This window comes from Streptomyces sp. NPDC002817, assembly GCF_053592055.1.
The window spans coordinates 1-44,931 of the sequence record NZ_JBSFUY010000052.1 but is presented as its reverse complement, the minus strand read 5'-3'; the positions used below and the strand labels follow the sequence as shown (position 1 = coordinate 44,931).

Annotated in this window: 33 protein-coding genes and 2 pseudogenes; 24 read left to right on the top strand and 11 right to left on the bottom strand. The window is 69.9% G+C overall.

All coding sequences use genetic code 11. The annotated features are described in order from the left end of the window. Positions 1-408: pseudogene (locus tag ACWD3I_RS46080) on the bottom strand (hypothetical protein); the annotation flags it as partial. 478 nt (positions 409-886) lie between these two features. On the opposite strand from ACWD3I_RS46080, the gene ACWD3I_RS46075 reads away from it, so the two are divergent. Both ACWD3I_RS46075 and ACWD3I_RS46070 read left to right on the top strand, forming a co-directional pair. Then, a complete protein-coding gene (locus ACWD3I_RS46075) occupies positions 887-1,177 on the top strand; it encodes a hypothetical protein (protein WP_365410470.1) in 291 nt (96 codons plus the stop codon). A 589-nt stretch (positions 1,178-1,766) separates the two neighbouring features. After that, a complete protein-coding gene (locus tag ACWD3I_RS46070; RefSeq protein WP_365410467.1) occupies positions 1,767-3,689 on the top strand; it encodes a TerD family protein in 1,923 nt (640 codons plus the stop codon). Between the two features lie 346 nt (positions 3,690-4,035). On the opposite strand, the gene ACWD3I_RS46065 is transcribed toward ACWD3I_RS46070, so the two are convergent. The 4 genes from ACWD3I_RS46065 to ACWD3I_RS46050 form a co-directional block, all read right to left on the bottom strand. Continuing rightward, positions 4,036-4,467 carry a hypothetical protein gene (locus ACWD3I_RS46065; protein WP_451084394.1) on the bottom strand — a complete coding sequence of 144 codons (432 nt, stop codon included), beginning with the start codon at positions 4,465-4,467 and terminating at the stop codon, positions 4,036-4,038. A gap of 131 nt (positions 4,468-4,598) precedes the next feature. Continuing rightward, positions 4,599-5,090, bottom strand: coding sequence for a DUF4188 domain-containing protein (locus tag ACWD3I_RS46060; RefSeq protein WP_365410464.1), 492 nt, complete (start codon positions 5,088-5,090; stop codon positions 4,599-4,601). Between the two features lie 14 nt (positions 5,091-5,104). Further along, a complete protein-coding gene (locus ACWD3I_RS46055) occupies positions 5,105-5,314 on the bottom strand; it encodes a 2TM domain-containing protein (RefSeq protein WP_365410462.1) in 210 nt (69 codons plus the stop codon). Then, positions 5,314-6,033, bottom strand: a complete 720-nt coding sequence (locus tag ACWD3I_RS46050; RefSeq protein ID WP_365410459.1) for an alpha/beta fold hydrolase — start codon at positions 6,031-6,033, stop codon at positions 5,314-5,316. Before ACWD3I_RS46050 ends, ACWD3I_RS46055 begins: the two co-directional genes overlap by 1 nt. A gap of 190 nt (positions 6,034-6,223) precedes the next feature. Between ACWD3I_RS46050 and ACWD3I_RS46045 the strand changes: the two genes are divergently transcribed. From ACWD3I_RS46045 to ACWD3I_RS45980, 14 genes are all read left to right on the top strand, one after another. Further along, positions 6,224-8,809, top strand: a complete 2,586-nt coding sequence (locus ACWD3I_RS46045; protein ID WP_365410456.1) for an FAD-dependent oxidoreductase — start codon at positions 6,224-6,226, stop codon at positions 8,807-8,809. A 208-nt stretch (positions 8,810-9,017) separates the two neighbouring features. After that, positions 9,018-12,197, top strand: coding sequence for an ATP-binding protein (locus ACWD3I_RS46040; RefSeq protein WP_365410453.1), 3,180 nt, complete (start codon positions 9,018-9,020; stop codon positions 12,195-12,197). Beyond that, entirely contained in the window at positions 12,181-13,389 is a 1,209-nt protein-coding gene (locus ACWD3I_RS46035) for an aminotransferase-like domain-containing protein (RefSeq protein WP_365410450.1), read from the top strand. Before ACWD3I_RS46040 ends, ACWD3I_RS46035 begins: the two co-directional genes overlap by 17 nt. Before the next feature lie 53 nt (positions 13,390-13,442). Then, a complete protein-coding gene (locus ACWD3I_RS46030; RefSeq protein ID WP_365410447.1) occupies positions 13,443-14,798 on the top strand; it encodes an MFS transporter in 1,356 nt (451 codons plus the stop codon). Positions 14,799-15,154: 356 nt separating this feature from the next. Then, positions 15,155-15,958, top strand: coding sequence for an alpha/beta fold hydrolase (locus ACWD3I_RS46025; protein ID WP_365410443.1), 804 nt, complete (start codon positions 15,155-15,157; stop codon positions 15,956-15,958). 58 nt (positions 15,959-16,016) lie between these two features. Next, entirely contained in the window at positions 16,017-16,835 is an 819-nt protein-coding gene (locus tag ACWD3I_RS46020; RefSeq protein WP_365410439.1) for an MMPL family transporter, read from the top strand. A 29-nt stretch (positions 16,836-16,864) separates the two neighbouring features. Then, positions 16,865-18,106: an MFS transporter gene (locus ACWD3I_RS46015; protein WP_365410436.1), complete on the top strand. Its 1,242-nt coding sequence runs from the start codon at positions 16,865-16,867 to the stop codon at positions 18,104-18,106. Between the two features lie 856 nt (positions 18,107-18,962). Then, positions 18,963-19,319, top strand: a complete 357-nt coding sequence (locus ACWD3I_RS46010) for a carboxymuconolactone decarboxylase family protein (RefSeq protein ID WP_365410433.1) — start codon at positions 18,963-18,965, stop codon at positions 19,317-19,319. Between the two features lie 145 nt (positions 19,320-19,464). Beyond that, entirely contained in the window at positions 19,465-20,316 is an 852-nt protein-coding gene (locus ACWD3I_RS46005) for a class II glutamine amidotransferase (protein ID WP_365410430.1), read from the top strand. Between the two features lie 119 nt (positions 20,317-20,435). Then, positions 20,436-23,117: a LuxR C-terminal-related transcriptional regulator gene (locus tag ACWD3I_RS46000; protein ID WP_365410427.1), complete on the top strand. Its 2,682-nt coding sequence runs from the start codon at positions 20,436-20,438 to the stop codon at positions 23,115-23,117. Between the two features lie 721 nt (positions 23,118-23,838). Then, a complete protein-coding gene (locus tag ACWD3I_RS45995; protein ID WP_365410424.1) occupies positions 23,839-25,659 on the top strand; it encodes a glycoside hydrolase family 15 protein in 1,821 nt (606 codons plus the stop codon). A 192-nt stretch (positions 25,660-25,851) separates the two neighbouring features. Beyond that, positions 25,852-27,480, top strand: coding sequence for an MFS transporter (locus tag ACWD3I_RS45990; protein WP_451084393.1), 1,629 nt, complete (start codon positions 25,852-25,854; stop codon positions 27,478-27,480). 27 nt (positions 27,481-27,507) lie between these two features. Beyond that, on the top strand, positions 27,508-28,026 hold the full coding sequence (locus ACWD3I_RS45985) for a hypothetical protein (protein ID WP_365412455.1): 519 nt from the start codon (positions 27,508-27,510) through the stop codon (positions 28,024-28,026). Positions 28,027-28,151: 125 nt separating this feature from the next. Beyond that, a complete protein-coding gene (locus ACWD3I_RS45980) occupies positions 28,152-28,349 on the top strand; it encodes a hypothetical protein (protein WP_266898614.1) in 198 nt (65 codons plus the stop codon). A gap of 19 nt (positions 28,350-28,368) precedes the next feature. Here the strand turns inward: ACWD3I_RS45980 and ACWD3I_RS45975 are convergent. After that, positions 28,369-28,539 (bottom strand): annotated as a pseudogene (locus ACWD3I_RS45975) (DUF2252 family protein); the annotation flags it as partial. Positions 28,540-28,877: 338 nt separating this feature from the next. Here ACWD3I_RS45975 and ACWD3I_RS45970 point away from each other — a divergent pair. From ACWD3I_RS45970 to ACWD3I_RS45940, 7 genes are all read left to right on the top strand, one after another. Then, a complete protein-coding gene (locus ACWD3I_RS45970; RefSeq protein WP_365412429.1) occupies positions 28,878-29,537 on the top strand; it encodes an HdeD family acid-resistance protein in 660 nt (219 codons plus the stop codon). Between the two features lie 121 nt (positions 29,538-29,658). Continuing rightward, complete coding sequence (locus tag ACWD3I_RS45965) at positions 29,659-31,017, top strand: hypothetical protein (RefSeq protein ID WP_365412431.1); 1,359 nt, start codon at positions 29,659-29,661, stop codon at positions 31,015-31,017. A 3-nt stretch (positions 31,018-31,020) separates the two neighbouring features. Continuing rightward, the gene (locus ACWD3I_RS45960; RefSeq protein WP_365412433.1) at positions 31,021-31,878 is read left to right on the top strand and encodes a ribonuclease BN; all 858 of its coding nucleotides are present in this window, start codon (positions 31,021-31,023) and stop codon (positions 31,876-31,878) included. A gap of 144 nt (positions 31,879-32,022) precedes the next feature. Continuing rightward, on the top strand, positions 32,023-32,487 hold the full coding sequence (locus ACWD3I_RS45955; protein ID WP_365412435.1) for an SHOCT domain-containing protein: 465 nt from the start codon (positions 32,023-32,025) through the stop codon (positions 32,485-32,487). Between the two features lie 30 nt (positions 32,488-32,517). After that, positions 32,518-32,985, top strand: a complete 468-nt coding sequence (locus ACWD3I_RS45950) for a DUF7144 family membrane protein (protein WP_365412437.1) — start codon at positions 32,518-32,520, stop codon at positions 32,983-32,985. Between the two features lie 1,274 nt (positions 32,986-34,259). After that, entirely contained in the window at positions 34,260-34,676 is a 417-nt protein-coding gene (locus ACWD3I_RS45945; RefSeq protein WP_365412439.1) for a hypothetical protein, read from the top strand. A gap of 279 nt (positions 34,677-34,955) precedes the next feature. After that, positions 34,956-35,099, top strand: a complete 144-nt coding sequence (locus ACWD3I_RS45940) for a hypothetical protein (protein WP_365412441.1) — start codon at positions 34,956-34,958, stop codon at positions 35,097-35,099. 435 nt (positions 35,100-35,534) lie between these two features. Here the strand turns inward: ACWD3I_RS45940 and ACWD3I_RS45935 are convergent, their stop codons facing one another. After that, positions 35,535-36,971: an MFS transporter gene (locus ACWD3I_RS45935; protein ID WP_365412443.1), complete on the bottom strand. Its 1,437-nt coding sequence runs from the start codon at positions 36,969-36,971 to the stop codon at positions 35,535-35,537. Between the two features lie 410 nt (positions 36,972-37,381). Between ACWD3I_RS45935 and ACWD3I_RS45930 the strand changes: the two genes are divergently transcribed. After that, positions 37,382-37,732: a hypothetical protein gene (locus tag ACWD3I_RS45930; protein WP_365412445.1), complete on the top strand. Its 351-nt coding sequence runs from the start codon at positions 37,382-37,384 to the stop codon at positions 37,730-37,732. A gap of 287 nt (positions 37,733-38,019) precedes the next feature. Here the strand turns inward: ACWD3I_RS45930 and ACWD3I_RS45925 are convergent, their stop codons facing one another. The 4 genes from ACWD3I_RS45925 to ACWD3I_RS45910 form a co-directional block, all read right to left on the bottom strand. Next, complete coding sequence (locus ACWD3I_RS45925; RefSeq protein WP_365412447.1) at positions 38,020-38,709, bottom strand: class I SAM-dependent methyltransferase; 690 nt, start codon at positions 38,707-38,709, stop codon at positions 38,020-38,022. Positions 38,710-38,955: 246 nt separating this feature from the next. After that, positions 38,956-41,193: a bifunctional serine/threonine-protein kinase/ABC transporter substrate-binding protein gene (locus ACWD3I_RS45920; RefSeq protein ID WP_365412449.1), complete on the bottom strand. Its 2,238-nt coding sequence runs from the start codon at positions 41,191-41,193 to the stop codon at positions 38,956-38,958. A gap of 32 nt (positions 41,194-41,225) precedes the next feature. After that, positions 41,226-43,364, bottom strand: coding sequence for a bifunctional serine/threonine-protein kinase/ABC transporter substrate-binding protein (locus ACWD3I_RS45915; protein WP_365412451.1), 2,139 nt, complete (start codon positions 43,362-43,364; stop codon positions 41,226-41,228). Continuing rightward, entirely contained in the window at positions 43,364-44,278 is a 915-nt protein-coding gene (locus ACWD3I_RS45910) for a hypothetical protein (protein ID WP_365412453.1), read from the bottom strand. Before ACWD3I_RS45910 ends, ACWD3I_RS45915 begins: the two co-directional genes overlap by 1 nt. Between the last annotated feature and the right edge of the window lie 653 nt (positions 44,279-44,931).

Here is a 44,931-nt window from a genome sequence, read left to right as displayed (position 1 = left end):
ATCGACCGGTGCGCCGCTCGCCAAGTCCCGTTGTCGCGGCTCACGTTCGCGGCCGCACAGCCTGGTGAGCGGAGCGGCGAGGCCGCGGGTCACCGACCAGGCGACAAACGCGGACAGCGCGAAGACAAGGGCGTGGGCCAGGGCGGAGCCGACGCCCGTCCAGCCGACCCGGTCCAGTACGACGATGCCGGCGAAGCTGACGAGCCAGCCGCTCGCTGCCACAACGGAGGTGGATACGGCGACCGGTGCCCCTCCGAGCACCCTGGCCAGTGCCGGAGCGTCGGCATCGAAGTCGCGCACGCCGGCCCGGCCCAGCAGGACCCGGAGCCAGAAAGCGAGGGAGACCACCAGGGCCGAGGTGAAGAGGACGGTGGGGAAACCTGCGGCGGCGTCGATGACGTCCAACATCCTTCACCCCCATGTCCCGTCAGCGTCCAAGTACCTTCGGCCGCTGCCGGATTCAGGCACGAGGACGCGGCCGTGTTTGCTCCGGGGCCATTGTGGAGTGCCATGGCTCTTCAACGCATTGCCGTGTTCCGGCAGTCTTGACGTCCTGTTGATGCCGGACACATGTACCCGGGCGGCCGGCGGCGTCCCGCGCCAGGAGAGCGCCGGACATGATGTCGAGGAGACCGTTGTTCGGGCGGTCACGGCTGGCTCATGGGACGTGATCGGTTCCGGTCATGGCGGCAGGCGCTTCGCCACGGCCGGCTCGTGGGTGTCGCCATCGGGGGAAGGGCAAGGATTGAGGTGACTCGAGTACGGGGTCGTGGGCCATGGTTGCCGGGCGATTCACCGTCGGCTGCGAGGCCCGACTCAAGGCCGGTGCGGTCGGGCCGGCATCGATACAAAGGGGTGCGCCGCACGATGAGGGAGCGAGTAGCCGGTGTCATCCCTCCTGCTGCTCGCGCCGGTTCTCGATCTGCGCGGGAATACGCCGGCGATGATGAACGCGAGGAATGCGCCCTCGAGTCCGTGCATGGTGATGACACCGATGGCGACGACGCTGATGGGGCTGGTCACTTGGCCGGGCGTACCGCCGAACAGCGGCGCGAAGAACCCGGCGAAGATCGCACCCTACAGCCCGACGAGCGCGCCCTCCGAAGAGCCCGTCGCGGTGATGCCGAAGCCGACCGCCAGCGGCAACGCCACGATCGCGACAGCCAGGTTGGAATGAATCTCCTTGGTGACCCAACCCGCTCGAACATCGGCTCCCGCTTCGGTCGACGGCATCCTGACCTCGGTCCATGGCGGACCGCGCTGCCGAACCGGCTCCCCGGCACTCCGCGAGTAGAGGCGCCGTATGGATCGCGTCAATACAAGACCAGAGATCACCATCCGGGTCTGCTGCCGCACCAGCGGCAACCAATCTGATGGCCGGGAAAGCTTCGCGCGACGGGCGATGACTCGCCCCGTTCGAGGACGACGAACACGGCCTGCGGGCCAAGGACATCTGCGAAGCCCTGGGAACCGGCACCGAGAACCGCCACGTCGGAGGCGCCCGGGCCAAGCTCAAACGCCTCGTGAGCCGCGACATCCTCACCGAACCGGAACCCGGCCTGTTCACCATGCCCCGACCGGCAAAGTGAACCCGCGCGAAGGCCTACAAACCGCCCACTCAGAGCAATTGCTTGACCGCCTTCAGAATGGCTCTCCGTCACGGATGCACCACGGGATGCACCCGGCGCGTGCGAAAATCCCATCAGTTGATCACCGGCGTGGAGAGGGTGTGCAGCCCGCTGCGCCCAGGGGGAGGGGAGCCCCATATGGTCCTGCTGTCGTCGAGCCCGAAGTGGCCCACCCTGCCCGACTACTTCCACGACTGGGCGCTGGTGGACGTGGAGACCTCAGGGTTGAGACCCGGACGGGACCGGGTCCTGTCCCTCGCGATCCTCACGCTGGACGCACACGGCAACCAGACCGGGGAGTTCTCCACCCTCCTCAACCCGGGCTGCGACCCCGGCCCGGTCCACATCCACGGCCTCACCCCCGACCGTCTTGCCGACGCTCCCACCTTCGACGAGATCGCACCGCAGGTGGGGGCGCTGCTCAGCAGCCGGGTCATGGTCGCCCACAACGCGCAGTTCGACTACGACTTCCTGGCCCACGAGTTCGCTCACGTCCGTTCCTGGGTCCCGGTCAGCAGGCGCCTGTGCACGCTGGCCCTCAACCGTCTGGTCGGACCCGCGACCCCCGATCTCAAGCTGGGCACGCTGGCCGCCCACTACGGCGTACGCCAGGAGAAGGCCCACGACGCGCAGGACGACGTACGCGTACTCTCCGGCATCCTGCGCGCCTCGCTGGGCGAAGCCGAGCAACTGGGCCTGTCCCTACCGCTCCTGGACTGCCCGCCCCGCCAGGACTACAAGCCGTATGTCCCCAAGACGCCCTGCGCGTACCGTAATCCGGGCCGTCTGGAGTCGGGAGGGCCGCTGGTGCAAGGCATGAAGGTCGCCATCACTGGAGATACCCAGGTCTCCCGCGAGGAACTGGTCGCCCGCTCGGTGGCGGCCGGGCTGAACATGATGACCTCGGTCAGCGGCCAGACCAGCGTCGTCGTCACCAACCACTCCAGCGCCGCATCCGCCAAGCTGCGTCGTGCAGCGGACGAGGGCGTGCCCCTTGTGGACGAGCTCGCCTACCTGCGACTGCTGGAGAGTGTGCGGCCAGGTCAGGCCAAGGGCACCGCCCGGCAGCGTCCTGCGTCGGAGACGCCCGCGAGCTCGACCACTGCATCTCCTGTGTCGGCGCAGGACGTCCCGGCCCAGCGTCCTGCGGCGCTCACCGCTTCCACTCCGAGTGCGCCGGCTCAGCGTCCTGCCGTACCGGCCGCATCCGCGCCGAACCCCCCGGCCCAGAACCCTGCCACGCCGACCGCGTCCACCATCGGGGCGGCCCAGACGCTCTCCGGACGTCGTGTCCTGGTCCTGGGCGGCACCCACGACGAGGCTGTCGAGGCGCGCGCTCGTGCTGTCGCCCTCGGCGCCTCCGCGGCGGTCAACCTCTCGGCCAGCGTCTCCGATGTCGTCGTACTGTCCGGCGGCGAGGCGGACCGGCGCATGGGCCGCATCTCCGCGCTCGCTCTCCGCGTGCACGACGCCGACTGGCTCCGCGCACCCACTCCCGCGCCGACGCGGAGCGCGGTCGGGAACAGGCCGGACACTGCGGACGTCCTGGTCCGAGGTGCTGTCATCGACCTGCCCGATACCGGCACGGCCTGGACCGTGGCCGCCGCGTGGCGCCAGCAGACCGCCTGCGACGTAGACGTCGTCGCCTTCGCGGTCGACGCACAGGAACAGGTTCCGGGAGATGAGGACTTCGTCTTCTACGGCGCACCCGAGCACCCGGACGGCACCGTACGCATGGCCACGGACGGCCCGACGGAACAGGCCGTCACCGCGGACCTGGAGCGGCTGCCCCTGGAGATCCACCGGGTCGTGATCGCCGCCGCGATCGACGGTGCCGCGACCTTCGCCGACGTCGGGGCCGTCGAGATCACCGTCACCTGCGGGATCGGCGCGGCCCCGACCGCCCGGGCCACTCTCGACGCCGCCACCACCGAGCGCACCGTGATCCTCGCCGAGATCTACCGCAGGGGCGACGGGTGGCGGCTTCGGGCTGTCGGGCAGGGCTACGACCATGGACTGGCCGACCTCGCTCGCGGCTACGGCGTCGACGTCGCCGAATAGTCGCCGAGTTCCCTTCAAGCGGGCTGGGCCCTCAAGGGAGTTGTCACCTGTACGTGTCATTGCAGAGGGCGTTGGAGCGGTGTGGGCTGCTCTCATGCATCGCTGGTCCGCCTTGAACGAACGACAGCGCGCCCTGCTTGGCCGAATAGCCGAGGGTGAGGATCCCGGAGGCTGGGCACCGGGCGAGTGGCGGTCGGCCTACGCGTTACGTGACGGAGGGCTGTTGACGGTCAGGCGCGGCGAAGACGAAGCGCATCTGCAGGTCACCGAGGCAGGGACGTTCTATCTCCAGAACGGCCACCACTCAGACCATCCAATGTCCCGCAGGAGGGCGACAGAGGAAGCGTCAGCTGGAAAGGCAGCGACTGGTCCGGTGCCCTACAGCGAGAGCCCTGTCGCTCGTGCACGACGCGCGAAGGCCACCAAACTCATTGAGAGAATCGTGGCCGAAGGACGCGTCATCGTGAGCGATCCTGATGAGCACGAGGTCACGGAGTGGCGTCGCGTCATCAACTGTGCCAAGCGGCACGGTCTGGAGACCCAGGGCAAGCGCATCGAGGAGACGAGCTACGGCCCGCCGCGGACTGGAGATGTTCCTGGTTGCCACGAAGAACGCCCCGTGACGCGCCTGCAGCCCGCTGATCGGCTCGACCGCCGAGCGGAGGTCGTCCACCGCCCCGTCGACCGGGTCGCCGACCACGGCGATCAGCTCCGGCTGGGTCGAGTTGACCGTCTGCACGACCTTCTCGGTGAACCCGGACCCCAGGATCGGGCGCATGAAGCACGGGCTGATGTTCCGTCGGGTGCCTGCGGGGTCTGGACCAGCCTTGGACCAGCATCGATCTTGCATGACGGTCCGTCAACGGGGTCGGCGGACCGTTTCAGGTTCTGAGGTCGGTGGCCGGGCGCCTACCTCTCTGCCGCCCGCAGACGCTGGGCCGCCGTGTCGCCGCGTCGGCCGACCGGTACGACACCTGTCGCGGCGCCGAGGCCGTAGGCGGGCATGTCGACGTACACCGATTCGTAGGAGCCCGCCGGGACGACGAACGTCTCGTGCCAGATGCCCACATGGCCCTTCCCGGCGCGTGCTCGTCGGTTGAACTCCGTCCATGCAGGCCGGTGCTCCTTGTCCTGTTGGTGGGCGTAGGCGAGGAGCCGCTCCTTGTCCGTCCAGTACTGGACGACGTAGAAGTCCCGGAGGCTGCCGTAAAGCACCTTGTAGCCGAGAAGCCCGCTGTTCTTTTCCTGTGACAGCTCGCGCAGCATGCGCGGCATCGACATGAATGCCGGCAGCCAGCTGGAGAATGCTCGCAGACGGTTGATCCGTAGCCCTATGTGGAAGACGACGACATCGCCTTCGGCGGCGGAGGTCTGACGGCCCGGAACTACTTTCTCGGACATGGATCTCCTCTGTTTCACGGCCGGACGAGCGGTCGGGATTTCGTGCGAATCACCCAGAAGTGGATCACCAACCCGATACCCCAGCCCAGAATCGACCACAAGGGCCAGAAGAATTGGTCGGGTGTGAGAATTCCCCACAGCACCACTTGGGCCACATTGGCGATGACGTACCAGAACAGGTGGATCCGCAGGCCCCACCTCATGGCCTTTTCGCTTTTGTGCATCACGCCTCCTGTGTGTCCTGCACGGCTGTCTCGATGAGGGCCACCGTCGCACCCGGCCGGGAGACGAACACCATGTGCGAAGCACCCTCGACCACCTGGGTTTTCGCGCCGGAGCGCTGGGCCATGAACTCCTGCGTCGCCGGGGGGATGATCCGGTCGGCGCCGCTGATCAGGTTGTAGGCCGGGATCGTGTGCCAAGCCTGCGGACCGGTGGCGGGCTCGCCCAGGGCGGCGCCGGTGGCCGGACGTTGCGTGATCGAGTAGAGGGCGGCTTCGGCCGCCGACACGTCGGCCGCGAAGTGAGGATGGAAGACCTTGGGGTCGATGTAGAGGTCGACCTGTCCGTCAGGCAGCGGCACGGGCTTGAGGGACTCGCCCACGGTGCTGCCCGGGAACTTCTCGACCAGTGCTTGCGCGCTCTCGCCGGTCTCCGGAACGAACGCCGCCAGGTAGACCAGTGCCTTCACGTTCGCGTTCCCCTCGGCGGCGGCGGAGATAACAGCACCGCCGTAGGAGTGCCCGACCAGCACGATCGGTCCCTCGATGCTGTCCAGAAGGGCCTTTACGTTGGCCGCGTCAAAGGCGAGCCCTCGAAGGGGATTCGGTGCGGCGATCACTGAATAGCCGTCGGCGACAAGCCGTTTGGTGACGGCGTTGAAGCCGCTGCTGTCTGCAAAGGCTCCGTGCACGAGCACGATCGTCGGTTTCCCGCTCACCATGGACCAACCTCTCCTTCGGATGACGGCCACTTCTGCTCCGGACCCTCACGCTCGACGCAAAGCTATGGCGTCGCACTGGACGGGAATTGAATGAGACCGGGACCTGGTTCAGGGTGGGCTTCACTGATCATTCAGTCGACGTCAAGCCGGTTCGGCCAATCTCAATGCCTCGGAGGACAGAGGGGGACAGATGATCGGGGGGTTGCCGATGGCGTGGGACGAGAACGCCGATGTGGTGGTGATCGGGTCGGGTATGGGCGGTCTCGCGGCGGCGCGCACGATCGCGCAGTTCGGCGGGAAGCGTGTTCTCGTCCTCGAACAGCACTACACGCTCGGCGGGATGACGCACGAGTTCTCCCGCGCCGGGCGATACCGGTTCGGCACCGGGCTGCACTACATGAGTGCGAGCGCCGGCCCGTTCCTCGGGTTCATGACGGACGGGCGGGCGCAGCTCTCGCCGCTGCCGGACGAGTACGACGCACTGCACTTCCCGGGGTTCGACTTCGCCGTTCCCGCCACGGAGGAACGGTTCCGTGCGCGTCTGAAGGAACGGTTCCCTGCTGAGTCCGACGCGATCGACCGGTTCTTCCGCACCACGCGCTGGGCCATGGCCGGGCTGACCGTGCGCAATGTCCTCGCGTCGTTCCCCGCCGGCGTGCGTAAGGGGGGCGTGCCCGTCGTCGAGTGGCTCTTTCCGTCGGCGTACCGGTCGCTGCGGGACCAGGCCGCCCGTAGTTTCCGTGATCCGCAGCTGCGGGCCGTGCTGGCCGCGCGCTGGGGGCTCTACGGCACTCCGCCGGCATCGAGCGCCTTCGGCTATCACGCTGCGGTCCCGCTGACCTTCTTCATGGACGGCACCGCACATCCCGTGGGCGGCCCGCAGGAGCTCAACCGGGTCGTTCTGGAGATCCTCGCGCGGTACGGCGTGGTGCTGCGCTCCCGGCAGAGGGTTCATGAGGTCGTTGCCGAGAGGGGCAGGGTGGTCGGTGTCGACGTCGAGGACACCGCCACCGGCCGCCGGTACCGGGTGCGGTCGGACACCGTCGTTTCGGCGGCCGGGGTGCGTAACACGTACGCCCTGATCGGGAAGAGTCACGAACTGGCGGATCTGCCTGAGGAACGGTCGGCGGTCATGCTGTTTCTCGGACTGGACCGGTCGCCGGCCGAGTTCGGGTTGCGCGGCGAGAACCACTGGTTCATGCCGGACCTCGACGAGAACGGCAGCATCCATCACCCTCCGGGGGAAGGCACGCTGTACGTCTCGTTCGCCTCGCTCAACAACCCTGCCGCCCGGTTCCACACGGTGGAGCTGCTGGAACTCGTCGATCCGAAGGTGGTCGACCAGTGGCGCGGGATGCCCGAGAACGAACGGCCGGACAGCTACCGGAAGTTCAAGGACGAGCTGACCGGTCGGCTGATCGCTCGCCTGGAGGAACGCTGGCCCGGGTTCCGGGAGACGATCGCTTTCGCCGAACTGGCGACGCCGCTGTCGTTCGAGACCTATCAGCACAGCGTGCGGGGATCCTTCTACGGACTCGCGGCGACCCCGCAGCGGTTGCGTTCGGCGAGGGCGGGATGCCGTACGCCGGTGAAGGGTCTGTTCGTGGCCGGCCAGGATGCCTGGGGGTCCGGTGTGGTGGGGGCGCTGGCGGGCGGGCTGATGGCGGCGAACGCGGTCCTGAAGCCGCGGCAGCTCGGGACGATGTGGCGGGCCATCCGCGCCGGCGGGGTGACCCGGGATCCGGCCACGCCCTGGGAGGGGTATCTGCGCGTGGCCGATATCGAGGTGCTGACCCCGACGGTCCGGCGGATCCGCTTCGAGCCCCTGGACGGGGGTGCGATGCCGTTCTCGTTCGCCGCCGGGCAGTACATGAAGGTCGAGCTGCCCGTCGCCGTCGAGCCGATCGAACGGTCTTACTCGATCTGCAGCAGTCCTGGGGAGAGCGGCTTCGTCGAGATCGCCGTGAAGCACGAGCCGGACGGGCTGGGCTCGGGGTTCCTGCATGAGGAGGTGGAGGTGGGGTCGGCGGTGCGGGTGAGCGGCCCGCACGGGGAGTTCACCTGGGAGCCGGGCGCGGTGGCGGACACCCTCCTGCTCATCGCCGGGGGCGTCGGGATCACCCCGCTGATGAGCGTCCTGCTCGCGGCCGCCGACGCCGGCCACTCGGGACGGATCGTCCTGCTGGCGAGCTACCGGACCGAGGACGAGGCGTTGTTCGGGCCGGAGATCGAAGCGCTGCGGTTCCGGTTGCAGGGGCTGGAGGTATCGGTCTTCGCGACCGACCGGCAACGGCGGATAGGCTTCGACGAGTTACTGCCCCACGCGGGCCCGACGACCCGCGTGCACCTGTGCGGGCCGGCGCCCATGATGCAGGATCTGATCGGCTGCCTGGCAGAACTCGGGGTGCCGCGAGAGGCCGTCCACACCGAGGCGTTCGTGTCCGGCCGGAGCAAGGAGACCCGCCGGGAGAAGGCGCACGCCATCGCCGTCGCCGCCGTGGCGGCCGGTGTCACCAAGTTCATGATCGACACGGTGGACGGCACTCCGGCGTTCCCGTGCAGCCCCGGGCAGTCGGTCCTCGACGCCGCCAACGCCGTCGGCGTCGCGTTGCCCCAGTCGTGCGGCGAAGGCGCTTGCGGTACCTGCCGGGTGCGGGTGCTCTCCGGCGCCTACGAGAGCGATGACCGGGGGATGTTCTCCGTCGACGAGCTGGCGGCGGGCTGGCGGCTGGCCTGCCAGACACTGCCCACCGAGGACCTGGTGATCGGTCAGTAGGACGGGAGGCCGGCGAGCCGGCAAGCCGCGTTCATGACGTCGACCGCCGGTGAGCGAGGCCGCCGGCCTGCCGATCGGGAACCTCGTGCCGCCACGACAAAACCGCCCACCGGTCGCCTCGGCGCATGGACCCAGGCCGCAGAGCAACCGTAAAATGAATATGCCGCAGTCGAACGTGGTCGGGCCGTGAGTAGGGGTAGGGGTGGGCATGGCTTCCTCCGGCGGACAACTGCGTCTGCAGATCCTCGGTCCGTTGCGGCTCTGGCGGGACGGCGTCGAACTGGACCCCGGGCCTCGCCAGCAGTCGCATTTGCTCGCGATCCTGCTCGCCCGCGCGGGCAAGCCGATCAGTACGAGCGAGATGGTCGACCTGATCTGGGCCGAGGACGTCCCCGCGTCGGCTGTGAACATTCTCCAGAAGTACGTCGGCGCGTTGCGACGGCTGCTCGAACCTCTGCTGCCCGCCCGCGAAGCCGGCTCGTTCCTCCACCGCCGCGGCAATTCGTACCTGTTCGCCGTCGGCTCCGCGACGCTGGACCTCGTCGTCTTCCGTGAATTCGTCGATGCCGCCAGGGCCGCGCTGACTCGGCACGATCACAAGGCGGCCCTCGATCACTACGTCGGAGCGCTCGGGCTCTGGCACGGCCCGGCGGGCGACGGCATCCCCGACGGGACGATCGCCACGACGGTCTTCGCCGCGCTCGACAACGAGTTCTACGACGCGTGCACGGCGGCGGCGGAGCTCGCCGTGTCGATGGGCCAACCGGAGCGGGTGCTCGCGGCTCTGCAACTGGCCGCATCGATGGGACCGTTCAACGAACCCGTGCTGGCCGGTCTCGTCGGCGTTCTCGGCGCTGCCGGCCGCCAGGCGGAGGCGCTGACGGTGTTTCGTCAGGTCCGCGACCGGCTCGCCGACGAGCTCGGCATCGACCCGGGTCCGGCTCTGGAGGAGGCACAGCGGCGGATACTCACGCAGCCCCTGGCGTCGCCGCTCGTGAGAGTCGTGGACGACGAGGTCGGGCGGGCCACGGCGGGCACCTTGATCGGCCGGACCGAGGAACTTGCCACGCTGCGGCGCGTTGTGGAGCGTGCACTCGCCGGCGACACCGCGATCGGCGTTGTCGAAGGCGAACCGGGCGCGGGCAAGACCCGGCTGCTGGAGGAGGCCGCCGCCGTGGCGGGCCGGCTGGGTGCATTCGCTGTCTGGGGCTCCTGTCTGGAGGGTGACGGGACACCGGCGATGTGGCCATGGGAGCAGGCGCTGAGCCAGGTCGTCCGCAGTCTGCCCGCTCCGGCGAGCGAGCAGTGGCTCACCGGCGGGCTGGGCAGCCTCCTCGCGGCGCGGGACGACGCGACCCGGGAACTTCCTGACGGCAACGCCCAGTTCCGGCTGTTCGAACAGGTCGTCGCCCTCGTCGGACAAGCCTCGGCGCGGCGGCCGACACTCCTGATACTCGACGATCTCCAATGGGCCGACGTCACCTCCCTGCAGTTGTTGCAGCACGTGACGGGACGGCTGCCCCAGGGCGCCGCGATCATCGGCGCGTTACGCGACCGCGCACCCACACTCAGCCCGGACCTCTCCCGGGTGCTGGCCGCTGCCAGCCGGCTGCCCGGTCACCGGAGGTTCCGGCTCGGCCCGCTCGGTCCGGCAGACGTGGCCGAACTCGTTCGCCACGAGGCCGGCCAGGATCCCGGCGACGCCGTCGCCCGCGCCATCCACGCCCGTACCTCCGGCAATCCGTTCTTCGTCCGCGAACTGTCCCGGCTCCTCAGCGGGAACGGCGCAATCGGCGACGGCGACACGTCCACCTCGGCCAGGGTCCCGTCCACCGTCCATGACGTCGTCCGCGACCGGATGGCCGGGCTCGACGACCGCGCCCGCGACCTGCTGCACGTGGCCGCGCTCATCGGCCGCGACGTCGACCTCAGACTGCTGTCCCGCGCCACCGGTGTGGACGTCGCGGACTGCCTCCACCGCCTGGAACCGCTGCATACTCTCGGGCTGCTCGAACCCGGACCGCAGGACCCGTCCTCACTCCGTTTCGCGCACGACCTGGTGCGCGAGTCGGTCTCCGAGACCGCGACGAAAGGGCAGGTCACCCAGCTGCATCTGCGCATCGCGGACGCGCTCGAACAGATCCACGCCGACGACGAGGACGTCGCCGAACGCCTCGCGTACCACTTGTGGGCCGCCGGCCCCCTCGCCGAGCCCGTGCGCGTCGCGGAGGCGCTGATCCGCGCCGGGCGCCGCGCGGCAGCCAAACTCGCCTTCGAGTCCGCCAATCGACAGCTGCGCTCCGCGGTACAGGTCACCCGGGCTTCCGGACTCATGGAGCTGGAGTTCGACGCCCTCACGCTGCTCGCCATCGTCGTCAGACGACAGGCCGGCTACGACGCCTCGACATTCGATCTGCTGGAGCGGGCCGAATACCTGGCCAGCACCCTCGGTCGGGATGCGGAGGCCGCCGACTTCCTCTTCATCCGCATGATGGGTGCCTACACCTCCATCGAGCAGGGCCGCGGGGAGTTGGCCCGCCGACTGCACGAGCTGGGTCAGGTGTCCTCCGATCCGGCCGTCCGACGCTACGGCCGGCACGCCTGGGGCCTGCACCAGTGGGACATCGGCAACATCGGCGAGGCGTACCGGTCCTTGGTCAAGGACGATGTCGCCGCTGTCGGCGGCACCGTCGCCCCGGACGAGGAGACGCCGCTCCGGCGGGACGGCAGCATCCCCGGGGAAGGGCCCGGCTGGCGGGCCGTCATGACCGCGCTGCACGGTGATGTCGACGCGGCGCTGGCTTTCGTCGACACCTGGGACACCCCGGAGGACCCGTACGCGGCCTCGGTCTGGGTCTACTACACGACCATGATCACTTCCATGGCCGGGGACGCCGAAGCGGCACGGCGAGCCGGTGAGCGGTGGGCCGCCGTCGGCTTCGTGCGTCTCCGCTCCAACATCGACCTCTACATCCGGCAGTTCTGGTGCTGGGCACGAGCCCTCACCGGTGATGATCCGGCCGGCGCCGCGACCGAGGCCGAGGAACTCCTGGCCGCCCACCTGCTCGATCCGCCGCAGTGGGGCATCGCCTACCACTACGCACTGATCGCCGAGATGTGGCTGGCCGCCGGATCGCCCGATCGGGCCGACGCCGCTCTCGACCGAGCCGACCAGGCCATATGGGACTTCGGCCAGCGTTACGCCGAAGGGCTCCTTCTGCTGCTGAAGGCGCGCCTGCTGCAGGCCCGCGGTGCACCGCTCACCGCTGTCCGGGCCGCGGTCGAACGCGCCTGCACGCAATCCACCAAATGCGAGGCGCATCTGTTCGCACGGCGCGCTGAACAACTCTCGCAGGACCTGGAGGCCATGCATGACCGCAGCCCCTGATGGGGAACAGAGCGGGCTGACGGCCCTGGCCCGTGGGCTCTCGGCGCCGAAGGGATTCGTCGACGCCAGCCTTGCCGCTCCCGCCCCTGGAACGATTCGCCTGCTGGGTGGCATCCCCGCGCCTGCGGCTTTGCCGGTCGAGGCGATCGGCAAGGCATCGGCGCAGCTGTGGCAGGCACCCGATGCGGCGATGGCGAGCCTGCAGTATGCGCCGGCGCGCGGATCCGCCGCACTGTGCGACTGGATCGCGAAGCGGGAGGGTGTCGACCCGAGCCGGATCGTGGTGACGAACGGTGGCATGCACGGCCTCTCTCTGGCAGTGCTGACCGTCGTCGAGCGCGGCGCCACCGTCGCGGTGGACGATCCGGTGTTCCCGGGTTTCCTGTGGGCCCTGGAGGTGTCGACGACACGGATCCTGCCGGTGCCGGTCGTGGCCGACGGCTTCGATGTCGAACACCTCGCCCGTCGGCTCGCCACCGGCGCCCGGATCGCCGCGGCCTACACGGTGCCCGACTTCCACAACCCCACCCAGGTCAGTCTCTCGGCGCCGAAGCGGAGGGCACTGATCGAGCTCGCCGAGCGGTACGGCTTCTACGTGATCGTCGACAATCCGTACCGCGAGCTGCGCTTCGGCGGCCAGGACCAGGGTGTCGCGGTCTTCCACCAGTCGGATCGGGCGATCCACGTCAACACCTTCACCAAGACCCTCGGCCCTGGCTGGCGCGTGGGCTGGCTGGTGCTGCCGGACCACCTCGTGGACCCGGTGATCCGGCTGCGCAACCGCCTCGACGTCCACACCTCCTCGGTGACCCAGGCGATCATTGAACGGCTGCTCACCGACGACGCCGAATGGTTCGACGGGATCGTGCGCAGCGCCACCGCGCTGTACCGAGAACGCGCCGGCGTGCTGATCGACGCCCTGTGGGAACAACTCCCGGGCGCCCTCCACGTCGTAGCCCCCGAAGGCGGGTTGTTCCTCTGGCCGCGGCTCACCGACGACGCCGTGGACCCCGCGGCGCTGTTCCGGCGGGCGGCCGCCCACGGCGTGGTCTACCAGCCGGGCGAGTTTTTCGCGGCGGACGCGGCGGACCCCCGGGGGCGGTCTTCGGCCCGGCACCTGCGGTTGTCCTACAGCGACCGCACTCCGGAGGAACTGCGGGAGGCCGTACGCCGGCTGGCCCTGGCCTTCTGACGACGCACGCGAGCAACGACAGTCTCCTGTGGCGGATTCCCGGAAGGCGGCCCATGACCAACGTTCGGCTCCCCCTGCGCGCACTCGTCCCGTTCGCCGCCGGTTCGGTCGGCATGGGCATCTGGGTCACCGTGCCGGGTATCTTCCTACTGTACTTCCTGACCGACGTCCTGGCCGTGCCGCCGTACACGGCCGGTCTCGCGCTCCTGCTGCCGAATGTCGCCGACATCGTGACGCACCCGTGGGTGGGCCGACTCTCCGATGCCAACCTGGCCGGCACCGGCCACCGCCGGAGACTGATGCTGGCCGGCTGCGTCGTGGTGCTCGCCTTCGTGGCCCTGTTCGCCGTGCCGTCGGACCTGCACGGGACAAGCGCTGCGATCTGGGTCGCGGTGGCGCTGGCCGCCGGCAACCTGCTCTACTCGTGCTACCAGGTTTCCTACCTCGCCACACCGGCCGATCTGGGCATCGGCTACCACGAGCGGACCCGCCTCATGGGCTACCGCAGTGTCGTGATCATCGTGAGCGTCCTGCTCGCAGGCGTGGCCGCGCCGCTGGTCGCCGGCGACGAACCGGACGTCGGCGACTATACGAGAATGGCCCTGCTGCTCGGCGCGGTCATGCTTGCGGCGATGCTGGTCGGTATCTTCGGCGTCGCCCGCCTCAACCGGGCCGCGCCCGGTACCCCGGCCGAGCCGGGGTACCGGGGCGGGCTGCTGGTGGCGTTGCGCGACCGGCAGTTCCGTGCGCTGACCGCGTCGTATCTGACCGTCGCGATCGCGATGAACCTGGTACTGGCCGCCATGCCGTACTTCGCCGAGTACGAGTTGGGCCGCTCCGCGCTCACAACCGTGCTCATCGCGGCGTTCATGGCGCCGGCGGTCCTGACCACGCCGCTGTGGGTACTGGTGGCCCGGCGTCTCGGCAAGCAGCGCAGCCTGCTCGTCGCCCAGGCCGCGTTCGTGGCCGGCTCGCTGGTGCTGGCCCTGGGCGCCTCGGCCGGCCTGCCCCTGCTGATCGCGGCCGTGGCGGTGCTGGGCGTCGCGTTCGCCGCGATGCAGCTGATGCCGCTGTCGATGCTGCCCGACGTCATCGCCGCCGCCGGGCCGAACGGAACCGCCAGTGCCGGCAGTTACACCGGCGTGTGGACCGCCGCCGAGGCCACCGGCGGCGCGTTGGGGCCGTACGTGTACTCGGCCTGCCTGGCCGTGGGCGGGTTCGCGGCCAGTAGCGCGGGCGAGCACACCACGCAGTCCTCCGGCGCGCTGGCGGCCGTTCGCTACGGCTTCACCCTGCTGCCGGCCGTGCTCATGACGATTGCCATCGCGCTGCAACGCCGGTACACCCTGGACGAGCACGCCCACACTGCGGCGCCTCGAACCGTCGCTCAGGACAAAGCAGCGGGGTGAAGGTCACGGCCGGGGTGAGGCAGCCGAAGGTCTTGTGCTTGCGCAGGCGACGGCGGTGACCGTCCTGCCCGCGGAATCGGCGGCGCGATCGCGTCCCACTTGAACTCCTCGGGAGAAGCTTCACTCAATTTCGCCGACGGGTATTTCACCGACGCTTGTTTCGGCTTTGTGCGAAGGCGGCTTTGCTCGTTGGCGGCTGCATGTCCGCAGGTCGATTCGCCTGCTTGACAACAACGGAACTGATGATGAAGCGGCCCCAAGAGGGCGTCGGATTTCTGTTCAGTGCTCGTCAAGTATCCGGTTTTACGCTGACCCGCGATCACCAGGGAACACCGGATACCGAAGGGGATACATCGATGACGACAACTCGCCGAGGGCTGTTGGCCGGATCCGCCGCGGTCGTGGTGGGCGCCGCACTCGACGCGCCCGCCGCGCAGGCCCACACCGGAAGCGGCAGTGGCAGCGGCCAGAAGCCCACCGTGGTACTCGTGCACGGCGCGTTCGCCGACGCCTCCGGCTGGAACGGGGTCGCCTCCCGGCTCATCCGCGACGGCTATCCGGTCATCGCACCGCCCAACCCGCTGCGCGCCGTGGCCTCCGACTCCGCCTATCTGGCCGGCATCCTCGCGACCCTCAGCGGCCCGATCGTCCTCGTCGCTCACTCCTATGGCGGGATCGTGGTCACGAACGCCGCGACCGGCAACCCGAACGTGAAGGCGCTGGTCTACGTGGCCGCGTTCGTGCCCGATCAGGGTGAGACGTTGCTGGGCCTGCAGACGAAGTACCCGGGAAGCAGGCTCAGCGAGGAGGCGCTGGACTTCCGTCCCTACGGTGAGGGCTTCGTCGACGGCTACATCAAGAAGGAGTTCTTCCACGACGTGTTCGCGGGGGATCTGCCGAAGGCGACCACCGAGCTGATGTGGGTCGGTCAGCGGCCGGCGGACGTGCGCACCCTCGGGGAGCCGTCCGGCGCCCCGGCCTGGAAGACCGTTCCGTCCTGGTACCTCGTGGGCCGCGACGACCAGGTGCTGCCCCCGGCGGCGCAGCGGTTCATGGCGCGCCGGGCCGGCGCACACACCTTCGAGGCCGATACCTCGCATGTCGCGATGATCGCGCGGCCCGCGGCGACGGCCGCCCTCATCAAGCGCGCCGCGCGCTGACACCACCGAGCCGACAAAGCCAGGAGGGGACGGCGATGTTCGAGAGGTGGGGCGGACGATGGTCAGCCGACGGTGGTGGGTGATCGGCCTGGCCGCGGCCTTCCTGGCGCTCGTCGGCATCTGGGGCACGAGGGCCTTCGGCTCGCTGACCACCGGAGGGTTCGACGACCAGGCCGGCCAGAGCTCTCGCGCGGCCGCACGTACCGAGGTGACGCTGGGCCGGACCGGCACCGACGCGGTGGCCCTGTACACCAGCCCCAGCGCGACAGTTGACGATCCGGCGTTCCGGCGAGCCGGCACGGAGACGCTCCAAGCGCTTCCCCACGACGTGGTGACCCGGCCCGTCACCTATTGGAGCGCCGGCAACCCGGCCCTGGTCAGCCACGACCGGCACGCCACCTACGCGGTGCTGACCCTGGCCGGCGACGACGAGGCGCAGCGCGGCGAAGGACTGGACGAGATCGAGGACGAACCGGCCGCGCCCGGCCTGCGGACTCAGGTCGGCGGCGCCACCACGGTCGACCGCGACATCCGCGAGCGGGTCGCGGCGGACATCTCCTTCGCCGAGACGTTCTCCGTACCGGTACTGCTCGTGCTCCTGGTCGTCGTCTTCGGCAGTGTGGTCGCGGCGAGCATCAAGCTGATCGGGGTGGCGGGGCTCATCGCCGTCCTGGTGGACGCGACGATCGTCCGCGCACTGCTGGTACCGGCCACGATGCGCCTGCTCGCAGACGCGAACTGGTGGGCACCGGCGCCCCAGCGGCGCTGCTGCGCCTGCCACGGCCTCCGGGAGGGCGACGACAGCCTCCGTGGACGCGACGACCGACCCCCCACGCCTGATCTCCGTCCCGCACCGGCCCGTACGCCGACCGACTGACCCTCCTTCCAAGGACGAGAGACGAGACGATGCATCAGCGTGCATACGACAGCCAGTGCACTGCCGAGGAGCAGCGGCACACCCACGCGAAGTCGCCCATCAAGCATCCGAAGCTGACGTTGTTCGCACTGGCGTTGGGTACCTTCGCGATCGGCGCCGGTGAGTTCGGCAGCAACGGCATCATCCAGCTGTTCGCGGCCGATCTGAACGTCTCCGTCCCGGTCGCGACCTACGCGATCACCGCGTATGCCCTCGGGGTGATGATCGGCTCTCCGGCGATCACCCTGCTCGCCGCCCGGGTCAACCGGCGCACTCTGCTGCTCGGCCTGATCGGGCTGTTCCTGGTCGGCAACGGGCTCTCCGCCCTGGCGCCGGACATCACACTGTTCGTCGTCTTCAGGTTCGTCGCGGGCAGCGTGCAGGGCGCGTTCTTCGGCGCCGGGGCCGTTGTCGCCGCGTACGTGTACGGACCGGGCAAGGGCGGCAAGGCGTTCGCCACCGTGATGGGAGGACTCACCGTCGCCACCATCGCCGGGTCGCCGCTCGGCACCTTCATCGGCCAGCACGCCGGATGGCGCGCCCTGTACGGGACCGTGGTCGCCGTCGGCCTGCTCGCCGGAGCTGCCCTGATGGCCTGGCTGCCGCGCACCGACGACCTGCGCGGCAGCTCCCTGGCGGGCGAACTGGGCGCCCTGCGGCGGCGGGGCGTCTGGCTGATGGTCACCGTCGCTGCGCTCGGCATCTCCAGCATCTTCGCCGTCTACACGTTCATCGGCCCGTTCGTCACCGACGCGGCGCTGCGGGACGCCTCGCTCATCCCGATCGCGCTCGCCGTCTTCGGCCTCGGCATGGCGCTCGGCAACCACGTCGGCGGACGTGTCGCCGACCGGTACGAGAACCGGGGTCTGATCCTGGGCTACGGCGGTGCCCTGGCGTTCCTGGTGCTGATCGGTGTGGCAGGCGGCAACCTGGTGGTTCTGCTGCCCTGCCTGTTCGGCGTCGGCGCGACCATGATGTTCGCCATCCCCACCATCCAGGTCCGGTTGACCGCGTTCGCACCGGATGCCCCGACCCTGATGGGAACGCTCAATCTGGCCGCCCTCAACCTGGCCAACTGTCTCGGCGCGATCGGCGGCGCGGTCGCCCTCGACGCCGGCTGGGGGACCCTGTCCACCGTGTGGGCCGGCTTAGTCCTCACCACCACGGGTCTGCTCCTGTACGTCATGACCGTCGCCCGGGTGAAGCCGGCGCCCGTTCCGGTTCGCGCCTGAACAGCCCGACTCGACCAGCACTCCGGCAAGAGACCCTTGTGGTTCGGTGTGACGGTGAAATCACGTGAACGACGGTGCCGCACAGCGCCGGCCGGCTCTGGACGACGAGGCACGTCCACCTGACCGCCCGGTGATGTCCGCCGGGACGTCGTCTGGATCCGCACGGTGATGTCGCGCCGGGCCCTCGCCGAGCAGCTCCTGTTGGATACAGGGCTCGACGCGGCCTCGCACCCCGGACGCTCGTTTGACGCTCTGAGGCCCCGACGACCCACCGAGGAGCACAAAAGAACGCCCCTGACCTGGCACTTTTCCTGTTTCAGCCCTGTGTGATGTGTTTCCGATGACTCATCACATGGAGTGTGTCGGCATGCTTGAACGGGCCGCGAACAGTTCTTGACCTGGGGCTTTGCCCGTGAGCGGTAGATAGTGGCCCATGAAGGACACCGTTGGCGGCCACCGCCGAATTCGCCAACGGTGTCCCCAGCGGGACATGACCCCAGTTCGGCTTCGAGGTCCTCCACCCGCACCCCTGCGGACCTCCGCCGTGCTTCCAACACGACGCGCATCGACGGCATCCGCCACCCTGCGACATCGCGACCGGCAAGGAGTCAAGTCTTCCGTGACAGCCGCGAGCCCCCACCTGACCAGCGGAATCCGCACACGAGGTGCGGAAAGAGAACGAGCTCCAAGGCTGTGGCCCGGCGGAGGAAGGCTGCGATCGCCTACTCAGTCCGACATGCGGTGGGCTCTCGCCGCTCCTACCGTGGATGAGTAAACGGCTGGCGCGGGAGGGGGCCCCGTAGCTGAGGGATATGACGTGTGTCGGCTCCGAGCACCACCGGAAGGCGGCTTCGGCATGGCCATGCAGTCAGACACTCCCGTTCTCGACACGCTCGTCGCCATGACGGTCGACTCGATCGAGCGCTGCGGCCTGGACGAGAAAACGTTCATTCTCACCCGCCTGGCCGCGCTCGCGGCCATGGACGCCCCGGCCATCTCCTACCTTGCGCATGTCGACCCTGCAATGAAGGCCGACCTGACCCCCGAGCAGCTGCAGGACGTTCTCGTCGCCATCGCGCCAGTCGTCGGCACGGCACGCGTCATGTCGGCCGCGACTCACATCACCGAGGCGCTCGGCGTCACCATCGCGCTGGCCGAGGCCGAGGCCGAGGCAATGGCCGAGACGGAAGCCCAGACCCGGAGCAAGTCCTGATCTGCTCTGTCGATCTGTCTCGGACGGGTACCCGTCCTCGTCGCACTGTGGGTACGGGCAGCGGATTACCGCGACCGCACTCACCGTAAGCGGACTGCATGAACCATCACTCGATACCTCCGATACAAGAAACGGGGGAGCCGAAATGTGCCGCTGGATCGCCTACTCGGGTACGCCCGTCCTTCTCAGCCAAGTCCTGTTCGAGCCGGAACACTCCTTGATCGACCAGAGCCTGCACTCCCGTTTGGGAGTGGAGACGACCAACGGTGATGGTTTCGGCGTCGGCTGGTACGCGCGGGAGACGGACACTCCGGCGGTGCTGCGGGATGTCGGTCCGGCTTGGAGCAACCGCAATCTGTCGGAGGTCGCCCACCACGTCCGCTCGGGTCTGTTCTTCGCGCACGTCAGGGCCTCGACCGGGACTGCCGTGCAGCAGACCAACTGCCACCCCTTCCGGCACGGCCGCTGGATGTGGATGCACAACGGGGCGATCAGCGGGTTCGACCGGCTCCGGCGTGATCTCGCTCTGGCCGTCGATCCGGAGCTGTATCCCGATATCGAGGGTTCCACCGACTCCGAGCTGATGTTCTTCCTGGCCCTCACATTCGGCCTGGCGGAGAAGCCTCCCGATGCCGTGGCGCGTATGGCCGCCCTGGTGGAGAAGGTGGGGCACGCGCACGGCATCCGTCACCCGCTGCAGATGACCCTCGCGGTGGCCGACGGGGAACGTGTATGGGCCTTCCGCTACTCCAGCGAGGGCCGCTCGCGGTCGTTGTACTTCAGCACCAAGGTGGACGCCCTGCGTGCGCTCCACCCTGATGCCGCGTTCCTGCGGGACATCTCCGACGACACTCGCCTGGTCGTCTCCGAACCGCTGGGCGCCCTCTCCGGCGCCTGGAACGAGGTGCCGGAGAACAGTTTCGGCATCATTCAGCCAGGTGGAGACGTGCTCCATGCTTTCCGGCCGTCTCTGCAAGGCGAATCGGCCTGGAGCTGACCAGGAAGCCGGTCAACGGGCCATCGGCCCCGTGTGCCGCGCGCCGGGGCGGCAGGACTGGGAGGCTGGAAGGGAGCGCTGCCCGTGACGTGACCCCGGCGGGAGGGCTGGTGAGTTCCATGGCTGAGACCCACGACAACGTTCAAGGACCGACCGTTCCGGCCGTTCAGCGCGACGATCCCCTGGGAAACCCCCTCCTGCGCACCCGGTTGGCCCTCCCCGCGAGGTCCGCAACCTTCCTTCGGCGGCAGCGCCTGGTCCAGCACCTCGACCAGGCCCTGCGGACTCCGCTGACACTGGTCAACGGTCCGGCCGGGGCCGGTAAAACCCTGCTGGCCGCCGACTGGGCTGCCGGCCTGCGGCCACCGGTCGCCTGGCTCACCGTCGAAGTGGGAGACCGGCGTCCCGGGGTCTTCTGGGCATACGTCCTTCAGGCATTGCGCGCCTGCGGTGCACCGGCATCCGACGCAGTCGGGACCCCCGCGGACGCGGCTGGGGTGGACCAAAAGCTGCTGGCAGCCCTCGCCGCCGACCTGAACGATCGCAACCGGCCCGTGGTCCTCGTGCTCGACGAGTACGACCGCGTGACCGCCCCGGAGATTGCGGAGCAGCTGGAGTTCGTACTCCACCACGCGGGGGACGGCCTGCGCCTCGTCCTTGTCACCCGCACCGAACCGCTGCTTCCGCTGCACCGCTACCGCGCGGCCGGCGAGCTGACGGAGATCCGCGGCGCCGAGCTGGCCTTCACCACCGAGGAGGCCGTCGCACTGCTGGAGCTGCATGGTCTGAGCCTTCCGGTTCACGCTGCGGGCGCCCTGGTGGACCGCCTCCGGGGCTGGGCCGCTGGCCTGCGCCTGTCCGCTCTGGCCGCTCGAGAGAGCGCCGACCCGGAGCTCTACCTGAAGGAGTTCGAAGCGGACCGCAGCACGGTCGCGGATTTCCTGCTGGTCGAGGTTCTCAAGAGACAGCCGGACGAAACACAGGACCTTCTGATGCGGGTGAGCGTCCTGGACCGCTTCTGTCCGGACCTGGCCAACGCGCTGACCCTCCGTTCCGATGCCGAGCCCATCCTCGCCGGGCTCCATCGCGACAACGCTTTCGTCGAGCAGCTCGGGCACGCGTGGTACCAGCTCCACCCGCTGTTCGGGGAGATACTCCGAGCCCACCTGAGGGTGCGCCTGCCCGGGCTGGAGCCGGAACTGCACCGGCGGGGCGCGCGATGGCTGCGCCGTCACGGCTTCCTGACAGAGACACTCGCCCACGGCGCCGCCGCAGGAGACTGGGATTTCGCCGCCGGTGCGCTCATCGACGATCTGGCCATCGGACAGCTCTTCACCGGCCTGCGCTCGGATGACCTGACCCAGCTGTTTTCCCACATGGCGCCCGAGGCCAGGAGTCCGGCGACGGACCTCGTACGCGCGGCCCACGACCTGTCCCGGCGTGACCTCGACCGCGGTCTGACCCGCCTGCGCCACGCCGAGGAGCACCTGGCCGACGACCCGGCCGGACTCGCGGCTGCCTGGCTGAGCTGCGCACTGCTGGAGGCTTTGGCCGCCCGGCTTGCCGGGTGTCCTCCGCAGGCCGAGAAGGCCGCCGCAGCGGCCGACGAGCTGCGCCGAGAAGTCCCCGGGCACCTCCTGGACGAGCATCCCGAACTCCACGCTCTGCTGCTGACCCATCTGGGCTCGGCGCGCCTGTGGGCCGGGCATTTCGAGGACGCGCGCGCTGCCCTGACCGTTGTGGCCGGTACTGACGACGGAGCCGCCACCGTGCTGCCCCGGGAAGAGTCGATGGGGCACCTGGCCCTGCTCGACTACCTGAACGGCTGGGTCGGCCGGGCGGAACGCAAGGCCCTGGCGGCGATGTCCGAGGCGGAGCGGGTCGGCCTGCCCCAGCCGTCCGGCTCCGGCATCGAACGGCTGGTCCTGGCCGCCGTGGCCGTCGACCGCCATGAATTGGACCGCGCCCAAGCCTTCCTCGACGAGGTGGACCTCCCCTCGGGAGCGCGTGATCCAGTGCTGACGGCGGGACAGGCCCTCGCCACCGCTCGTCTGCTGCTGGTCCGGGGCAAGGTACGAGCCGCCGTCGAGGCGGCGAACCCGGCCGTGTCTACGGCCGTGGCATCACCTTGGGCGGCAAGCCACGAAGCACTCGTCGTCTCCGCCGCCCACCTGGCCGAAGGACGGCCGGACGAAGCCACCGAGGTACTCCAGCGCGTGACCGGCGACCAGCCGGCGTGCGCCGTGGAGGCCGCGGGCATCCAACTCGCCGCAGGGCATTCCGAGGCGGCCGTCAACCTGCTCGACAGCATCCACACCCAGGGCGGGACAGGTCCTGCGGTGACGGTGAGGGCAGCGCTGGTGAGGGCTGAGGCCGCGGAGCGGGCGGGAGACACCGCCACCGCCCGCAGACTCCTGGCCCAGGCGCTCCTCGACGCCCGGCGCGAGCGGCTGAGGCGTCCGTTTCTCGATGCCGGAACGTGGATCCGGCCCCTCCTGGCGACGGCCTCACTGCACGAGCTGGCAGCGGGCTGGCTCACGCCCGGACCGCCCCCCACGCGAAGGGACGGGCGGTCCGACACGGAATCGCCGCCCGCGCCGCTCGTCGCGGTGGAGCTGAGCGGACGCGAGCATGACGTCCTGGAGCGGCTGGCCGGAATGATGTCCACGGAGGAGATCGCCGCCGATCTGTACGTGTCGGTGAACACGGTGAAGACCCACCTCAAGAGCGTGTTCAGGAAACTGGCGGTGAACCGGCGAGGCGACGCGGTGCGCCGCGCACGCGAACTGCGCCTCCTGTGATCGTTTGCCGGACCGTGGATCGGCAGGACGTTCGTTCGGCGCGGAAGACCGTTCAGGGAACAGGCGGCAGCGTCTGCTCGGTCTAGATCGTTGTGCCCGGGGCCGTGTACTGCGCGCCCCACGCCTGGGCGAGCCGGGCGGCGATGAACAGGCCGCGTCCACCCTGTTGTGCTGCTCCGGCGTTCCGCAGGTGGGGAGCGAGCCGGCGTCGCGCAGCTCGCACGTCAGGGTGCGGTCATAGATCAGGCGGAGCTGGAGAGTAGTGCCTCGACATCGGCTTCGGCCACGGCGTAGACCTCGCAGGCCGGGGGCCCCGCCATCTAGTCAGTGGCCACACCTTGCATGGCGGGAGTCGCGGTGTTGACCCTTACCATCCGCAACGCGGTGTCCAGCAGATGCCGCCCGGTCGGTGACTGCTCGAACAACGCGTCCAGCATCGCGGGAGCCGGCTCGCCCGTCCGCCGGCGCGGCAGCGTCGTGTGCCATGAAGGCCACCTCCCGATACCTTCCCGCGCACCGCCGCCGCGCACTCAGACGTCCTTCCAGCGACCTCCGCACACAGGGCCGCTGCATCCGCGGGCGCGAGCCCTGGCCGGAGGCGGCAGCCCTCAGGAGGACTCACCCGCAGCGGGGGAGGCCGACGCGGTCCGCTGTGGCCATGGTGGGCATACACCGGGCGCTCCATGGTGACCGGGACGTGGCGCCGGAAGGAGCACCGATCATGCGACGCTATCCTCCGATCGCCGATCACGGGATGGTGGGCGATTTGCAGACCGCCGCACTGGTCTCCTCCGACGGCACGGTCGACTGGCTGTGCGCGCCCAGGTTCGACTCGCCCAGCGTGTTCGCCTCGCTGCTCGACCACGACCGCGGCGGCCACTTCAGCATCTGGGCTGACACTCCACGGCCTCCGATCCAGCTGTACCTGCAGGACACCGCCGTGCTGGTGACGCGCTTCCTCGCGGAGGAAGGCGTGGGTGAGGTGGTCGACTTCATGCCGGTGGAGAACCCGGAGCGACCGGCGGGGCGGCATCGGCTGGTCCGCATCCTGCGGGTGACGCGCGGCCGGATCCGCTTCACCCTTCAATGCCGCCCTCGCTTCGACTACGGCCGTGCCGGCCACCGGCTCGATCTCGCCGAGGACGCCGTCCGTTTCGACGGGCCCGCCGTCCGGGCCACGCTGCAGACGGTGGGCCCGGTGATATGGACCGGGGAGGGCGATGACGCCCGGGGCGAAGTGTTCCTGGAGCCGGACGACTTCGCCGCCGTCGTCCTGACGATCGAGGACTCGCACGATGCTCCGCAGCCACCGCTGAGCCGGGCGGACGTGATGACACTGTTCGAGCAGACCCGAGACTTCTGGCACGTGTGGGTCCGCCGTAGCCGGTACCAGGGACGCTGGCAGGACATGGTGAACCGAGCGGCGATCACTCTCAAGCTGCTTACTTACGCGCCCACCGGAGCTCCCGTCGCGGCCCCCACGATGGGGCTGCCGGAGCAGATCGGCGGCGGACGCAATTGGGACTACCGCTACACGTGGGTCCGGGACGGCTCGATGTCGGTCGGTGCGCTGCTGGGGCTCGGCTATCTCGAGGAGGCGCACGCCTTCCGCAGCTGGCTGGGTGACCGGCTCAGGGCGAACCGTACGGTCAGTGGTGAACCCCTGCAGATCATGTACCGGATCGACGGTGACCCGAACCTGCCGGAAGAGGTCCTCGACCACCTGGAGGGCTACCGGGGGTCCGCACCGGTACGCGTGGGCAACGACGCGGCGGGCCAGCTTCAGCTCGATATCTACGGAGAGGCGGTCCTCGCCCTGTCGCAGGCGGCCGAGGACACCGCCGCGGTCCCACCGTATGACGGCTGGCAGTCCCTTGCCGGTGTGCTCGACTGGCTGGTCAAAGCGTGGGACCGGCCCGACGAGGGGATCTGGGAGACGCGGGGCGGGCAGAAGGACTTCACCTACAGCCGGCTGATGTGCTGGGCGGCCTTCGACCGGGGCATCCGGATGGCCCGCGACTTCGCCCGTCCCGCCGACATCGCGGGGTGGAGCGCGGCACGGGACGACATCCTGCGCCAGGTGATGGAGCGGGGCTGGAGCCCTGGGCGTCAGGCCTTCGTCCAGCACTACGACGACGTCACCCTCGATGCGTCCCTGCTGCTCATGCCCTCCGTCGGATTCATCGCGCCGGACGACCCGCGTTGGCTGTCCACTTTGGACGCTATGGACCAGGAACTCGTCTCCGACAGCCTCGTCTACCGCTACGACCCCGATGCGTCACCGGACGGCCTGCGCGGCAGCGAGGGCACGTTCTCGCTGTGCAGCTTCCTCCACGTGGACGCGCTCGCGCGGGCGGGACGGCTCGGATCGGCCCGGTACGCCTTCGACAAGATGCTCACTTACGCCAATCACGGCGGTCTGTTCGCGGAGGAAGTAGGTCCCACGGGAGAGCAGCTCGGCAATTTCCCGCAGGCTTTCACCCACCTCGCGCTGATCACGGCCGCTCTCTCCCTCGACGAGCGGATGGACGCCGCTCGCTGAAGCATCACCTGGGACGGGTGTGTGGGCCGGGCACCATCCGTACGAGCCTGTTCGGGAATCCGGGCCTTCCCCCGTCCCGGGTGAGGCGCGGGCGGGTGACATTGGGTGGGATGGATGGGGCGGCAGCGCCTGACCTGGCCGTTGCGCGGCGATTGCGCCGGCACTCCGGGCCAACTTGGCGAGGTGGACAGCGTGAAGCACTGGCGGGCTCTGATCGTCCTCGGTACGGCCCAGTTCCTGATGGTTCTGGACACCTCCGTCATGAACGTGTCCATCAGCCAGCTGGTCGAGGACTTCGACACGGAGGTCACCGCCATCCAGGCCGTCATCACCCTGTACGCGCTGGTCATGGCCGCGTTCATGATCATCGGTGGCAGGTTCGGGGACATCCTGGGGCGCCGCCGCATGTTCCTTCTGGGGCTGGCGGTCTACGGTGTGGGGTCGGCTCTGACCGCCGTGGCGCCCACGCTGTGGGTCCTCACGCTGGGCTGGTCGGTCATCGAAGGGCTCGGGGCCGCCATGGTGCTGCCGGCCATGGCCGCCCTCGTCGCGGAGTCGTACCGGGGGCGGGACCGGGCCATTGCCTACGCGGTCATCGGCGGGCTCGCCGGCGCCGGGATCGCGGTCGGTCCGCTGCTGGGCGGCTGGGTGACGACGTATCTCACCTGGCGGCTGGTGTTCGCCGGTGAGGTCGTGGTCGTCGTGGCCGTCCTGCTGTGCCGCCGGGTGATCGCGGCTTCCGCCCCGACCGGCCCGCGCCCCCAGCTGGACTGGGTCGGGGCGGTGCTCTCCGCGACCGGGCTGGGGCTGGGTGTGCTCGGGGTCCTGCAGAGCAGCACCTGGGGATGGGTGCAGCCGCGCAACCCGCCGTTCACCATCCTCGGTTTCGCCCCGACGCTGTTCGTCGTCGGCCTGGGGGTGGCCGTCCTGGCCGTCTTCCGGTGGTGGGAGCAGCGGCGGGACCAGCACGGAGCCGACCCCCTCGTGCATCTTTCCCTGCTGGGCAGGCCCGTGCTGCGGTCCGGGCTGATGACGCTGCTGAGCCAGAACCTCATCCTGCTGGGGCTGTTCTTCACGATCCCGCTGTACTTGCAGGTGGTGCAGGGGTTCGACGCCTTCGAGACGGGGCTGCGTCTGCTCCCGGTGTCCGCCACCATGCTGGTGACCTCCCTGTCCGCGTCCTCGCTGGGCCGGGTGTGGGGGGCGCGCCGGGTGGTCCGGCTGGCCCTGGCGACCCTGACGGCGGCCATCGTGTGGCTGCTGGCCACCATCGATCCGGTCATCGACGATGGGCAGTTCGCCGGAGCGATGGCCCTGCTGGGCGTGGGCGTGGGCCTGCTCGCCTCACAACTGGGCAACGTCGTCCAGTCCGGTGTCGGCGAGGAGGAACGCAGTGAGGCGGGAGGGCTCCAGTTCACGGCACAGAATCTGGGTTCCGCGCTGGGCACCGCGCTCATCGGGTCGATCCTGATCGGCGCGCTGGCCCACGCCTTCACCTCACAGGTGACGGACGATCCGCGGCTGTCCGAGCAGAGTCGTGAGGAGGTCGGTGTCGCCCTCGAGGCCGGGGTGACCTTCGTCCCCACCGATCAGGTGCGCTCGGCGGCCGAGCGTGCCGGCCTGCCGCCGTCCCAGGTCGACGCCGTCGCGGACTCCTACGCGTCCGCGCAGCTGGACGGACTCAAGGCGGCGGTCCTGGCCACCGGTGGCATCGCTCTCGCCAGTTTCCTGGTCACGCCGCACCTGCCGACCGCCCGGGGAAGCCGTCAGCGGCAGCCGGATACCGATGTTCCGGCCGGTGCGGCCGGAGAGACGCACTGAGTCCGGAGGGAGTCACCGGTGTCCAGGATGAGAGTCACGACCGGCCCGGCCCGGCGGAAGCACCGTGCTGAGCGCCGGGCTCGCGCGGACTACACGGGCGGCGTCTACGGATCCATGCTCGCGGCTTCCGTGGTGGTCGGCGCCGGTTCCCTGGGCTCGTTCCCCCGCGCCGAGTTGGTGTTGTTGCTGTTGCTCACCGGCGTGGTGTTCTGGATCGGGCACGTGCATGCCCAGCTCTTCGGGGCGCGCCTGGCGCAACAGGCTCCGGACCGCCGGGTCGTGTGGAACGTGTGCTGTGAGGAGTGGCCGATCGTCAAGGCGGCCATCCCGCCGGCCGCCGCGGTGCTTGCCGGTCCGCTCTTCGGTCTGGACGTGCGAGGTTCCCTCTGGCTGGCTCTCTGTGTCGCTGTGGCCGGCCAGGTGGGCTGGTCCGTGGCCGCGGCACGCCGCGCCGGTGCGTCGCCACGGCTCATGGTCGTCACCGCATCGGTCAACCTGCTGCTCGGCCTGCTGATCATTTCCTTCAAGATCTTCCTGAAGCATTGAGCCCGGCGTCCGGTCGCCGCAAGACGGTCACCTGTACCGGGTGAGGCCCGAAGGAGCACGAAGGCGGACGATCGTAGGGAAGGGGCGCCGTTCGCCTGTTCGAGGCAGTCCAGGAAGGACCGTTCGTGCGCTACGAGATCCGAGTCGAGGGACACCTGTCGGAAACGATGGCCAAGGCGTTTCCGGAGCTTGGCTATGTGGTGATGTCCGGCCAGACCATCCTGTTCGGGCCCGTCGTGGACGAAGCGCACCTGTACGGACTGCTCGCCCGCTGCCAGTCACTGGGACTGCGGGTACTGGAGATGCGCCACCTGCCGGAGTGACCGGGGCGGGGCGCCGTGCTCAGTGCCGCTCCGCCCCGATCCGGCCGGCGTGGCGGGCGGCTTTCAGCGCCGTGAAGTCACGCTCGTTCTGGTCGGCGTAGGGCTGGGCGAACTCGGTGAGCGCGCGATCGAAGCCGTCGCCGGTGCCCGGATAGGCGGCGAGGGCGATGGGATCGCCGGAGCGGGCGTGGACCGAACGGCCCGGGCAGGGTCGCGTGGACGTCGTTGATGTCGAAGACCAGACGGCGCTCCGGCGAGGCGAGCAGCCGACTCCGGCCCGGCCCGGGCAGGGTCGCGTGGACGTCGTTGATGTCGAAGACCAGACGGCGCTCCGGCGAGGCGAGCAGCCGACTCCGGCCCGGCCCGGGCGTGGTCCGTCCGCCGTGGCGGCGTCAAGCGCTCACCCGTGGTGGGTGAGCCGGTCACCGAGCGGCAGGCGTGACCCTGAAGCGGTCAGGTGCTCGCACACGGCCCTCCCCCCGCCTCGTCAGCTTGCGGAGGCGACGGCTGATCACGTGAGGAGGAGCCATGTCCATGCCGCGTGGTCCGGCATCGCACACCCGGCAGGAACACACGTCCGACGGTGCGGCCCCCGATCCGCTGGGGGACTCCGCGGACGTACTCGGGCGGCTCGGCCGTTCCTGGACCTGGATCTTGAGCGGGGCCTTGGCGACATTGGTGCCGGGCCTCCTGATACTCGTCTGGCCGGACGCGACCCTGCACGTCCTGGCGGTCCTCATCGGCCTGTACCTGTTGGTGACCGGGGCGTTCCGGTTCGTGGGCGTCTTCGCGCGGGCGGCGGACGAACGGCTGGCGGGGCTGCTCCTGGCCGTGCTGTACGTCCTTGCCGGGGTGCTGTGCCTGCGGAACCCGCTGCAGACGATCGCCGCACTGTCATTGATCACCGGGGGTGTCTGGCTCGTGTCCGGCATCCTCACCCTCTACACGGCCGTCGCCGTCCAGGACCTGCCGCACCGTGGCGTCGTCATGCTCGTCGCGGTGCTCGGCATCGTCGCGGGGATCGTGGTGCTCGCCCTGCCTGCCGAGTCGGCCCGCGCCCTGACGCGGCTGCTCGGCCTGTGGCTCGTCCTGCTCGGCCTCGCCGAGGCGTTGGTCGCCTTCGCGTGGCGGGCCGCGCTCGCAAGGACGTCCACGGCAGGGCCGCAGCCCCCCGCCAGGAGCGACTGACACCTTGCCCGCCGCTCCGGTGGGCGTGACAGACGCACCGGCCCGCACGGTCTTTCCCGCTGCGTCATCCCGAGCGGCGAGCGTCGCGGCCGGGGCGGCGCACACACGGATAGGAGCATCCATGAACCCGGCCGCCACCCCGGACCCGCCGGATCCCGGCGGAGCCTCCCGGCAGGAACATGCCATGACCGCTGAGGAGCGAGCGGAATACGAGCGACTGCGCCGTCACGCGGCGACACGCCACCGGCGGCTGCGCCAGGTCGGCTCCTCGGTCCTGCTCCTGCTGGCTCTGCTGCTCGCGCCCCTGGCCGTCGCCGCGGCCTGGGTCCAGGACACGGTCTCCGACACCGACAGATACGTCGATACCGTCGCTCCGCTGGCGTCCGAGCCGGCCGTGCAGGAGGTCGTGATCAACCGGCTCACGAACCGCGTCGTCGACAACGTGGACGTCGCGGCGGTGACGGACTCGCTCAGCAAGGCGCTCCAGGAGTCCGGAGCGTCACCGCGCGTCGTGGCGGGGGCAGAGTCCCTCGAAGGGCCGCTGCGCAGCGCGGTCAGAAGCGTCGTCGACCGCACCATCACCCGCGTGATCACCGGCGACGCCTTCCAGCAGGCGTGGGAGGGCGCCAACCGGCGCTCGCACGCCGCGGTGGTGAACATGCTCACCGGCCAACGCGAAGGTGCCGTGCGCGCCGAGGGCGACACGGTCCAACTGGACGTGGGAGAGGTCATCACCGAAGTACGGGAGCGGCTCGTCGACGCGGGCTTCGACAAGGCGGCCGCCATCCCGGACACGGACCGGACCATCACGCTGTTCCAGGCCGAGGAACTGGGCAAAGCACAGGACACGATGCGGCTCCTGGACATCCTCGGTACCTGGCTGCCCGTCCTGACCATCGCGCTCGCCGCGCTTGCCGTCTGGACCAATCCGGCCCACCGGGTGATGGTGATGATCACCGGGATCGGTGTGGGCGTGATGATGGGGGTGCTGCTCGTCGCGCTCGTCGTCGTCAGGCGGGTCTACCTGGACTCGGTCCCGCCCACGGCACTGCCCACCGACGCGGCCGCGGCGATCTACGACACGTTCGTCCGCTTCCTGCGCGACAGCGCGCGAACCCTGCTGGTCCTGGCAGTGATCACCGCGCTGGTCGCCTATCTGTACGGTCCCGGACGCCCTGCCCGCGCCCTCCGCACGCTGACGGACCGGGGAACGACGGCCGCCGGCCGGGGGCTGCGCCATGCCGGACTGCGCACCGGGGCCACCGGCCGCTGGCTGACGGATCACCGGGCATGGACCACCGGTGCCGTCATCGCGGCCGGAGCGCTCGCCCTGGTGCTCTGGAACCACCCCACGGTCGCAGGAGTGGTGCTCGTTCTCGGCATCGCCCTGGCCGTCGTGCTCATCCTGGCGATCCTCGCGGCGGCCGCCGGACCGGCTGGCCATGCGGGGGACCGGGCGACGGAACGGGCGGCCCCGTGAGCCATGATCGGGAACCCCGGCCCCGGGCACACATCGCGCAGCCGCACGGTCGCGTGGGCCGCGGCCGCCCTGAAGTCCGGGGCCGCGGCCCGGCTGCTGTCCCGTCTGTCGGCACTCAACATTGTCGAGGGCTCCGTCCGGCTCGCCGCGCAGGCATTCCTCACCGCGCTGCCGCTGCTGATGACCGTCGCGGCGTTCGCTCCCGGCTGGCTGCAGGACCTGCTGGCCGACTCTCTCCGGGCGGTTCTGGGAGTGCGTGGCGACACCCTCGACGAACTGCGGGAGGTCTTCTCCGCGACTGGCACGACACGGAACACCGCCGGAGGCGCGGGTGTCATGGTGACGCTGGTGTCGGCCACGGCGTTCAGCCGGGCGCTTCAAGCGGTGTGCGAGCGGTGCTGGCATCTGCCGCGTACCCCGGTGCGGGCCGCGCTCTGGCGCTGGCTGCTGTGGCTGATCGTCTGGCTGGGCTTCCTCCTGCTCCAGGCGCCGCTGCGCAGCGGCGCCGGTGCAGTGACCGGCACGGTGCTGTCCCTGCTCTCGGCGACACTGCTGTGGTGGTGGTCCCAGCATTTGCTGCTGGGCGGCCGGATCGGCTGGTGGAGCCTGTTGCCGGGAGCGCTGCTGGCCGGCACCGGTACGGTCCTGCTGAGCCTGGGCGCCCGCGTTCTGGTGCCCACGGCCATGGAGCGCAGCCTGCACGAGTTCGGCCCCCTGGGCCCCGTCTTCACCTTCCTTTCCTGGCTGATCGCCGTCTTCCTCGTGGCCGTCTCGGGCCTGGCCCTCGGCGAGTACGTCTCCTCCACCACCTGGTTTCGGTCGGTCTCGGCACCCCGCGGCGGTGGGCACGACGCCCCCTGACATGGCCGCCGGAGCGCGTCAGCCAGGGCTGTGAAGCTGCCGCGGGCTCACCCGCGTCGGGTGAGGCGCAGCGGTCCTTGTCCTGCGCACGCTGAAGACAGCGGGCAACGTCGGTCGGGCGGACGCCCGGGACGGAGGAGAGACATGAGCGCGCAGACGTACCTGGCGTACGACTATCCCATGCTGAGCGTTTTCTGGAGCATGCTGCTGTTCTTCCTGTGGATCATGTGGTTCGTCCTGCTCTTCCGGATCATCACCGACATCTTCCGTGACGACGCCATGAGCGGCTGGGCGAAGGCCGGATGGCTGGTGTTCACCGTCCTGCTGCCCTTCCTGGGCATCTTCGTCTACGTGATCGCCCGCGGTAAGAACATGGGCCGCCGGGAGGTGGCGCAAGCGCGTGCGCAGCAGGAGGAGTTCAACAGCTACATCAGGCAGACCGCGGCCGGCGGCCAGACCAGCAGCGTCGACGAACTCGCCAGGCTGTCCGAGATCCGCTCCCGCGGCGACATCACGGACGAGGAGTTCAGCAGGGCGAAGGAACTGGTTCTGACCGGCCACGGCCCGACGGAACCCGCGGGCTCCACCTCCCGGACCGCCGATCGCTGAGCATCCGGACCACACGAAACGAGGCTCAAGATGACCGCCACACACACCCGGCCGGCAGACACGGCGAAGCAGGAATGGGCAACAGGCCTGACAGCCTTCGCGGCCGTGATGCTTTTCCTCGTCGGCCTGCTCGACATCTTCCGGGGCATCATGGCCATCGCCGAGGACGACATCTTCCTCACGACGCGCAACTACGTGTTCGCGTACGACCTGACCGGCTGGGGCTGGGTCCACCTCGCTCTGGGCGTGGTAGCCGTGATCGTCAGCATCGGCCTGCTCCGGACCGCGACCTGGGCACGCGTGCTCGGCGTGGTCATCGCCGGACTCGTCATCATCGCCAACTTCCTCTCCCTTCCGTACTACCCGGTGTGGTCGGTCGTGATGATCGCCATCTCGGGCTTCATCATCTGGGCGCTGTGCGTGGTCCAGCGCGGCAACCTCTACGACCTGTCAGAGGAGCGCCCGCTGTACGACGAGCGCCCGTCGCACAGGGCGTGAGTCGGAGGGAGAGGGCCGCGGAATGGAATCACATTCCCGCCGCAAGGTCCTCGATCTCGTACGATCCGGAAGGCCGCCGAGGTTGCCGAGTAACTGGGCGACCTCGGCATCAGCGAGCGACCAGACGATCTGCGCCTGGCGGTGCCAACACCTCATCGACACCGGATAGTTGCCCGGCACGGACAGGCTGGAGTCCGAGTCGGCCATCCACCGGCGAGCTGCCGAACTGCTGGGCATGCTCAGCAGGGTGGAGTACGGACTCCGCACCCCGCCAGTAGCCTGAAACCAAGCAACCCGGCTCCATCCGACTCAGGGCAGTCCGGAGCGCTTCATCCCACCGCCGAGGCTATGGCGCTGACGGTGGCGGAACCCTGGACGGGATCGTGCGGTCACCCTCGTGCCACGGCGACGAGGGCCGTCACCAGACTCTTCCCGTGGTTGAGCTACAGGTGTTCTGGTAACCGGAATCGAAACAGCTGCTGTGACTACATCACCTAGCGCCCAGCGGGACATGACCTGCCCGTTCGAGAGGGCTTTCGGGGCTGTTTGCTCGTAGTGTCCCTTTTTTAGAGGGCTCGAAATGCTGGTCCGCGTGCCCGTGGGCGCGTGAGCATCGAGGGACCGGCAGCGATGTCTGACGGTGGTTCACCAAAAGAGGGCCCCGGCGGGGGCTGTCGGCGTTTCAACCAGGGGTGACATGCGTAGTGTCCGTCGTGTCTTGAGCGTGGACGCCGCCGCGTTGGTGCTGGGGGCGGGGCTGGTGGCCGGGTCTTCGGGTGCGGCGCAGGCGGCGGCGCCGGACTGCACGGGAGGCGCGAAGGGTTTCACCGACATCCCTGACAGTCCCAGCGGCCGGGGTATGGCGGGGGCGGGGGCAGTGGCGGTGAACACCGACCCGCCGTACGCCGTCGCCTCGTACGAGAGGTACACGGGTAGCGTCGGAGCAGACAGATGGGGTGGGGCGTCCTGAGCGCCAGTTCCAGCATTCAAGGCAAGAATTCGTGGATCCAGCGAGGCCCGTTCACGACCCCGACCAGCAGCTCGGCGAGCCGGGCCTTCCGTGTCTGCCCGCAGGTGACCGCCCGTCCCCCGTCAGCGGCAGCACCTTTACTCCCTGGTGATATCCCCTTCTCGCGCTCCAGGTTCCGCGCCCCCCTTGCACCGCCCGCTGCGGCCCGGTGTCGCCCGGTATTCCGTAACGGGGCGTTCACCAGCGGCGAAAGAAGGCGCACATGGAAGCACGGCGAGCTGGACACCGAAGAATCACACGGCACATGTCACTGAACAAGGAGAAAACCTCCATGCAGCGCAGGACTTCACGCTTGATGACCAAGCTCACGACCGCAGCTGCGGCAGCGATCGTAGTGGCGGGTGGCGCGGCCGCTCCGTCCGCCGCAGCATCGGCCGAGCCGGCGGCGCAACCCGCAGCCCAGGCCATGAGCCTTCAGGCGCAGACCGTCACCACCTGGATCAACGGCAATGTACGGATCGGGCCTTCGACGGGCTACAGCATCGCCTACACCGTCGCGGCGAACCAGAGCCTGAGCGCCGAATGCTGGCTCGTGGGCGGCTATGTCAACGCCAACGGCATCTATCACGACAAGTGGGTCCTCCTCTCGGACGGCAACTACATCTGGGGCGGCTTGCTCAAGGGCAACGAGGTGGGCAACGTCTCCACGCCCTGCTGGTGACACATCGGCAGGGGGCCTCGGCACGCCCTGTCTCGTACCGTGGCACCCTGCGGAGCCGCGTCGCAGACACGTGAGGGAAGCGTCCGCACTCGGGCATCCATCCGCTTCTCGGACAGATGACGGACCAGATCTGCCGTACCGGGGGAGTCGCGGATCTGGGGGTCCGAATCGATTCGTGAGCGGCTCTTCTGCCGTGAGCTGGCCCTGTTCCGCACGGCCTCCCGCCGAACCGGACGTGACGGTTTCCCATCATCCGGGGCTCGTCTCGCGCTGTCCGTGATGTTGTTGATCGGCGGTGTGGATTGGTGCCGCGACGGCGAGTGGTCGCTGGTCGCCATCGGGGCGGTCATGGTCGTAGCGAGCCTGTACCAGCTGCTCCGCAACGTCGCTGCCCGCCGCCGTCAGCGCGAGGAGAGGTCCTAGCCGACAGCACGGGCCTTTTGTGTCAGGCCGATGCGGGCCTCCAGAGGGTCGGTCGGGGCCGATGCCGTGGGTCACTGGCGCGGCGAGTCACCAGGAGACAAGTGCTCCTGCCGTGACGGCCAAGGCTGTGGGCAGCAGCAGGGACCAGCCAGCCGTCGACTGGAGCAGGGAACGGCGGCGGTTGAGGACCGACAGCGGCCCGAGGGCGCGGCCGAAGCGCAGGAATTCCGCCAGGTCACGCCAACCACGTCGGGCTGTTCGCCGAAGAGATCGGCCCCTCCGGCGAACAGCTCGAAAACTTTCCGCAAGCCTTTGCCCACTTGGCCCTGATCGGCGCCGTTCTCGCCCTGGATGAGGAGCTCGACCGTGCCGAAGGCCCGACCGGCTGACCGCACGAACCCTCGGCGGGCGGCCGACGCAGGTGTCGCGTTACGGTCACTGCGTCGGCGCCCTGGGCGGTGTCGCCGTCCCGGCGCCGGTGGTATGGGCCCGGCCGGCACGCGGCAGCAGCGCCGCTGCGGCCAGTCCGCCCAGGCCCACGACCGTAAGCGCCACCATGGCCGCTGCGTACGCGCCCTTGCTGAGCCCCGAGACGAGGATCGTGCCCGCGACGGCCGTGCCGAGCGAGGAGCCGAGGTTGGAGATGCTGCGCGACAGGCCGGAGATCTCGCCCTGCTGCGTCTCGGGGAAGCACGACTGGACCAGGTTCACCGACGGGGTGAGCATCACCCCCAGACCCAGCCCGATCAGCAGCAGACCGGGGGCGAACGCCCAGGCGCCGGGCCTCCAGGCGACCAGGGCCAGCAGCATGGCGATGCCGGCGATCGTCACGATGAAGCCCGCCATGATGAGGGTGCGCTGTGCACGGCGCCGGGCCAGCTTCTCGGCTGCCAGTGAGGAAGCGAGGATGCCGAGGGTCGCAGCGGTGAAAATGACGCCCGTCTCGATCGCGTCGTAGCCGCGGACGACCTGCAGGTAGGCGGCGACGGTGAACGAGACGCCCATCAGCATCAGCCACTGCGCGTTCTGGGTGACCAGGCCGAGGTTGGAGGTGCGATTGCGGAACAAGTCCGTCGACAGCAGCACCTCCCGGCCGGCACGCTCGCGGCCGCGCACCCAGGCGAAGAAGCCGGTCAGCACCAGCGCACCGGCCAGCAGCAGGCCCAGCGCCAGCCAGCCGTTGTTGTCGACGGCCAGGATGCCCGTCACCAGCAGCACCAGGCCCGCCGCCGACAGCACGGCCCCGACCGTGTCGAAGGGCCGGGCAGGGTCGGGCGGCAGCGGATCGGTGATTCCTCGGCTGAGTACCACGATCACCACGATCACCAGCGCCTGGAACACGAACGCGGCCCGCCAGCTGATGGCGCTTGTGATCAGCCCGCCGATCAGCGGACCGGCGGCCGCCCCGATCCCGCCCATCGCCATGATCGCGCCGAACGCACGCGCCCGGGACGCCAAGTCGGTGAACAGCAGCGTGGTCAGGATGTAGACCGGCGGGATCAACAGCGCCGTACCCACACCCTCCAGAATCGAGTTCCCGAGGATCAGCACGCCCAGCCCCGGCGCGGCCGCACTGAGCACTGCCCCCACCCCGTAGACCACGAGCCCCGCCAGCAGGCAGCGCTTGCGCCCCCACTTGTCGGTCAGCTTCCCGCCCGGGATCATCAGCGCCGCCATCACCAGCAGGAAGATCGTGATCGCGGTCTGGACACCCTGCACGGTGGTGTCCAGGTCCTCGCTGATGTCATTGATCATCACGTTCATGTTGGAGCCGGCGAAGCTACAGATGAACTGCGCCAACGCCAGCGGAGCGAGCACTCGCCGCGCCCCCGCCGCACGTCCCCCGGGTCCCGTCGCTGCCGTCCCCGCCATGCCGCCACCTGCCCGTTTGCCAGTTTTGATGTCCTGAGGAACTGGGTCTCGTCGCCGTGAGCAGCCAAGCGCTGACGGAACGCAACCGCCGTCAAGACCGTCGCATGGTCAACCGCCGTGGCGTCGAAGGCGCGCAGCATTGACTTGCTCCTTGGGCTGAAGCCCGAGGATTCTGGCCTTTTCGTCCGTACCCGTACCCCGCACGGGGTGGCGAACGTCGGTATCGGTCAGCCGGTCGAATACCTGATCATGTTCGGCCCTCAGGGCGAGCGCCTACGCTTACGCACTGCGCCGGGCGCCGGCTCCCCGAACCGCCGGCCCTGAGCACGGTAGGGGCCCGCGCCGCGCCCCGCGCACCCTCCAGCACTGCTCGCAAAGAGCAAGGCCGCGCTCGTCTCCCACCCTTCGGCATGGCCAACTCCGACGTCGTTGGCTTCGCCTGGCTTGTGCTGCGCGAGCGCGTCATGGACCGCGCCTGCCACAGCGAAGACGTCCACCCCGAACGCGCCCACGCCGCCTTCAACACCATCGCGTTGCACCATCTCACCGACGACGATGCCCGCTTCGCCCAGGTCACCGAATCGCTGGCCCTGTTTCGGGCGATCAGCCGGCTGCCCGCACTCCAGGTCGACGGCACCGTTTTCGCCCACTGCCTGGGCCACGATGACACGGATGCGGCCGACTGGTGGCTGCACCCAAGTCGCATAGACCAGGAGACCGGCGAGTCGGAGTCGCGAGTCGCATGTCCCGGACTTCGATGACAGCTTTCCCACCGTCCTGCTCGTCCTGACCCACCTGGGTGCCAGGAGCCAGCCCCGCACCGAAGTCGCCGACGCGGTGATGCACTCCGTCCCCCGGCGTCGGTGAGTCACTGCACGTGTCCCCATTGTCTTCCCGGTCCCGTACGGCACAGGCTTTGGCAACGTGTGAACGGGTCGGGAGGCTGCCCAACGGCGCTCCGCTGACTGGCTGCTCACACCCGGTGCGGCTTGTCGGTTGCGTCCGGTAGCCGCGCGTGATGCGTCGGGGTGCAGCGGGACCTCAGGGGTCAGGAAGTGCGATGGGCCGTTACCAGGAGGGTGGCGGCGCAACGAGGCCCGGCGGCCGGCGAGGGCAGTAGGTCGATGTCGATGCCGGTGAATCCGGCCTCGTCCAGGAGCTTCACCCACACGTTTTCCCGAAGCACCCAGCGGCGCATCGTGGTCTCCTTCCCCTCGGGGGTCCGCGCCGGGACGTCGGCAGCCACGACGTCCGGCTGCGCGGGCCGGCCGCCCAGATAGTGCGCCAGGGTGGAGAACACCAGGCGGCCGCCCGGCCGTAGGGCGGCTGCTGCCGCCGGCAGCATCGAGTGCGGGTCGGTGAAGTCGACGGCGCCGAAGACGCTGTACAGCACGTCGTAGGTGTCACGATGTGCTGTCAGATGGCTGACGGCGTCGGCTGAGACGATGCGCAGGCGCGGTGCGAGGTGGCCGAACAGCGTGGCGGCCATGTCGCACTGGGCGGGTGAGCCGTCGACGGCGACGATGCGGGCGGGGGAGTGGTGAACCGTCAGATGGGCGGCGTGCCGAGCAGATCCGGAACCCAGGTCGCCGACGATGCGGCCGGTCAGAGTGCCGAGGACCTCCGGGCCGGGACCGCCGTCTTGGCTCCAGATCCAGTGGAAGGTCTGCGGGACGGCGCGGTCGTGTTCGGCGCGGACGCGACCGTAGTGGTGCCAGAGGTCTGCGGTACTCGTCACCCCCTCATCCTGGTGGCGGTGGCCGGCCGGGTGGCCGATTCCGGGGAATCTCACCCGGACGATGCTTGGGCTCCGGTCTTCGGTGCGCAAGCGGCCATCGGAGTCCTGGGCGGGATGCCGATCACGGGACAGAGCCGTTCGCTTGTGCAGACACGTGCTGGCGACTGAACGGCCCGCCCCTCACGTGGGATGTGGTGCCCGGGCCCGGCGGCGAGGGCGTGCGGTTCGCCTGTGGAAGCGCGCCGGTCAGCTCACCTGGTCGTACCGGCCGAGGAAGCGGAACTTCCCGTCCTTGACCTGGTACAGGAAGCTTGTGTTCTCGGGTCTGAGTCCGTGGGTGATGTCCTGGGTGAAGCGGACGGGCTTGGCCACACCGTCGTAGCTGAGTTTGAAGAGCCGTTCGGCGACCTGCCCAGGGGTGATGCCGGCGCCGCCGCCATGGGCGTCCAGGGAAGCGGCGATCAGACCCACCGCGTCGTAGGCTTCGGCAGCCCAGCGGGCGGGAAGCGCGCCGTAGCGGTCGCGGTACGCGGCGGTGAAGGCGTGGGCGGACCTGCTGTCCGACGACTGCGGTTCGCTGTAGGGCGCCTCGAACACCCAGCCCTCGGCGGCCTCGCCCGCTGCTTCCAGAAAAGCTGGGCGCTTGATGGATTCGAAGGTCACCCGGGGACCGGTGAAACGCGCGGTGGCCAGCGCGCGGGCGCAGGCCGCGGCCCGGGTCGGCGAGGTGCCCGCGTAGACGACGGCCTCGGGTTTTGTGGCCAGCGCGGCGGCGACGGCCGGGCCGAAGTCGTCAGTGCCGGAGGCCACCGGGTGGACGGTGGCGGTGCCTTCGCTGGGCGGTGTCTCTCGCAGGGTGCGAGCAGTGTCGGCCATCCCGGCCGCGGCCTGGTCCTGGACGACGGCGGTGCGCTCGACCTTGTGGACCCAGGTCAGGTAGGCGAGCACCGGCAGGGTCCGGTACCTGCTGGGGGCCGTGGTCACGCAGAGGGTGCGTTCCGTGGCCGAGGACAGCCCCAAAGCGTCGTAGTCGGCCGAGACAAGCAGGACCGGCGTGGACGCCTCCCCGTACAGGGGGACCGCTGCACGGGCGGCGGCGACGGTGGTGGGGCCGATCACCGCACACAGGAACCGTTCGGCGAGCAGTTTGCGGGCTCCTTCCGTCGCCCGCCCGGCTTCGCCCCGGTCGTCGTACGAGGTGAGGGCGAGCCGGAAGCGGGTGTTTTCGCGGTCGTTGTGGGCGGCCACGGCGAGCCGGGCGCCGCGCTCCTGGGCCAGTCCGACCATTTTTTGATGACCCGTCAGGGCGGCTTGGAAGCCGATGACATGGGTGGGAAGGTTCTGTGCCGCGCCGCGCTGGGTGGCGGCCTGACGGTTCGTCAGCAGGATTGCGGTGCCGGATGCTGCGAGGATCGCGAGTGCTGAGCCGCCGATGGCGAGGATCCGACGCCGGGAGGGAGCGCGTCCCTCGTCGACGGCGGTGGGTTCCAGCGGGGCCGTGGGGGTCTGCCGGGGCGGCGGGTCCAGGGCTCGGGCGGAGCGGTCCGCGACCAGGCGTAGTACGGCGGAGGGGAGCCAGTCGGCCGAGGGGGCGGAGGCGGAGGCGAACCCCTCGGTGGGGGTGGTCTGTTGATGGGGAGCGGACTGCTGATCGGGGCCTGCGGGCGTATGCCCGACACCCCGTAGGCAGCGGGCGAGCTCGGTCGCCGTGGGTCGCCCGGAGGGGTCCTTGGCCAGGCAGCCGGTGATCGCCGTACGCAGGGGGAGCGGCAGCCGGCCGAGGCCGGGCACGTCGGGTTCCTCGTGCACGGTGCGGTACAGGACGGCGGCCGGGTCGCCGAGGCCGAAGGGCCGCAGCCCGGTGACCGAGTACGCCAGCACACAGCCCAGGGCGAACAGGTCGCTCGACGGGGCCGCCTCGCCCCCGGTCCGTGCCTGCTCGGGAGCGAGGTAGCCGGGGGTGCCGACGATCGCGCCGGGCTCGGTCAGCGCTGTGGCACCGCTGGCCTGGGCGATGCCGAAGTCGATCAGTCGGGGGCCGTCGAGGGCGAGCAGGACGTTGCCCGGCTTGACGTCCCGGTGCACCAGGCCCGCACCGTGCACCTCGCTCAGTGCCTCCGCCAGCCGGGCGCCGAGCGCACTGACGACGGTGGGCGGCAGCGGTCCGTGGCCGTCCACCGCCTCGGCCAGGGAGGGCCCCGGTACGAACGCGGTGGCCAGCCACGGCTCGCGGTCCTCGGCGTCGGCGTCGGTGACCGGCACCAGCCAGCGGCAGGTGAACCCCCTGGCCAGCCGGGCTTCGCGCCTGAACCGCTCCCGGAAGGCCCGGTCGGCGGCGTACTCGGCACGGATGACCTTCAGGGCGACCAGGGTCCCATCGGCGGTACGGGCCAGGTAGACCACGCCCATGCCCCCCGCGCCGAGCCGGGCGAGCAGCCGGTGCCCGCCCAGCTCGCCGGGGTCTTGCGCGTGCAGCGCCCGCATCGGTCCAGCCCTTCCGGTTCCAGCCGCGTCGGTCAGGTTCCGGTGACGTCCAGGACGCCCATGTAGGCGAACCGGCCGTTGTGGACGCGGTACTGGTGGAGCATCTGCTGCTTCATCCGCTTCTGGTCGTCGAAGGCGTAGGTCGCGGCCACCCCGGTGAACCGGGCCGCGGCGAGGGCCCGGGTGAGCCGGTCGTGGGTGGGCCGCTTCCCGCCCTTCGGGGCGAGGGCGGTGAGCCGGTCGGCGAGCAGGCGCGTCACGTCGTACGCCTCGGCCGCCCACGGGCCCGGCGCGCTGCCGTACCGCTTGCGGTAGGAGGTGGCGAAGGCTTTCACGGGTGCGGCGTCGGGTGCGATGTAGGACGTCAGCACCTGCCAGCCCTCGGCCGCCTGCCCGGCGTCGGTGATGAAGGCGTCGGTGGCGGAGGCGGCGTCGAGGTAGCGGGGCCCGGTGAAGTTCCGCTCCGCGAGGGCGCGGGCGACCGCGGCGGCCCGTTCGGGTGTGCCGATGTAGTAGAAGGCGTCGACACCGCGGCCGATCATGTCGTCGGTGACGGGTGCCAGGTCGCTCGTGCTCGCGAGGGCGGGGACCACACGCAGGTACAGCTCCAGCCGGCCGCGTGCCTGCAATCCGGTCACGATCACGGACTCCATGCCGGCGATCCTGCCCGCCCGGTCGCCCAGCGTGCCCAGCTTGGCGACACCTGCCGCGCCGAGTGCGGTGACGGTGGCGAGGGCGCCGTACGCGGACAGTGACGCGGCCCGGAAGTACGAGCGCGGGGCGGCGCCGGCGATGGCCGACTGCGCTGCACTGGTCGACAGCTCCGACACCGTCAGCAGTGGCGTCCTGGCGCCGTCGTAGACCTCCAGCGCGGCCAGCGCCGAGGAGTAGCCGGTGGGGCCGAGCACGGCGAGGACATCGGCGGCGCCGGTCAGTCGCCGCGCCGCCTGGACCGCGCGGGCCGGCTCTCCCCGGTCGTCCTCGCTCCGCAGGGCGAGGGAGAACGGCCTGCCCTTGCGTGCGTTGAACTGCTCCACCGCCAGCTGTGCGCCCCGCTCCTGTGCCTGCCCGGTCTGCCGCAGCGGGCCCGTCAGATCCGCGTGGAGGCCGATGACCCAGGGGCTGCTCGCGGTCGGTGTCCCCGGGTCGTCGTCGCGGAGCGCCGCCCACAGCGCGGCCCCGCCGCCCGCCAGGAGCAGCGCCGCGCCGCCTCCCAGGGCGAGGGCGCTGCGGCGGCTGTGACTCCGCGGCTCCTGCGACACTTCGGTGGGCTCGATGCCCGGCAGGGCGAGCATCTCCGCCGACCGTTCGGCGATCATCCGTACGACCGGGTCGGGCAGCCAGTCCACGGTGCCGGCCGGGGCGTCCTCCACCAGTGTCGCGTCCACCTCGGCGGCTGTGGGCCGTTGCTCCGGTTCCTTCGCCAGACAGCGGCAGAGCAGCGCCCGCAGCTCGGCGTCCGTCACACCGTCCAGCTCAGGTGCGTCGTGGACCGTGCGGTACAGCAGCGCGTCCGCTGCGCCGGTACCGAACGGCAGTCGGCCGGTGGCCGCGTACGCCAGCACGCACCCCAGCGAGAAGACGTCGCTCGCCGCGTCCACCTGCTGTGCCCGTGCCTGCTCGGGAGAGAGGAAGCCGGGGGTGCCGACCACCATGTTGTCCGAGGTCAGTTCGGTCTCGTCGGCCGCTGTCGGGCGGGCGATGCCGAAGTCGATCAGTCGGGGGCCGTCGAGGGCGAGCAGGACGTTGCCCGGCTTGACGTCCCGGTGCACCAGGCCCGCCTCATGAACGGCGGTCAGGGCGCGGGCCAGCACCTTTCCCAGCACCCGTACCGCACGCTCGGGCAGCGCTCCGCAAGCCGCGACCGCCTCGGCCAGGGAGGGTCCGGGCACGAACGCGGTGGCCAGCCACGGCGCCGCCGCATCCGTGTCAGCGTCGAGCACCTGCACCACCCACGGGCTGTCGACCTGCCCGGCGGAGGACGCCTCCCGGCGGAATCGGGCCCGGAACTCGGTCTGGTCGGCGTACTCGGGCTGGATCACCTTCACGGCGGCCAGGTCGCCGGTCCCGGTCCGCGCCAGGTAGACCATGCCCATACCGCCGGCTCCCAGGCGGCCCAGCAGGCGGTTGGCGCCGAGGCGGGAAGGGTCGGTGGGAAGGAGACGGTCCATCACTCGCCGTCCTTCTTGTCGCCGACGGTGGGGCTGTCGGAAGGGGTGGCCGGGTCCGGTGAGGCCGAGCCGGACCCGGTGGGGCTTCCTATCGCGTCCTGTACCCGCAGCAGCATCCTGGCGGCTACATCCACCTCGCTCGTCGTGTCCTCCTGCCCTCCGCACGAGGACGCGGAGATCACGACCGAGCCGAATACGGACTGCGTCCACGAGTAGCGGTACGGCCCGCCCCGGGTGTCGCTGACGCACACGCCCGACTCCGACAGCGAGTCGTCGCTGGACGTGTTGGCGCTCTCGCCCCAGGCGACGGCCACGGAGGAGAGATCGGTCAGCCGCTCGCCCGTCCGCAGGGTCTGCTCCGGGCAGCCGACGGCCTCCTCCAGCATCCCGGCCTGTTCCCAGGCGGCGTCCAGCGCCGTCCGGTGCACCGTGACCGTGGTCGACAGCCGCACGGGCACCTCGGCATCGCTCGCGGGCATCTCGAAGTGGCGGGTGAGCGTGGCCAGTACGTCCTTCGGCAGCCCCTTCCGCTGCCATGCGCAGTCCTCGCCCAGCACGGCCCAGGTGTTCGGGTCACTCTCGTACGGTGTCCCCGGTGCCGCCTCCGAGCCGACCAGCTCCGGATCGGCGATCATCTTCCGGACGAACGCCCGCGCCTCGGCCGTGGTGTGCGGCTGCTTCGCCGGGTCCGCCTGTTCGGTCGGCGAGGTCGCGGGTAAGGCACCGGCGTCGGTGCCTGCGTCCGTGTCTGTGGACGACCCGGTCTCTGCGTCACCATCACTCCGGGCGGCATCCGGGTTCGACCCCCGCGTCGTCTCACTGCCCGGAGTGCTGCCGCCGTCCGTGCAGCCGGCCAGCAGCGTCGCGCACGTCATGACGACCCCGCAGACCAACCGGGCCTTCGCATACGTCACGATCTCTCCCCTCGTCGCATGCTCACCCTCCGGTTCCCACCGCTCCACGTGACGGGCTGCCGCGCACACCGTGTCGACGGCCGCTCTTCATGCCTGTACCGATGCCCCGCCGGTACCGGACGGTTCCCCCAACGCCCTCTTTCCTCAAGGTAGTTCAGAGGGCTCAGGATGTACGGGACATGCCTCGTGAAATGTCGGCAACCGGTGACGCCGGTGCCTCGCAGACGGTCTTCAGGAGCTCGGCCGACGGCAAGTCGGGCGCAGCATGCGCAACACCGAGGCGAGAACGGCCTTCGCGCCCTTCGCGGCTCGCCGGACAGCGTCGAGAACCTGTCCTGGAGTCTGTGGGCCCATGAGCGCCTCGGCGTTGGCGGTGCGGAACCAAGGACAGCAGAACAGAGGTGGTGGCGGGCACACCCGGAGAGAACTCCGATGGACTGCTGTGGACGGCCTGGGGAGCAGCTCGCGGACCCATGAGCAGCGGTTCCACGACGATGATCGGAACCGCCGCCGGAGTTGGACGCAACTACGCCGATCCCGAGTTCGGCGCGGCACGTCTGACGGCGGTCATGACAATCGGTTCATCCAAGATTTTCGTGAAGCCGGTCATCAGGCCGTCGCGTTGGTGACTCTGGGTGTTCGACGGCTGGCGG

Excerpts from the sequence above, each read along its gene's own strand:
- ACWD3I_RS46035 (WP_365410450.1), top strand. The coding sequence starts at position 12,181 with ATGACCGCAGCCCCTGATGGGGAACAGAGCGGGCTGACGGCCCTGGCC.
- ACWD3I_RS46020 (WP_365410439.1), top strand. The coding sequence starts at position 16,017 with ATGGTCAGCCGACGGTGGTGGGTGATCGGCCTGGCCGCGGCCTTCCTG.
- ACWD3I_RS45935 (WP_365412443.1), bottom strand. The coding sequence starts at position 36,971 with ATGGCGGGGACGGCAGCGACGGGACCCGGGGGACGTGCGGCGGGGGCG.
- ACWD3I_RS45930 (WP_365412445.1), top strand. The coding sequence starts at position 37,382 with ATGGCCAACTCCGACGTCGTTGGCTTCGCCTGGCTTGTGCTGCGCGAG.
- ACWD3I_RS45960 (WP_365412433.1), top strand. The coding sequence starts at position 31,021 with ATGATCGGGAACCCCGGCCCCGGGCACACATCGCGCAGCCGCACGGTC.
- ACWD3I_RS46030 (WP_365410447.1), top strand. The coding sequence starts at position 13,443 with ATGACCAACGTTCGGCTCCCCCTGCGCGCACTCGTCCCGTTCGCCGCC.
- ACWD3I_RS46040 (WP_365410453.1), top strand. The coding sequence starts at position 9,018 with ATGGCTTCCTCCGGCGGACAACTGCGTCTGCAGATCCTCGGTCCGTTG.
- ACWD3I_RS45965 (WP_365412431.1), top strand. The coding sequence starts at position 29,659 with ATGAACCCGGCCGCCACCCCGGACCCGCCGGATCCCGGCGGAGCCTCC.
- ACWD3I_RS46055 (WP_365410462.1), bottom strand. The coding sequence starts at position 5,314 with ATGCACAAAAGCGAAAAGGCCATGAGGTGGGGCCTGCGGATCCACCTG.
- ACWD3I_RS46000 (WP_365410427.1), top strand. The coding sequence starts at position 20,436 with ATGGCTGAGACCCACGACAACGTTCAAGGACCGACCGTTCCGGCCGTT.
- ACWD3I_RS46065 (WP_451084394.1), bottom strand. The coding sequence starts at position 4,467 with ATGCGCCCGATCCTGGGGTCCGGGTTCACCGAGAAGGTCGTGCAGACG.
- ACWD3I_RS46015 (WP_365410436.1), top strand. The coding sequence starts at position 16,865 with ATGCATCAGCGTGCATACGACAGCCAGTGCACTGCCGAGGAGCAGCGG.
- ACWD3I_RS45995 (WP_365410424.1), top strand. The coding sequence starts at position 23,839 with ATGCGACGCTATCCTCCGATCGCCGATCACGGGATGGTGGGCGATTTG.
- ACWD3I_RS45940 (WP_365412441.1), top strand. The coding sequence starts at position 34,956 with ATGTTGTTGATCGGCGGTGTGGATTGGTGCCGCGACGGCGAGTGGTCG.
- ACWD3I_RS46050 (WP_365410459.1), bottom strand. The coding sequence starts at position 6,033 with ATGGTGAGCGGGAAACCGACGATCGTGCTCGTGCACGGAGCCTTTGCA.
- ACWD3I_RS45915 (WP_365412451.1), bottom strand. The coding sequence starts at position 43,364 with ATGGACCGTCTCCTTCCCACCGACCCTTCCCGCCTCGGCGCCAACCGC.
- ACWD3I_RS46060 (WP_365410464.1), bottom strand. The coding sequence starts at position 5,090 with ATGTCCGAGAAAGTAGTTCCGGGCCGTCAGACCTCCGCCGCCGAAGGC.
- ACWD3I_RS45955 (WP_365412435.1), top strand. The coding sequence starts at position 32,023 with ATGAGCGCGCAGACGTACCTGGCGTACGACTATCCCATGCTGAGCGTT.
- ACWD3I_RS46005 (WP_365410430.1), top strand. The coding sequence starts at position 19,465 with ATGTGCCGCTGGATCGCCTACTCGGGTACGCCCGTCCTTCTCAGCCAA.
- ACWD3I_RS46070 (WP_365410467.1), top strand. The coding sequence starts at position 1,767 with ATGGTCCTGCTGTCGTCGAGCCCGAAGTGGCCCACCCTGCCCGACTAC.
- ACWD3I_RS46045 (WP_365410456.1), top strand. The coding sequence starts at position 6,224 with ATGATCGGGGGGTTGCCGATGGCGTGGGACGAGAACGCCGATGTGGTG.
- ACWD3I_RS45920 (WP_365412449.1), bottom strand. The coding sequence starts at position 41,193 with ATGCGGGCGCTGCACGCGCAAGACCCCGGCGAGCTGGGCGGGCACCGG.
- ACWD3I_RS45985 (WP_365412455.1), top strand. The coding sequence starts at position 27,508 with ATGAGAGTCACGACCGGCCCGGCCCGGCGGAAGCACCGTGCTGAGCGC.
- ACWD3I_RS46025 (WP_365410443.1), top strand. The coding sequence starts at position 15,155 with ATGACGACAACTCGCCGAGGGCTGTTGGCCGGATCCGCCGCGGTCGTG.
- ACWD3I_RS45970 (WP_365412429.1), top strand. The coding sequence starts at position 28,878 with ATGTCCATGCCGCGTGGTCCGGCATCGCACACCCGGCAGGAACACACG.
- ACWD3I_RS45945 (WP_365412439.1), top strand. The coding sequence starts at position 34,260 with ATGTCACTGAACAAGGAGAAAACCTCCATGCAGCGCAGGACTTCACGC.
- ACWD3I_RS46010 (WP_365410433.1), top strand. The coding sequence starts at position 18,963 with ATGGCCATGCAGTCAGACACTCCCGTTCTCGACACGCTCGTCGCCATG.
- ACWD3I_RS45950 (WP_365412437.1), top strand. The coding sequence starts at position 32,518 with ATGACCGCCACACACACCCGGCCGGCAGACACGGCGAAGCAGGAATGG.